Raw genomic sequence first — 47849 nt, 5'->3', positions numbered from 1 at the left:
TGGTCCGCAAGGACATCGCCGCCATCAAGGTGATGATGCCCAAGGTCTATAACGACATCGCCACCAAGGCCGCCCACCTGCACGGCGCGCTGGGGGTCTCCAACGAGATGCCGTTCATGCACATGGTGACCTCGAGCCTGGTGATGGGCATCGCCGACGGCCCGACCGAGGTGCACAAGGTCACGGTCGCCAGGCAGGTGCTGAAGGACTACCGCCCCGACAACGACCTCTTCCCGGCCTACCACATCCCCAAGCTGCGTGAGGCGGCGCAGGAGAAGTACGCCAAGGAACTGGCCGAGCTGAAGGAAGCGTACGCCGAGCGGCGGGAAAAGGCGCCGGCCTAGGGGTTGAAGTCCAGCGGCGCTACTATCCCTGTCATCCCGGACAGGCCGACGAGCCGATCCGCTGCGGCCTGATGAAGAGTTTTTTGGAGTGATGTGAGCGTGACTGACCCCGCCTGGCCCGTGATGTCCATCGCCGAAGCGCACGCGCGCCTCACGGCGCCGGGCGAGCGGCTTGAGATCGAGGAGATCCCGATCCGCGGGATCATGACCAAGGTCTGGAAGAACGCCCCGCCGACCCTGCGCGACGTGTTCCTGAACGCCCGCGGATTCCCGGACCGTGAGTTCCTGGTCTGCGAGGCCGACCGCGCCACCTACGAGGCCTTCGCCCGCGCCACCCTGGCGCTGGCCCGCCAGCTGCAGGCCGATGGCGTTGGGAAGGGCGACCGCGTCGCGGTGATCATGCGCAACCTGCCGGAATGGCCGGTCGCCTTCTTCGCCGGCGTCCTGCTCGGCGCCATCGTCACACCGCTGAACGCCTGGTGGACCGGCCCGGAGCTGGAGTACGGCCTGGCCGATTCCGGCGCCAAGGTCGCCATCGTCGACGACGAGCGCTTGGGGCGGATCGCCGATTACCTCGACAGCCTGAGCGCCCTGCAGAAGGTCTATGTCTCCAGGCTCACCGACGCCGCGCCGCATCCGAAGATCTCGCGGCTGGAGGACGTCGTCGGCCCGGTCAACGGTTGGAAGAACCTGCGCGACCTGCCCCTGCCGGACGTCGAGCTGGGCCCCGAGGACGACGCCACCATCCTCTACACCTCCGGCACCACGGGAAAGCCGAAGGGCGCGCTGGGCACCCATCGAAATATGACCTCCAACATCGGGGCCGGCGGCATCTCGGCGGTGCGCAACTTCCTGCGCGCCGGCCAGCCGCTGCCGGAGACCGATCCGCATAAGCTCCCGCAGCGGGTCACCCTCCTGGTGGTGCCGTTCTTCCACGCCACCGGGCTTTCGGCGACGCTGGGGCCCACGATGAACGCCGGGGGCAAGATCGTGCTGATGCGGCGCTGGGACGCGGAGCCCGCCATGCGGCTGATCGAGCGCGAGAAGGTCAGCTCCACCGGCGGCGTGCCGACCATCGCCTGGCAGCTGATTGAGCATCCGGCGCGCGCCAAGTACGACCTCACGTCCCTGGTCGCGGTGACCTATGGCGGCGCGCCCTCGGCGCCGGAGCTGGTGCGGCGGATCGGGGAAACCTTCCCGGGCTCCGCGCCCGGCAACGGCTGGGGGATGACCGAGACCACCGCCACCTTCACCTCGCACCTCGGCAAGGACTACGAGAACCGCCCCGACAGCGCCGGTCCCGCCGCCCCGGTCGGCGAGATGCAGATCCGCGATCCGGCCGACGGCAAGACCATCCTTGCGACCGGCGCGGTGGGCGAGCTGTGGGTCAAGGGACCGCAGGTGGTGAAGGGCTATTGGAACAAGCCGGAGGCCACCGCCGAGACCTTCGTCGACGGCTGGCTGCGCACCGGCGACCTGGCGCGACTGGACGAGGAGGGCTTCCTCTTCATAATCGACCGGGCCAAGGACATGCTGATCCGCGGCGGCGAGAACATCTACTGCGTGGAGGTGGAGAACGTGCTGTACGACCACCCTGCGGTGATGGACGCCGCCATCGTCGGCATCCCGCACAAGACCCTGGGGGAGGAGCCCGCTGCGGTGGTGCACCTGAAGCCCGGCGGCGTGGCGACCGAGAGCGAACTGCGCGCCTTCGTCCGGGCGCGGCTGGCGGCGTTCAAGGCGCCGGTTAAGGTCGCCTTCTGGCCCGAGACCCTGCCGCGCAACGCCAACGGCAAGATCCTCAAGAGCGAGCTCAAGAAGGTGTTCGCAACCGACACCGAGACCGCATGAGCGGACCGTCCATCGTGGGCCCCCTTATTGTCGGGGTCGGCGGCACCCCGCGGGCCGGCTCCGCCACCGAGCGGGCGCTGGCGCTGGCGCTGCGCCGGGCGGAGGCGGCCGGTGCGCGGACCAGGATGTTCGGCGGCGAGTTCCTGGAGCGGCTGCCGCACTTCAACCCGGGTCCCGCGGGGCCCAGCCTCGGACAGGCCGAGCTGGCCCAGGCGGTCCGCGAGGCCGACGGGATCATCCTGGCGACGCCCGGCTACCACGGCTCGCTTTCCGGCGTGGTGAAGAACGCGCTGGACACGCTGGAGCTGACCCGCAACGACCAACGGCCCTATTTCGACGGCAAGCCCGTGGGGATCATCATCACCGCGGACGGGGCCCAGGCGGGCGGCACGACCTTGATGGCGGTGCGCTCGATCATACATGCCATGCGCGGCTGGCCGACGCCCTTTGGCGCCGCGCTCAACGCTGCAAACCTGTTCGACGCGGTGGGCGAGTGCCGCGAGGCCAAGGACGACTGGCAGATCGCCACGGTGGCCGACCAGGTGATGGACTTCGCCCAGATGCGACGCGCCCAAGCGCGGAAGGCCGGCTCATGAAACGCCCCTACCTCGTCCCGCCCGGCGGCCACGCCTCCGAAGACGACACCTTCACCTCGGCGATCTCGCCGATCGAAGACATCCTGGAGGATGCCCGCAACGGGCGGCCCTACATCCTGGTGGACGCCGAGGACCGGGAGAACGAAGGCGACGTGATCATCCCGGCGCAGTTCGCCACGCCGGAGCAGATCAACTTCATGGCCAAGCACGCCCGCGGCCTGATCTGCCTGTCGATCACCGCAGAGCGCTCCCGCCAGCTTCGCCTGCCGCCAATGGCCAGCGACAACCAGTCCGGCCACGGCACCGCCTTCACCGTCTCCATCGAGGCCCGCGAGGGGGTGACCACCGGCATCTCCGCCCACGACCGGGCCCACACCATCGCGGTCGCGGTCGACCCCACCAAGGGCCCCGACGACATCGTCTCGCCGGGCCATGTCTTCCCCCTGGTCGCCAGGGACGGCGGGGTGCTGGTCCGCGCCGGCCATACCGAGGCCGCGGTCGACATCTCCCGAATGGCGGGCCTGAACCCGGCCGGGGTGATCTGCGAGATCATGAAGGACGACGGCTCGATGGCGCGGCTGCCGGACCTGGTCGCCTTCGCTCAGTTGCACGGCCTGAAGATCGGCACGATCGCCGACCTGATCGCCTACCGCCGACGCACCGAGCGCCAAGTCGAGCGCGTGCTGGAGATCCCGTTCGACAGCACCTACGGCGGCCGCTTCCGGATGGTGATCTATCGCAACTCCATCGACCAGACCGAGCACGTGGTGCTGACGAAGGGCCGGATCGAGGCCGAAAAGCCGACCCTGGTGCGCATGCATCGGGTGGACCTCGCCACCGACATGCTGGGCGCCATCGAGGCCCGCCGCGAGTACGTGCCCAAGGCCCTGAAGGCGCTCGCCGACTACGACGGGGCGGCGGTGGCGGTGTTCATCCGCGATAGCAACCCCCACTGGCTGTCGGAACGCTACGGCCAGCCGCAGGCGAGCCACTCGGAGAATATCCTGCGCGACTACGGCATCGGCGCGCAGATCCTGCTCGACCTCGGGGTCCGCGACATGCTGCTGCTCACCTCGTCCAAGACCGTCCTGCCCGGCTCGGCCGGCTACGGCCTGAAGATCGTCGGGCGCGTGCCGCTGGACTGAACCGCCGGCGGCCTCGCCGCATTCCGCCAGCCATGGGCGCGTTGCGCATCGGCTGCTCGGGCTGGACCTACAAGGACTGGACCGGCCCCTTCTATCCGCCGGGGACCCGGGACCGCGAGCGGCTGGAATACTACGCCACCCGCTTCGACACCGCCGAGATCAACGCCAGCTTCTACCGCCTGCCATCGGGGGCAACGGTCGAGGGCTGGGCGCGGCGCGCGCCGGCCGGCTTCCTGTTCGCCTGGAAGGTCAGCCGCTTCATCACCCACAACAAGAAGCTGAACGACTGCGAAGACAGCGTCGAGCTGGTGTTCGGCCGCATGGCGCCGCTGGGGGCCAAGCTCGGCCCCGCCCTGGTGCAGCTGCCGCCGATGCTCCATCGCGACGACGCGCGGCTGGCGCGCTTCCTCGACCTTCTGCCGAAGGGTCGGCGCTGCACCGTCGAGTTCCGGCATCCGTCCTGGTATGCGCCTGCGGTGTTCGCGATCCTCGCTGACCACGACGCGGCGCTGTGCATCTCCGACCATCATTCCGCGCCCTCGCCATGGGAGGTCACCGCGTCCTTCGTCTACGTGCGCGGCCACGGGCCGGGCGGACGCTACCGCGGGCGCTATCCGCCGGCCGAGCTGGCCGACTGGGCCGCGCGGCTCAAGGGCTGGCGGCGACAGGGCCTGGATGTGTTCGCCTACTTCGACAACGACATCAAAAGCGCCGCCCCGCTCGACGCCGAGGCCCTGATGGGCTTTGCCGGGGTGGCGGCCTATGGGGCGGCGTCCGCGGCCTGAACGGCGTGCGCGGTGGGCCCAATTCCGATCGTTGTTCGCTCTCCGCCATTCCTGTAACGATTTGAAAGGGATGGATCTGGTACGGATGCGACGATGCCGCCCGACTCCTCCATCTCCCCCGACCCGGCGAACCTGGCGGCCAACCCGTTCGACCTGGTCGCGAACGCGGGGCATCCGGCCGGCTGCACCTGCCCGCTCTGCATGGGGCAGGTCCACGTCGTCGAAGATCCGCACCTGGTCGTGCCGGCGGCCTACGATCTCGGCGCGGCTCAGGCCTTCCTGAACGCCGACGCCCGCGCCGGCGTCGCCGATAACGGCAAGCAGAGCTACACCATCGATCAGGCGGCCAGTCAGATCATCCGCGGCGAACCCGGATGGTCCCAGGCGCTCGGCGCCGGCTTCACCGTGACCTACGCTTACCGGGCCAATGCGCCGGCCCAGATGCCCGACGACGCCGGCGGGTTCCAGCGTTTCAACACCGCCCAGATCGACGAGGCGGAGCTCGCCTTTCGAGCCTGGTCCGACGTCGCCAACATCCACTTTGTGCGCGTGGGGTCCGGCGATTCCGGCGAGGGCGCCTATTCCGACAGCGCCACCATCCTGCTGGGCGACTACACCACAGGCGTCGGCGGCGCCGCGGCCTTCGGCGAGTTTCCGGGCAGCACCAGCTTCGTGGCCGCGGCGGGTGACGTCTGGATCAACTCCACGCTCGGCTACAACGCCAATCCTACCGTCGGGAACTATGGCGGCCAGGTGCTGGTCCACGAGCTCGGCCACGCCATCGGCCTTGACCACCCCTCTGACTACAACGCCGGGACCGGCGTCACGATCACCTACGCGGCCGACGCCAGCTACTTCGAAGACTCCCGCCAGTACACGGTGATGAGCTACTTCAACGAGGCCAACACCGGCGGCAACGACGGCGGCGTCTATTCGGCGGCGCCCCTGCTGGACGACATCGCCGCCGCCCAGCTCGAGTACGGCGCCAACATGGCGACCCGCACCGGGGACACGGTCTACGGCTTCAACTCCAACGCCGGGGAACCCTGGTACGCGTTGACCTCCGGTTCCTCGAAGGCGGTGTTTGCGGTGTGGGACGCCGGCGGCAATGACACGCTGGACTTCTCCGGCTACGGCTCCACCCAGACCATCGACCTGCGGCAGGGCTTCTTCTCCAGCGTCGGCGGCCTGACCGGCGACGTGGCGATCGCCAAGGGCGCGGACATCGAGAACGCCATCGGCGGCTCCGGCGCCGATTCCATGACCGGCAATGCGCTCAGCAATTCCCTGGCGGGCAACGCCGGCGCCGACACCATCATGGCGGGCCCCGGGAACGACGTCATCGATGGCGGGGCCGGGACCAGCTACCTGCGCGGCGAGGACGGTAACGACACCATCTCCGGCGGCTCGGCCTTCGACGACATCAACGGCAACGCCGGCGCCGATCTCGCCCATGGGAACGGCGGGGACGACTGGGTGGTCGGCGGCAAGGACGGCGACGCGCTGTATGGCGACGCGGGCTCGGATGTCGTCTGGGGCAACCTCGGGAACGACACCCTCGATGGCGGCGACGGCAACGATCAGGTGCGCGGCGGCCAGGGGGACGACCTGCTCACCGGCGGGGCCGGCGACGACTTCGTGTCCGGCGACCGCGGGAACGACACCGAGAGCGGCGGGGCCGGGGCGGACCTGTTCCACACCTCGCAGGAGGCCGGCATCGACCGGGTTCTGGACTTCCACCTCGCCGAAGGCGACCGGGTGATGCTCGACCCCGGCACCACCTTCACCGTGAGCCAGGTGGCCGCCGACACGGTGATCGACTTCGGCGCCGGCAACCAGATGATCCTGGTCGCCGTGCAGCTCTCGACGCTGACGCCGGGGTGGATTTTCGGGAACTGACCGGGCGGCCTCCGCGCCCGCGCCATACAATCCCGTTTCCTCATTTGCTGAACCGGCCTATAGCATCGGATCACACCGCCCGGCCGAAAGGCCGGGCGCCTTCATTTCCGACGCACGGAAAACCGATATGACCACTGACATCCTGATGCCGAAGGCGACCGCCGTCTGGCTGGTGGACAACACCTCGCTGACCTTCGAACAGATCGCCGATTTCTGCGGCCTGCACCCCCTGGAAGTGAAGGGTATCGCTGACGGCGAGGTGGCGCGCGACATCCGCGGCGCCGATCCGATCGCCAACGGCCAGCTCAGCCGCGAAGAGCTGGACGCCGCCCAGAACGATCCCAAGTACCGCATGAAGGCGCAGAAGAGCCGCCACGCCGAGCTGCTGAAGCCGGTGAAGAAGGCGCCCCGCTACACGCCCGTATCGCGCCGCCAGGACCGGCCCGACGCCATCGCCTGGTTCCTGCGCAACCACCCGGAGGTCGCCGACGCCCAGTTGGCGCGCATCCTCGGCACCACCAAGGCGACCATCGACCAGGTGCGTAACCGCACCCACTGGAACTCGGCCAACATCAAGCCGGTCGACCCGGTGACGCTGGGCCTTTCCACCCAGCTCGAACTGGACGCCGTGGTGAGGAAGGCTGCCGACAAGAAGGCCAAGGACGACAAGCGCCGCGGCATCGTCGAGCCGGAGGGTCCGACGCTGATGCCCGCGTCGGAAACCGGCGTGCTCGAGGACGATGAGCCCGCGCCGGCGTTCGAGGACGAGCACGGCGAGGATTAGGATTCCGAACAGAGAAGCGGGTGGGAGAGGCCTTGCAATAAGGCTCCCCCACCCTTACCGGCGGGCCGCCGGCTTCTGCTCTCCCGGTTACGGGAGGGATCTTGTGGTCGAAGCCTAGTGCAGCTGTCCGCGCAGGGCTTCCATCTCTTCCTTCAGCTTCAGCTTCTGTCGCTTGAGTTCCTTGAGTCTGATGTCGTCGGCGGCGGGCCTGCGCAGTTCGTCTTGAATGGCTTCTTCGAGGGACTGGTGGCGAGATCCGAGTTCACGGATCCGGGCTTCCAACGCCATGACGAGCGGCCTCCTTGCTGTTGGAAGCCGTAGTGAACACCCGCTATGCGCGGCTGTCAGATCACATATGTTTGCAGCCGGCTGCTGAGGCGAAGCTGGCCGGTCAGGTGTTGAAGGACCCCGCACATGCCGAAGAGTGAGGCGCCAAGGCTTGTGGTCGGCATCTCCGGGGCCTCCGGGATCGTCTACGGCCTGCGCGCGCTGGACGCTTGCCGGGAGCTGGGCGTCGAGACCCATCTGGTGATGAGCAAGGCCGCGGCCCTGACGCTGTCGCAGGAGACCGACCTGTCCACGGCGGAGGTCAACGCCAAGGCCGATGTGGTCCACAAGGTCTCCGACATCGGCGCGGCGATCGCCTCGGGATCGTTCAGGACGCTCGGCATGATCGTGGCGCCCTGCTCGGTCAGGACCATGAGCGAGATCGCCACAGGGGTCACCTCGTCCCTGCTGACGCGGGCCGCCGACGTGGTGCTGAAAGAGCGCAGGCCGCTGGTCCTGATGGTGCGCGAGACGCCGCTGCACCTGGGCCACCTGCGCACCCTGGTGAGGCTCGCCGAGATGGGCGCGGTGATCGCGCCGCCGCTGCCGGCCTTCTACGCCCGGCCCGCCACGCTGGAGGCCATGGTCGACCAGTCGGTCGGCCGCGCGCTCGACCTCTTCGGCCTGTCATGGAAGCCGGTTAAGCGCTGGGGCCAGGACGTGGGTCCGCTGAAGGCGGAGGTTTGAGGACGATGGCGCTCTGGGACTGGACGCTCGAAGCCTATGCGCAGGCCGGCGTGCCGGAAGCCTGCCTCGCCCTGCAGGACGAGTACGGCCAGAACACCTCGCTGCTGCTCTGGGCGGTGTGGGCGGAGGCGGCCGATCCCGCGCTGCTGGCGAAGGCCGCCGACGTCGCCCGGCGCTGGGAGGCCCTGGCGCTTTCGCCGCTGCGCAGCGTGCGCCGTGCGCTGAAGCCCGCCTTCGACGGCGTTGCGGACGCCGACCGCGAGGGCCTGCGCGACGACGTGAAGTCGGCTGAGCTTCGCGCCGAGCGGGTCCTGATGGAGGCTCTGGAGGCGGTGACCGGGCCGCAGGGCGGCGCCCATGCCCTGGCCGCGCTGGAGGCCGCGTCGAACGCCTGGGGCAGGCCCGCGCCGGCCGACGCCCTGGCTGCGCTCGCCGCCGCCCTCGGCTAGGATCGAACTCAGGTATGAACGACGACCAGTCCGAAGAGATACTGCAGGCGAGGCTCGTGGAGCTTCGGCAGGATCACGCCGACCTCGACGCCGCGGTGCAGGCGATCTCGCTATCGCCGCTCCCCGACATGCTGTTGATCGGCCGGCTGAAGCGCAAGAAACTCGCGCTGAAGGACGAGATCACCCGCATCGAGGACCAGCTGACTCCCGACATCATCGCTTAGCTCTACCCTCCCCCGTAAACGGGGAAGGTAAGGGTTTGCTCAGGCGCTGCGCCGCCCGCGCTTTCGGGCGTACATGGCCGCGTCGGCCTCGGCGACCAGGGTCTCGGGCTCGGCCTCCTGGGTGATCTCGCGCACGCCCCACGAGATGTGCAGCGGCGCAGACCAGTCCCCGAACCGCAGCGGCTCGGCCTCGATGGCGCGGGCCAGCGAGGCGGCCTTGGCCTCGGCGGTGGCGTAGTCCGCCTGCGCCAGGATGACCGCAAACTCGTCTCCGCCCATGCGGCCCACGATGTCGCTCTCGCGCACGTTGGCCAGCAGGCGCTCGGCGACCGCCTTCAGCGCCGCATCGCCCGCCGCGTGGCCCAGGCGGTCGTTGACGCCCTTCAGGTCGTCGAGGTCGAAGTAGACCAGGCTTGCCGGCGAGCCGTAGCGCTGGGCGAAGGTGCGGATGCGGCTGAGCTCGCGCAGCAACGCGCGGCGATTCAACAACGGCGTGAGCGCGTCGCGGTCTGCGAGGTCTTCGATCTCGGCTAGCCGCGCCTTCAGCCGGCCCACCTCGCCGCGCAGGTCGTCGATCTCGGTGAGCAGGGTCTGCACGGCGCCGCGCACCGCGGGCGTCAGCTCGGTCTCGCCTATGCCGAGGAATTCGGTGGAGTCCGCGGGGGCCGAGGCGCGGACCTGGGCGCCGGCCTGCGCGAGCGCGCGTCGTCGCATGGCCGAGAAGGGCTCGTTGGGTGCGCCAGACACCTTCATGGACCAGACACCTTCATCGACATGGGATCTTCACGGGCGAATTCTCGAACGGGAGAGGAGCAGAATCAACGACGTGCCGAGGACCTGTGCGAATCTAGCCATCCTTGGTTGCCCCTGCAAAGTCGGCGCCTATACTCCGCGCCCTTCGAAGAGGGGGCCGGACACGACATGAGCGCCACGCATGCGCCCGTCGCCATCATCATGGGCAGCCGGTCCGACTGGCCGGTGCTGCGGCATGCCGCGGAGATGTTGGAGCGCCTGGGGATCGGCTACGAGGCCAAGGTGGTCTCCGCCCACCGCACGCCCGACCGGATGTACGCCTTCGCCAAGGGCGCCAAGGCGGCCGGCTTCAAGGTGATCATCGCCGCGGCCGGCGGCGCCGCCCACCTGCCCGGCATGACCGCCTCGCTGACCGAACTGCCGGTGCTGGGCGTGCCGATCGAATCCAAGGCGCTGAAGGGCATGGATAGCCTGCTCTCCATCGTGCAGATGCCGGCCGGCATTCCGGTGGGGACCCTGGCGATCGGCGAAGCGGGCGCGAAGAACGCCGGGCTGATGGCCGCCAAGATCCTGGCGCTGTCCGACGAAACGATCGCCGAGCGCCTGGCGGCGTTCACCGCCGACCAGACCGACGGCATTCCAGAAACCGTCGAGGACGCGTGAGCCCGATCCTGCCGCTCGCGCCGGGCTCGACGCTCGGCATCCTCGGCGGCGGCCAGCTCGGCCGCATGCTGGCCCTGGCCGCCGCGCGCCTGGGCTTCGACGTGGTGGTGCTGGAGCGCAAGGCCGACAGCCCGGCCGGCCGTACGGCGGTCCAGCTGATCGTCGCCGACTACGACGACGAGGTGGCCCTGGCCGAGCTCGCCGGCCTCACCGGCCTGGTCACCTATGAGTTCGAGAACGTGCCGGCGGCGTCGGTCGCCTGGCTGGCCGCCCGCGGCGTCGAAGTGGCCCCAGGCTCCCGCGCGCTCGCCGTGGCCCAGGACCGGTTCGAGGAGAAAACCTTCCTGAACGCGCACGGCGCGCCCACCGTCGCCTTCGCGCCGGCTGATACGCCTGAGGAGGCCGCCGACGCCGTGGCCCGCATCGGGGCGCCGGCGCTGATGAAGACCCGCCGCGAGGGCTATGACGGCAAGGGCCAGCGCTGGGTGGAGCACGCCCACGATGCGGCCGCCGCCTTCGCCGCGCTCGGCGGAGTCCCGGTGATCGTCGAGGCCGCGGCCAGCTTCGTGCGCGAGCTTTCGGTGATCGCCGCGCGCGGGCGCGACGGATCGACCGCCATCTATCCCCTGGGCGAGAACCACCACGAGCAGGGCATCCTGCGCCGAACCCTGGCGCCGGCGCGGGCCACGCCGGCGCTGGCCGACCAGGCCGAGCGGATCGCCACCCGCGTGCTCGCCGGCCTCGACTACGTGGGCGTGATCGGCATCGAGCTCTTCGAGATGGCCGACGGGCGCCTGCTGGTGAACGAGATCGCGCCGCGGGTGCACAACTCCGGCCACTGGACGCAGGACGGCTGCGAGGTCGACCAGTTCGAACAGCACATCCGCGCCGTCGCCGGCTGGCCGCTGGGGCCGACCCACGCCATCGCCCAGGTCGAGATGGTAAACCTGCTGGGCGACGAGGCCGACGCCTGGGCGAAATACGCCGCCGAGCCGGAGACCCGCCTGCACCTCTACGGCAAGCGCGGAACCCGGCCCGGCCGCAAGATGGGCCACATCAACCGCGTGAAGCCGCTAGGCTGAACCCCATCCCTCCTCTTTAAGGGGAGGGTGGACCGAGCGAAGCTCGGGACGGGTGGGGGTCTGTGGGCCAGGGCCCCGAACTCGGAGCTTGAACGCGACTCCCCCACCCCGGTCGGCTGCGCCGACTCGTCCCTCCCCTAAAGAGGAGGGATGTTAAGTGCGATACCGCATCCGTCCGAGCGCGCCGGCCACGCTGTCCATCATCTGGCTGGGCTTCAGCTTCGTCGTCGCCTTCCACTTCTCGAAGGCCATGACGTTGGCGATGCGGCGGTCGGTGAAGGCCAACGCGGCCTCAGCCCCCGACGACAGCCGGATGGCCAGCGCGCCGGTGAGGATGCCGGCCAGGAGCGCGCGCTTGGAATAGTGGTTCTCGTCGGTGGCGGTGTCGCCGGCCCAGCGCCACAGCACGTCGGCGCTCTCCCAGGCGAGCCGCGCGCCCAGCGCGATGTGCGGCGGCAACGCCAGGAAGCCGGTCCAGCGGCGCACCGCAGCCTCGTCGGCCGCCGCCGCGGCGAGGCGGGCCTCCACCGCGCGGGCGATGCGCTCGCGGATCTTCAGGGTCGCAGGATCGACGGCCGCCAGCGCCTCGATCGCCCTGGCGTCGTGGCGGCGCGACAGCAGGGCGGCGAGGTCGGCGGGCCCCTGCGGCAGCAGCAGCTCGGTCTCGCCGGGGGAAAGTCCGCAGGCCTTGCCGGCCATGGCGGCCAGGCGCGAGGTCCAGCCCACGTGCGGAACGATCTCCAGCGCGGCGTCCAACAGCCGCTGCTCGGCCGTGGCGGCCCAGTCGGGCGGGGAGGCAGCGGGGGAGGATCTGGCCATGGCGCCACTCTAGGACAGCTCGCGCCGAAGGAGAAAACCCTCGCCTGCGGCGTGGACATCGGCGGTCTGTTCTGATATCCCGCCGCGCTCAATCCCGAAGGCCGCAAAGCCTCCGGGTGATATTTTCTTTTTGTTCGCTCGCCGCCGCCCCTAGCCGGGCCCCCTTCTTTTCAGGGGTTTTTGGGGGGCCGGGCGGGAAGCGACCAACAGGAGAGAGAACCCTGGTTCAGATTTTCGTCCGCGACAACAACGTCGACCAAGCCCTCAAGGCGCTGAAGAAGAAGATGCAGCGCGAGGGCTCGTTCCGCGAAATGAAGCGGCACGTGCACTACGAAAAGCCCTCGGAGAAGCGCGCTCGCCAGAAGGCGGAAGCCGTGCGCCGGGCGCGCAAGCTGGCCCGCAAGCGCGCCCAGCGCGAAGGCCTGATCGCGGCGCCGAAGAAGCCGGCTCCCCGGTAGCGCTTAATTCAGCAAATTCATGCCTATGTGAGGGCCGCGTCTTATAGGCGCGGCCCTTGGCTTTTGCGGCCAAGGCGCGATCTTCGGTCGCGCCGATGGTCCCACAACTGGTGAAACGGCGTTCAAGGCCTTATCTTCAAGGCGCTGGCGCGAGCCCTTTTCTAGGCGGTCCCTCACGATGAACCTGCGCAATCTCGCAATCTGGGGCGTCATCGTCGTCGTCCTGATCGGTCTCTATTCGATGGTCACCGGCGGCGGAAAGGCCGCGAGCGCCGGCGAGATCACCTATTCGCAGCTCCTCAAGAAGGTGAACGACGGCCAGATTCGGACCGCCGAGATCCGTGGACCGGCGGTGGTCGTCACCGACCAGGCCAACAAGACCTTCACCGCGGTCACTCCGGTGAACCAGGACGAGCTGGTGCGGCGCCTGGAGGGCCAGGGCGCGAACATCTCCGTCAAGGCCGCGGGCGGCGTCACGGTGGTGGGCTTCCTGGTGCAGAGCTTGCCCGTCCTGCTGCTGATCGGCGTCTGGATCTTCTTCATGCGCCAGATGCAGGGCGGCGCGCGCGGGGCCATGGGCTTCGGCAAGTCGAAGGCCCGCCTGCTCACCGAGAACAAGAACCGCGTCACCTTCGATGACGTGGCCGGCGTCGAGGAAGCCAAGGAAGAGGTCGTCGAGATCGTCGACTTCCTGAAGGACCCGCAGAAGTTCCAGCGCCTCGGCGGCAAGATCCCCAAGGGCGCCCTGCTGATCGGCCCCCCCGGCACCGGTAAGACCTTGCTCGCCCGCGCCATCGCGGGTGAGGCGGGCGTGCCGTTCTTCACCATCTCCGGCTCCGACTTCGTGGAGATGTTCGTGGGCGTCGGCGCGAGCCGCGTGCGCGACATGTTCGAACAGGCCAAGAAGAACGCGCCCTGCATCATCTTCATCGACGAAATCGACGCCGTCGGCCGCCATCGTGGCGCGGGCCTGGGCGGCGGCAACGACGAGCGCGAGCAGACGCTCAACCAGCTGCTGGTCGAGATGGACGGCTTCGAGGCGAATGAAGGCATCATCCTGATCGCCGCCACCAACCGGCCCGACGTGCTGGACCCGGCGCTGCTGCGGCCCGGCCGCTTCGATCGCCAGGTCGTGGTGCCGAACCCCGACGTCAACGGCCGCGAGCGCATCCTGCGCGTGCACATGAAGAACGTGCCGCTGGCCGCCGACGTCGAGACCAAGGTCATCGCCCGCGGGACGCCGGGCTTCTCCGGCGCCGACCTGGCTAACCTGGTCAACGAGGCCGCCCTGATGGCCGCGCGGAAAAACCGCCGCATGGTCACCATGCGCGACTTCGAAGAAGCCAAGGACAAGGTTATGATGGGCGCCGAACGGCGGTCCATGGTCATGACCGAGGACGAGAAGAGGAACACCGCCTACCACGAGGGCGGCCACACCCTGGTGGCGCTGACGGTCCCGTCGTCGGATCCGGTGCACAAGGTGACGATCATCCCACGCGGCCGCGCGCTGGGCATGGTGATGCAGCTGCCGGAAGGCGACCGCTACTCCATGAACTACGAGCAGATGACCTCCAGGCTGGCCATCATGATGGGCGGCCGGGTCGCCGAGGAGCTGATCTTCGGCAAGGACAAAGTCACCTCGGGCGCGTCGAGCGACATCCAGGCGGCCACGGGCCTGGCCCGCAACATGGTCACCCGCTGGGGCTACTCGGATAAGCTGGGCCTGGTCTCCTACGGCGACAACCAGGAAGAGGTGTTCCTCGGCCACTCGGTGTCGCGCACCCAGAACGTTTCCGAGGAGACGGCCAACATCATCGACAGCGAGGTCAAGCGCCTGGTCCAGGCGGGCTACGACGAGGCCAGGCGGATCCTGACGGAAAAGCTCGACGACCTGCACACGCTGGCCAAGGCCCTGCTCGAGTACGAGACCCTGAGCGGCGACGAGGTCATCGGCGCGCTGAAGGGCGTGGCTCCGAACCGCGAGGACGTCGACGCCAAGCGTCCGACCGGCCCGGCGGTGGCGGTGCCGATCTCGCCCAAGCCCGAGCCGGCGTAAGGCTCCACGCGAACTGAACTGACCAAGGGCGGCCACCGGCGACGGGGCTGCCCTTTTTCATTATCAAGCGGCGGATGAAGCCTGTGCCCGCCGTCCAGCCCGTGCGCGTCCCCCCCGTCAAGGTCTGGGGCGTGATCAACGTGACGCCGGACAGCTTCTCCGACGGCGGGCGGTTCGATGAGCTCGACGCAGCCCTCCGCCGCGCCCGGCGGCTGATCGCGGACGGCGCCGACATCCTCGACATCGGCGGCGAGTCTACCCGGCCGGGCGCGCAGCCGGTCGACGCGGCCCAGGAGATCGACCGCGTCGTCCCGCTGATCCAGGCGATCCGCGCCGAGAGCGCGGTCCCGATCTCCATCGACACCATGAAGCCCGCCGTGGCGCGCGCGGCGATGGCCGCTGGAGCGACGATCTGGAACGACGTCACTGCGCTCCGCCATGCGCCCGATAGCCTCGCGACCGCCGCGGCGCTCGGCTGCGAGGTCGTCCTGATGCACATGCAGGGCGAGCCCGGGACCATGCAGGCCGAGCCGCGCTATGACGATGTGGTTGCGGAGGTGGCGGCGTTCCTGGCGTCGCGCGCCGAGGCCGCCATGGCCGCTGGCGTGGCCCGCGGCCGGATCTGGCTCGACCCGGGCGTGGGCTTCGGCAAGCACATGCTCGACCACAACCTGCCGCTGCTGGCGGGCCTGGACCGCATCGTCGCCCTCGGCTTCCCGGTGCTGCTGGGCGTCAGTCGTAAGAGCTTCATCAGCACGGTGGACGGCGGCGGCCGCCCAGGCGAGCAGCGGCTGGGCGGCTCGATCGCCGCGGCCCTGGCGGGCGTCGCCGCGGGCGTGGCCGCCGTGCGGGTCCACGACGTGCGCGAAACGGTCCAGGCGCTGCGCGTCTGGACCGCGATCGCTCAGGCCGGCAGGGCCGGGTAGAGGCCGGCGACCACTTTCTCGCGCGCCGTCTTGACCTCCCAGGCGGTCTTCCGGCCTTCGATGGCGTCGGGCAGGCCGTCCAGATGGGCGTGCCAGCCGGCGCGGACGCCGGAGCCGCGACCCGCCTTCGGGCTGAGGCCGGAATGGGTCAGCGTCAACCAGCAGCCGTCGCCGTCGGACTTCAGGTCGAAGCGCACGACCGTCTCGCGGCCGTCCAGTTCCCAGGTCCAGGCGAAGGCCCTGGGCGCTTCGCAGACCAGGACGCGGCCTTGCATCTCGTGGATGCCGTTCCAGTTCAAGCGGATGGTCCCGCCGGGCTTCAGCTCGACCTCGGCGTTGGCCAGCCAGTCGGCGAGCCGCTCCGGCGTGGTGATCGCGGCCCAGACCTTCTCGATGGGTCGGGCGTAGTGGCGGTGGAAGACCACCTGCAGGGCGTCGTCGGCGACGCTGACTTGGCCGAGAGTTTCTTGGGTGTCGATCATTGTTCTTTCTCCAAATGATCATCAAGGGCGTCGAGGCGCCCGGACCAGAACTGCCGGAAGGGCTGCAGCCAGTCGTCGAGCGGGGTGAGGTTGTGCGGTTCGAGCCGGTAGAGCCGGCGCTGGCCGTCGGGCCGCATGCTGACCAGCCCCGCCTCGCGCAGCAGCTTGAGGTGCTTGGAAACCCCCGGCTGGCTGAGGCCGGTGGCCGCCACGAGGTCGCCGGCCGGCCGCTCTCCGGCCCGCAGCAGGTCGAGGAGGGCTCTGCGGTTGGGCTCGGCGATGGCTTCAAATGGCGTCATGCTGATATATTCTTCAAAAGATATATAACCGTCAAGGAATTTTATTCGGCGATGCAATTCGTCGCCGCTCGCGCTATCGCCAGCCGATGCCGAACCTCGGACGAGTGCTGATCATCGCCGGCTCGGATTCCGGCGGCGGGGCGGGGATCCAGGCCGACATCAAGACCGTCACCGCGCTGGGTGGCTACGCCGCGACCGCCGTCACCGCCGTCACGGTGCAGAACACCCTGGGCGTCAGCGGCGTGCACCCGATCCCGGTCGAGGCGGTCGTGGCCCAGGCCAGGGCCGTGCTGGACGACATCGGCGCCGACGCCATCAAGACCGGCATGTTGGGCGATGCGGCCATGGTCGCGGCGGTGGCCCGCCTGCTGGACTCCGCCAAGTCCATTCCGGCGGTCATCGATCCGGTGATGGTCGCCAAGGGCGGGGCCAGCCTGCTCGCCGCCGACGCGGTGGGCGCGGTGCGCGACCTGCTGGTTCCGCGCGCCGGCCTCCTGACTCCCAACGCACCGGAGGCCGAGGCGCTGACCGGGCTCGCCGTCGCGACCACCGACGACCTGCGCCGCGCCGGCGAGGCCTTGCTGGCGGCAGGCGCCGCGGCGGTGCTGATGAAGGGCGGCCATGTGCCGGGCGAACGGGTGATCGACATCCTGATGACGCCGGCGGGCGAGACGGCGTTCGAGGGCGAGCGGATCGACACCCGCCACACCCACGGCACCGGCTGCACGCTCGCCTCGGCCTGCGCGGCGGGCCTGGCCCAGGGCCTGCCGCTCACCGAGGCCGTGGCCCGCGCCTGGGCTTATGTGCACGAGGCGCTGCTGCGCGCGCCGGGATTCGGCCGCGGCCACGGCCCGCTCGACCACGCCTGGCCCCTGCGAGGGCGCGCGTGACCGCGGCCCTGGAACGCCGCCTGGAGGCGATCGTGCGCAGTTCGGCCAGCCTGATGCAGGTGCTGGAAACCGCGCGCGGCCTCGCGCTGCCCGACTGGCTGATCTTCTCCGGCGCGATCTACCAGCGGGTGCTGAACCGCCTGACCGGCCGCGACCTGGACTATGGGATCAAGGACTACGACCTGGGCTACTTCGATCCTTCCGACACCTCCTATGACGCCGAGGACCTGGTCATCCGCCGCGTCGCCGCGGCCTTCGAGCCGCCGCTTCGCGAGATGCTCGAGGTGCGCAACCAGGCCCGCGTGCACCTGTGGTTCGAGGGCAAGTTCGGCGAGCCCTATGCGCCGCTGACCTGCACCGCCGAGGCGCTGAACCGGTTCACCAGCGCCACCTTCTCGGTCGGCGTGCGGCTGGAGGCGGACGACCGCCTCACCATCGTCGCCCCGTTCGGCCTGGAAGACCTCTTCGCGCTGCGGCTCGCCCCCAACCCGGCGCGGAAGACCAACGGCTTCGCGCGCACCGCCGCCTCCGCCACGGCCCGCTGGCCCGAACTGACTGTGATCAATCAGCCGCTTGCCTAAGTCCTCGGCGAGGCCCTTGGCGTCGAGTCCTAGGAGGTCTGGGCCTAACCCTCCTCGTCGCCATCCTGCAGGATGAGGCGCACGTCCGGGCTGTCGCGCCGGACCCCCGTGGCCCCGCAGGCGGTGTCCAGCGCCACCACCAACGGCCCGCGCCAACGTCGGCGTTGAAGCGCCCCCGGATCGCTCCGGGGGCGCCGGCTGGCTAGGTCTGCTCTCGGCTAGTGGCGCCAATCGCGGTCACGGCCGTAGCCATAGCCGTACTGATCCTCATGCCGGGAGGCGTAGACGCCCAACCCCGCTTGGACGTGTCCCATGCCGCGCGCCAGCTGCTGGTAATCCCAATTGTTCGCCCGCCCGTGTTCGAGCCGCCACGCCGCGGGCCGGAGCTGGTTCAGTTCTTCCAGGAGTTGGCGAGCTTCGCCGCGCGAGATGCGGCCCTGCTGGACCGCGTTGCGGATTCGCCATTCCTGGGCGGGGATCGACAGTGAGCGATCCTCGCTCCGATAGGCAGGGCTGCGGTCGTTGCTGTCGTGGCCGCGCCAGGGCTGGGCGGCGGCGGGGGTGACGGCGGCGGCCAGGGCGGCAGCGGCCGCCAGAGAAAGCAGGATCTTCTTCATGGCTTGGTCCTCCTGAACCAAAAGCGCCGGGACGCCGGCTGATGGTCAGGAGAACAACACGCGGTGAATGACGCGGGCCTGAGGCCCGCGTTGTTTGCCGTTCAGCTTCGGAAACGGGCTATCAGCCGGCCTGGACCGCGGCGGGCGTGCGGCCCGAGGCGCCGGTGGCCGCGGCGGTCAGCGCGGCGCTGATCGCCTCGTAGAGCTTGGCGATCTCGATCGGCTTGGCCACGTGGCCGTCCATGCCGGCGGCCAGGTATTCGTCCACCTGGTGGGTGAGGGCGTTGGCGGTGAGCGCCACGATCGGCGTGCGCTTGCGCTGTTCGGCGAGCTCGATGCCGCGGATCTGGCGGGCGGCGTCGATGCCGTCCATCACCGGCATCTGGATGTCCATCAGGACGAGGTCGTAGCCGCCGACCTTCCATGCGTCGACCGCCTGCTTGCCGTCGGCGACGATGTCGACGTCGATGCCGAGCGACTCCATCACCGCCGCCAGCACCTGCTGGTTGGTGGGATTGTCCTCGGCGGCGAGCAGCCGCAGGTTGCGCTCGCCGGTGTCTGCCGTCGGCGTGGCCTCACTCTCGTCCACGGCCTCACCTCGGCCCAGCGGCAGCTCGACGGTGAAGGTCGAGCCATGGCCCTCGCGGCTTTCGACGTTGATCGAGCCGCCCATCATCTGGGTAAGCTCGCGGCAGATGGCGAGGCCCAGGCCCGTGCCGCCGAAACGGCGGGTGGCGGAATTGTCGGCCTGGGTGAATTTCTCGAACAGCGCGGGGAGCTTCTCGGGCGAGATGCCGACGCCGGTGTCGCGGACCACCAGCCGAAGGGCGCCCGTCTCGGCGTTGACGTCGGCGCTGGCTTGCACCGAGCCATGGCCGGTGAACTTCACGGCGTTGGACAGCAGGTTGCCGGCGATCTGGCGCAGGCGGTCGGCGTCGCCGCGCCACCAGCCCTGGGCCGCCGCGCTGATCTCGAAGCCGAAGTCGAGGCCCTTGCTCTTCGCCAGCACTTGGAAGGTTTCGGCGGTGGAGCTGAGCGTCGGCCCAAGGTCGAAGTCTTCCTTCACCAGGGTCAGCTTTCCGGCCTCGATCTTGGAAAGGTCGAGGACGTCGTTCAGCACCGCCAGCAGCAGGCCGCCGGATTGGCGGATGATGCCCAGGCGCTCGCGCTGCACCTCGGCCAAATCACCCATCGACATCACCTCGGCCATGGCCAGGACGCCGTTCAGCGGGGTGCGGATCTCGTGGCTCATGTTGGCCAGGAACTGGGTCTTCAGCACATTGGCCGCGTTGGCGGCGTCGCGGGCGCTTTCCAGGTCGCGCATCGCCCGCTTCAGCTCATCCTCGCGCTCGCCGAGCTTGCCCAGCAGGTGGTTGAAGCTGGCGGTCAGGCTGCGGAACAGCTGGTCCTGCGCCTCGATCTCCACCGGCTCGAAGCTGCCGCCCTCGGCGACCTCGTGCATGGCTTCCGACAGGCGCTGCACCGGCGCGATCACCCGATGGGCCATGCCGCGGGCCAGGAACAGGGCCACGCCGACGCCGCCAAACAACAGGGCCGCAGTCAAGGCGGTGAACTGGGGCAAGAGCGCACCGAGCGTGGGCTGGCGAACGACCAGGGCCAAGGTTCCGACCTTGCGGCCGTCGGCGACGACGTCGGACCGGATGACCTCGGTTGCGGTGACCGGCCGCCCCGTGGCGGCGCGGTCATAGGCGGCCAGCACCCGTCCGTCGAGGCCGGTCAGGCGCGCGGAGGCCACGTTGCGGCTGGCGGCCAGGGCCGCGACGGGCGCCTCCGTCAGGGCCTTGTTGCCTACGATGATCGCCGGCGCGGCGGTCGTCGCCGTGATCTGGGCGAGGCCGGCGTACATCTGGTGCGATTGGGTGCGCGCCACCGCCCACTGTTCGAGCATGAAGGTCAGGCAGGCGGCGATCAGCACCACCAGGGTCGTGACCAGGCCGACACCTGCGACGCGCGCGTGGAAGGTCGCGGTGGGGGCTGCGCCAGGTGTGCCGTTCGTTGGGGTCATAGGATTCGCAAAGGCCGCACGGACCTCCGCTGTAGCGCAACAATCCTAACGCTTCGCTTCCTGTCGCCCTGGCCGCGAGCGGCTTCCCGCGAGTTAAATCGAGGCAAACCGTGCCTTTGAGGCAACAGTCACAACCCGCGGGGGAAAAATTTATGGTTAACAACCCATGAATCAATTGCGCGAAGGTTAAGCTTCCGTTTACCGTAAATTGTGGTTGTTCACCTTGTTAGGGGATCCTGATGGAAAAGGCCTTTGTGGCTCAGCGAGTGGCGAAGAAGCTGTTCGTGACCGAAGCCGCCGTCGACGGCGCGCTGGCGGAAGCCTCGGAGCTGATGAGCGAGATGCTCAAGGCTCGTAAAGACGTGAACGCCTCGATGGTGTTCGCCGACGAAGCGGCCGTGAAGATGGTCGAAGCGATCAAGGCGCTCAGCGAAGCGCGCACCGCCATGGTCGGCGTGCACAACGAGCTGAACGAAGCCAAGCTCCGTCTGGGCATCCGCACCAAGCTCGGTGTCGAGAACAAGAGCTTCCTGCGTGACGAAGCGGATCAGACCGTCCTTCGCGACGTCGGCTGAATTTCTCAGACCACGTTGCAATAAGTTTAATTGGTGGTGCGCTCCTATTAGGTTAGGGGCGCATCAGCATGTCTATTTCTCCTATCACGATCGGCATCGCCCTCCTCGGTTTGGCAGGGTGCGGACTCGCTCTCCTGAGGGGCGGGCCGGCCGAACGCCTCGGCGGCGGCGTGATCCTGGCCAACCTCGTGTTGCTCTGGTTCGCCAACCTGGCGAACCCCACCGCGTCGTCGGGCGTCTTCGGTCTTGTGGTGGACGGCCTGACCGCGATCGGCCTTCTCATCGTCGTGTTGCGCTACGGTAGCCTCTGGCTGGGCGGCGCGATGCTGCTCTACGCCGCCCAGTTCACGCTCCACTCCTTCTATTTCGTGACGGAGCGCCCGAAGGACGATCTCCACGCGATCATCAACAACACCAATTTTCTCGGTGTCATGATCTGCCTCATCTTCGGCACCCTTCTCACTTGGCGTCGGCGCGCGCGGAGCCTCAGCGCCTAGTCCGGCGACAGCTGCCCCGCGGCTGGGGCCTCAGCGCAGCTAACTGCCGCATCTAGAATCTTTCTCTTGCGCTGCAGCACAAACGCGGGCTTCTGGCCCGCGGGCCACGCCCTCCCAACGGGGCGCAGTCCATCTGCAAGGATGGGAGACATTGCTATGACGACCCCCGCGAAGCCGGCCATGCGGCCGGCGCGCCCTGAATTTTCATCCGGACCTTGTGCAAAGCGTCCTGGGTGGGCCCCCGAAAACCTCCAGAACGCCGTCCTTGGACGCTCGCACCGCTCCAAGCTGGGCAAGGCGCGGCTCAAGGAAGCCATCGACCGCACCCGCGAGGTGCTGGAGGTCCCCGACGACTTCCTGATCGGCATCGTCCCGGGCTCCGACACCGGCGCCGTCGAGATGGCCATGTGGTCGATGCTGGGCCCGCGACCGGTGCAGCTGCTGGCCTTCGAGAGCTTCGGCAAGGACTGGGTGACCGATGTCGTCAAGCAGCTGAAGATCGAAGCCGAGGTGCTGGACGCCCCCTATGGCGAGCTGCCGGACCTGACCCGGGTGCGCGGCGACGCCGACCTGGTGTTCACCTGGAACGGCACCACCTCCGGCGTGCGCGTGCCCAACGCCGACTTCATTTCCGCCGACCGCGAGGGCGTGGTGATCTGCGACGCCACCTCCGCGGCCTTCGCCCAGACGCTCGATTGGGCCAAGCTCGATGTGGTGACCTTCTCCTGGCAGAAGGCGCTGGGCGGCGAGGCGGCGCACGGTGTCCTGATCCTGTCGCCGCGCGCCGTGGCCCGGCTTGAGAGCTACAGCCCGCCGTGGCCCATGCCGAAGCTCTTTCGCATGACGAAAGGCGGCAAGGTCACCCTCGACCTCTTCGAAGGCGCCACCATCAACACGCCCTCGATGCTGGCGGTCGAGGACGCCGTCGACGCGCTCAAGTGGGCGGCCTCCATCGGCGGTCTGACGGAGATGCAGCGCCGCGCCGACGCCAACCTCGGCGTGCTGGAATCCTGGGTGCAGAAGACCGGCTGGGTCGCCTTCCTGGCCGAAGACCCAGCGATCCGCTCCAACACGTCGGTCTGCCTGAAGGTGATCGACCCGCGGGTCACCTCGCTCTCCGACGAGGCGCAGGCCGAGTTCGCCAAGAAGCTGGCCGGCGCCCTGGAGAAGGAGGGCGTGGCCCTCGACGTCGGCGGCTACCGCGACGCCCCGCCGGGCCTGCGGATCTGGTGCGGCGCCACGGTCGACACCTCGGACCTCGACGCGCTCACCCCCTGGCTCGACTGGGCCTTCGCCGCCGCGATCTCCGAACTTCAGCCCGCCTGAACCGGCGCGCCAGCGCCTCCCCGACACATTGACCCGCCCCGCGCCGCCGGGGCGGGCGCCCCCAATAAGGATATCTGCCCATGCCCCGCGTTCTCATCGCCGATAAGCTGAGCCCCGCCGCCCTCGACATCTTCAAGCAGCGCGGCGTCGAGGCCGACGTGAAGACCGGCCTCTCCAAGGACGAGCTCCTGAAGATCATCGGCGACTACGACGGCTTGGCCGTCCGTTCCGCCACCAAGGCCGACAAGGAGGTCATCGCCGCCGCCGGCAACATGAAGGTCATCGGCCGCGCCGGCATCGGCGTCGACAACGTCGACATCCCCGCCGCCACCGCCGCCGGGATCGTGGTGATGAACACGCCCTTCGGCAACTCGATCACCACTGCCGAGCACGCCATCGCCATGATGTTCGCGCTCGCCCGCCAGCTCCCGGCCGCCGACGTCTCCACCCAGGCCGGCAAGTGGGAGAAGAACCGCTTCATGGGCGTGGAGCTCTACGGCAAGACCTTGGGCCTGATCGGGGCCGGCAACATCGGCTCCATCGTCGCCGACCGCGCCAACGGGCTGAAGATGCACGTGATCGCCTACGACCCGTTCCTGTCGCCGGAGCGCGCTGTCGAGATCGGGGTCGAGAAGGTGGAGATCGAGGACCTCCTGAAGCGCGCCGACGTCATTACCCTGCACACCCCGCTGACCGACAAGACGCGCAACATCCTGTCGGCCGAGAACCTCGCCAAGACGCGCAAGGGCGTGCTGATCGTCAACTGCGCGCGCGGCGGCCTGGTCGATGAGGCGGCGCTGCGCAAGCTGTTGGACGAAGGCCACGTCGGCGGCGCGGCCTTCGACGTGTTCGTCGAGGAGCCGGCCAAGGCGAACGTGCTGTTCGGCGCGGAGAATTTCATCTCCACCCCGCACCTGGGCGCCTAGACCGTCGAGGCCCTGGAGAACGTCGCCCTGCAGGTGGCCGAGCAGATGAGCGACTACCTGCTCACCGGAGCGGTGACCAATGCGCTGAACAGCCCCTCGGTCACCGCCGAGGAGGCGCCGCGGCTGAAGCCGTTCATCGCGCTGGCCGACAAGCTGGGCGCCTTCGCCGGCCAGATGGTCGACTTCGGGATCAAGGCCATCGACATCGCCTACGAGGGCGAGGTGGCGCGCCTCAACGCCCGGCCGATGACCGCGGCGGCGCTGGCCGGCGTCATGCGGCCGATGCTGGCGGAGATCAACATGGTCTCGGCGCCGGCGGTGGCGAAGGAGCGCGGCATCACCGTCTCCGAGAGTCGCCAGGAGGACTCGCCGATCTACGAGAGCCTGATCCGCATCACCGTCACCACCGAGAAGGGCAAGCGCTCCTTCGCGGGCTCGGTGCTGGCCGGCACGCCGCGCGTCGTGGAGGTCAAGGGCATGGACCTCGACGCCCCGTTCGGCCCGACCATGCTCTACGTCAACAACCTCGATAAGCCGGGCTTCATCGGCAATCTCGGCGGCCTCCTGGCCGAGGCCGGGGTGAACATCGCAACCTTCAACCTGGGACGCGTCTCGGCCGGCGACGACGCCATCGCGCTGGTGGGGGTCGATCAGGAACCCAGCGAGGCGCTGATCGGCAAGATCCAGGGCCTGCCGCACGTGAAGGAAGCCCGCGCGCTGCGGTTCTAACCCCCGCTGAGCGCGCCGAAGATCAGCAGTTCGTCGCCGTCGCGCACAGCGGCGGCGACCTGGCGGGTCTCCTGCTGGCCGATGAAGATGCGCATGTGCTTGCGCACCCGGTCCTGCTCGTCGACCACCCGGAACTTCAGGCCGGGATAGAGCCGGTCGAGGTCGTCCAGCACGCCGGCCACCGTCGCGCCCGCGGCCTCCACCCGCGTCGCGCCGCCGGTGTAGGAGGTGAGCTGCGAGGGGATCAGGACCTGGGTCATGCGAGCGGCGCGGCGACGACTGAATAGATCTCCGGCAGATGGGCGGCGATCTGGCGCCAGCTCTCGCCCTCGTCGCCGCTCATCCAGAGCTCGCCGCCGGTCGTGCCCAGATAGAGGCCCATGGGGTCGGCCCGGTCGGCGCAGAAGGCCTGCCGCTTGACGGTGAACCAGCCCTGCTCGGCGGGCAGTCCCTTGTCCTGGCGTTCCCAGGTCGCGCCCGCGTCGCGCGTGCGGTAGGCCGCGGGGCGGCCGCCGGGGCTGGTGCGCGGCCAGACCTCCGTGCCATCCATCGGCCAGACCCAGGCGGTGTCGGCGCAGCGCGCGTGCGGCACGACGGTGAAGCCGATGTCGCCCACCTCCGCCGGCATGGCCTTGCCGATCCGCTCCCAGCGAGTGCCCGGCCGGTCCAGTCGATAGACGCCGCAATGGTTCTGCTGCCAGAGGCGATCCGGGTTGGTCGGCGCAAGCGCGATGTAGTGGGCGTCCTGGCCGAATTCCGGATAGGGATCGGGCAGGAAGTTGGCCTCGACGTTCTCGTTCAGGGGCGCCCAGGTCGCCGCCTGGTCCGTGCTCTCGAACACGCCACCGCTGGAGGTGGCGATGTACATGTGGGCGGGGTCGCGCGGGTCGATGACCACCTGGTTCAGCAGCGAGCCGTCCGGCGTGCCGGCCTCCGGTGGGCACCAGTCCCAATAGCGCGGATGGTCGTTGAACCCGGCCACGCTCTCCCAGGTCACGCCGCCGTCCGTCGAGCGGAACAGGCCGGGCGGCGAGGCGCCGGCCCACCAGACGCCGGGTTCGCTGGCATGGCCGGGCTCCAGCCAGAAACTGTGGTCGACGGCCCGGGCGCGCGGGTCGTCCGACTTCGGGAACGCCGGCGGCGTCTTGGCCTCGGCCCAGGTCTCGCCGCCGTCGGTCGAGCGCAGGATGGTGGGACCCAGATGCCCGGTCGAGGCCGCCATCAGCATGGTCCTGCCGTCACGCGGGTCGATGACGAAGTGGTTGACGATCTGGCCCAGGAACAGCGGACCCTGCACGCGCCAGGTCTGGCGCCTGGCGTCGCTGCGATAGATCCAGGCGCCCTTGCGGGAGCCCACAAGCAGTTGGATCGCGTCGGTCATGGAATGTCCTCCCGCCCGAAGGACGTTTCATACCATGCCGATCCGACAGGGCGCGACCGGAGCTTAGGGGTCAGTCCGGTTTGTGATCAACTTTGCCTACAGGTGCGGGCTTGCCGTTCTGCAGCTCGTCCACCAGCCGCTGGCGCAGGGCCTTGAGCAGCGCGATCACCCGCGGCGCGTCAGGCGAGGCGCGGCCGATGAACACTGATTCCATGGCCAGCCCGTTTAGCGCCATGCGCGTCAGGTGGGCCACCGCCTCGATTTCTTCCAGCCGCTCCGGCACGCCAAGGTTGTCGGCCATCCGGATGCGCGCCCGGCGCAGCCGGTCCTCCAGGTCGCCGGCGAACGCCGGATAGCGCGCGGCGAGTTCCGGGTCCGAGCGGGCGGCGATAGTCACCTCCATCAGCGCGATGGCGGCAGGCGTGTGCAGCGACGCCCAGACCGCGTCCACGCCGTGCAGGAACCGGCCGGGACCCTCCGGATAGGGCGCCAGCTCCTCGAGCACCTTCGCGCCCCGGGCGGCGGAGGCGTACTCAGCCACGCCGATGATCAGGTCCACCTTGGTGGGGAACTGGTGCAGCAGGGAGCCGCGGCTGACCTTGGCCAGCCGCGCCACCAGGGGCGTGGAGGTGGCCGCATAGCCGAACTCGGCCAGGCAGCGCACCGCCGCCTCCATGATCTTCGCCCGCGTCGAGGCCCGCCGCTGGGCGTTGGGCCCGCGCGGGACCTTGGGCTTTGCTGTCTTCGCCATGGCTTGAGCATGGCGCTCCCGGACTGTCCCGCCAAGCCTAATGGAAGTCGCGGCTGCGGACGAGGCGGCTGGAGACCCGGGCGTGGGGCGGCGGTGGGGCGGCGCCGGGGGCCTCCTCGTGGTCGCGCATCTCGCCCAGCTTGGCGGAAAGGTCGGTGAAGCGTTCGGCGACCAGGTGGATGACATTGTTGGCGACCTGCAGCTGGCCATGCACCACCAGGAAGGAGGCGCTCATCACCAGCCGGCGGTTGGCGTCGAAGGCGTCCTTCCAGCAGACGATGTTGGCGATGCCGGTCTCGTCCTCCAGCGTCAGGAACACCACGCCCTTGGCGGTGCCCGGCCGCTGGCGGACCAGCACCAGCCCGCCCACCGAAATGCGGCGACGGTCGCGCAGGGTCTTCAGCGCCGCGCAGGGGGCCACCCGCATCCGCTCGAGATCGCCGCGGAAGAAGCTCACCGGGTGGGCCTTCAAGGACAGGCTGGTGGTGCGGTAGTCCTCGGCGACCTGCTTGGGCGGGCTCATGAACGGCAGCTGGACCTGGGCCTCCTTCAGGCTCTGGCGGGTCAGCAATGGCGCGTCGCGATCGGCGCGGATTTCGCCGGCCATGCCCTTCACCGCCCAGAGCGCCTGGCGGCGGTCGAGGCCCAGCGACCGGAAGGCGTCGGCCTCGGCCAGCAGTTCCAGCCCCCGCCGGGACAGGCCAGACCGCAGGACGAAGTCCTCCACAGTGGCGAGGCCGCAGGTCCGCGCCTTCATGAACGCCTTGGCCTCGTCTTCCTTGAACCCCTTGATCTGGCGAAGGCCCAGGCGAAGCGCACGGTGCGGCGCGCGCGGGTCGTCGGGCGGCTCCAGCGTGCAGTCCCAATCGCTGGAGACGATGTCCGGCGGACGGACCTCCACGCCGTGATCGCGTGCGTCGCGGACCAGCTGGGCCGGCTGGTAGAAGCCCATCGGCTGGCTGTTGAGCAGGCTCGCGCAGAATACTTCCGGGTGATGACATTTCACCCAGGCCGAGGCGTAAACCAGGAGCGCGAAGCTGATCGCATGGCTCTCCGGAAAGCCGTAGGAGCCGAAGCCCTCGATCTGCTTGAAGCAGCGCGCAGCGAACTCCGGGTCATAGCCGCGCTTGGCCATGCCCTGGATGAACATCTCCCGGTATTCCCCCAGCCGTCCATTGGCGCGGAAGGTGGCCATGGAGCGACGCAGGCCGTCGGCGTCGTCGTCGGAAAATTTGGCCGCTTCGATCGCCAGGCGCATGGCCTGTTCCTGGAACAGCGGCACGCCGAAGGTCTTGCCGAGCACCTTGGCGAGCTCGTCCCTTGGCCCGTGTTCCGGCGAAGGCGCAGGGAATTCCACGGGCTCCGTTCCTTCCCGCCGCCGCAGGTAGGGATGCACCATGTCGCCCTGGATCGGGCCCGGACGGACGATCGCCACCTCGATGACCAGGTCGTAGAACTTCTCGGGCTTCAGCCGCGGCAGCATCGACATCTGCGCCCGGCTCTCCACCTGGAAGACGCCCACGGAGTCGGCCTTGCAGAGCATGTCGTAGACCTCCGGGTCCTCCTGCGGGATGTGAGTGATGTCGGTGATGCGGCGTCCGTCCGGCAGCGGCGGCAGCATGTCGAAGCTGCGTTTCAAGGCCGTCAGCATGCCCAGCGCCAGCACGTCGACCTTCATCAGGCCCAGGGCGTCGATGTCGTCCTTGTCCCACTCGATGAAGGTGCGGTCCTTCATGGCCGCGTTGCCGATCGGCACGGTCTCGTCGAGCCGACGCTTGGTCAGCACATAGCCGCCGACGTGTTGCGACAGGTGCCGCGGGAAACCGAGGAGCTGTTCGGCCAGCGTGACGGCCCGGCGGACTTCCGGGTTCGCCGGATCGAGGCCCGCTTGGCGGATGTGTTCGTCCGGGACGTTGTCACCCCAACTCCCCCAGACCGTATTGGCGAGGGCGGCTGTAATGTCCTCGGTCAGGCCCAGCGCCTTGCCGACCTGGCGGATCGCCATGCGCGGCCGGTAGTGGATGACGGTGGCCACGATCGCCGCCCGGTCACGGCTGTAGCGTTCGTAGACGTACTGCATCACCTCCTCGCGCCGCTCATGCTCGAAGTCGACATCGATATCCGGCGGTTCGCCCCGTTCCTCGGAGATGAAGCGCGAGAACAGGAGGTCCTGGTCATCCTTCGTCGGATCGACCGCTGTGACTTCCAGGCAGTAGCAGACGCAGGAATTGGCCGCCGAGCCGCGGCCCTGGCAGAGAATATCCTGTTCGCGCGCCCAGCGGACGATGTCGTGGACGGTCAGGAAATAGTTGGCGAACCCGAGCTTCTCGATGAGGTCGAGTTCCCGTTTGAGGGTCCGCCGCTCCCGCTGCCGCAGGCCTTTTTCGAACCGGTGCTGTGCGCCGCGCCAGGTCAGCCGACGCAGATGGTGAATGGCCGTGTCGCCCGGGGGCACCGGTTCGTCGGGGTATTCGTAGCGCAGTTGACCCAGGTCGAACTCGATCCGCTCGGCGATCTCGACGCTGCGCTCGACGGCGCCGGGAAAGCGGGCGAACAGGCGGGCCATCTCGGCCGGCGACTTCAGATGGCGCTCGGCGTTGGCCTCGAGCCTTAGGCCCGCGTTCTGGATCGTGCAGCCCTCGCGGATGCAGGTCAGCACGTCCTGCAACGCCCGGCGTTCGGGGCCGTGGTAGAGCACGTCGCCCACCGCCACCATGGGCGCGCCTGAAGCCTGGGCGAGCTGTGCGAGGTGCGAAAGGCGCTTGAGGTCCCGGGCGCCGTAACGCCGCGCCGCGGCCAGCCAGACGGCGCCGGTGAGTTCGCCGGCGATGCGCCTGAGGTCGCGCTCGAACGCCTCGTCCAGCCGCTCCGGCGGGACGACCAGGACAAGCTGGCCCGCGGCGTGATCCAGGAAATCCGACCAATGCAGGTGGCAGTCGGCCTTCTTCGCCCGCCGCTGGCCGACGGTCAGCAGGCGGGTCAGCCGGCCGTAGGCTTCGCGGTCCGAAGGATAGACCAGCAGGCTCGGCGTCCCGTCGGCGAAGTCCAGGCGGCAGCCGGTGAGGTCGCGGATTTTCGAGCCGGTCTTCTGCAGGTCCTTCTTCGCCGACCAGGCGCGCACCACGCCGGCCAGGGAGTTGCGGTCGCAAATCCCGATCGCCTCCATGCCCAGCGCATCGGCGCCCACCACCAGCTCATGCGGATGCGACGCCCCGCGCAGGAACGAGAAGTTGGTCGCGGCCTGGAGCTCGGCGTAGCGGGTCATCCGAACAATCCGTGCAGCCACCATTTCGGCGGGGTCTCGGGATCGGCGTAGAGGCCGGCGCGGAACAGCCAGAAGCGGGCGCCCTCGGCGTCCTCCACGCGGTAGTAGTCGCGCACGCGGCCGGCCTCGACGTCCTCGATCGCGGCCTTCCACCATTCCTCACCAATCCGCTCGGGCCCCTCGGCGCGGCGCACGCGGTGCAGCTGGCCGCGCCAGCGGAACTGGGTCGGCGGATCGTCCGGGGTAAGCGCCATCACCGCCTCCAGCGCCTCGGGGCGACGGAAGAGGCGGGTTGGGCGTGGGGTCTCCTTGTCCCACGGCCGGGTGTCCGGCGGTGCGGCGAGCGGCCGGGCGCGACCCACCGCCAGCTCCGGGACGTGGCTCTCCACCGGCACGGCGCGCCAGACGCGCTCTTCGCCCAGGCGGTTGGCGAGCCGGTCGACGAGCGGCGCCAGGCCCTCCTCGACGGTGGCCTCGCGGGCATTGTCCAGCCGCGCCTGGCGACCGGAGATCGGCTCCACGGCGTGGGCCGCCAGCGTCACCACCTCGATCCCGAACCCCGGGTCGACGGTCTCTAGCTTGGGGCCGAACAGCTTGGCGATGCGGCGGGCGTCGCGGCCGGGCAGGGAGAGGCCGATCTCGAGCGGCAGGGCCTTGCCGTCCAGCCGGTGAAAGCAGACCTCGAAGCGCCGCGCGCCCTGGCCCTCGGCCTCCAGCCGGGCGCAAAGCTTGGCGGCGACGTCGAAGGTGACGCGGGCCATGTCTTCCGGCGCGCTGATCGGCTCGGCGAAGGCCAGCCTGGCGAACCACGGCGTCGGCGGGCGGCGGAAGGTCAGCGCCTCCTTTTCGCGGCCCAGCGCCTGGTCGAGGCGGGTCAGCGCGGCGCGACCGAACCGGCGGGCGAAGGGGGCGCGCGGGATCGCCATCAGCTGGCCGACCTGGCGCAGGCCCAGCCGCTCGATCTGCGCCCAGGTCTCGGTGGAAAGCCGCATCGCCGCCGGCGGCAGGGGGGCCAGAAGGGCGGCCTGCTCGCCGGGCGGGGCGATGGTCCCGTCCTCGCCGAAGTGGGCCAGCGCCCAGGCCGCGCCGGGGGTGTCGGCGATGGCGCAGCGGAACGGCAGGCCGTTGGCGATCAGCCGGCTGCGGAAATCCGCCAGCATCTGCGCCTCCCCGCCCCACAGGTGGTCAACGCCGGTGACCTCCAGGAAGAGGCCGTCCGGCGCGTCGGCCGCCACCGCCGGCGAGAAGCGCACGCACCAGTCGATGAGCGCAGTGAGCGCCGCGGCGTCCGCTTCCGGCTCGGCCTCGGCGGTCGTCAGCTCCGGGACCAGGGCCAGGGCGTCGGTGGCCTTCTGGCCGGGGTGGAGTCCGAGTCTTGCCGCGGCCGCGTCGACAGCGGCCAGGCGACGCACGGCCCGCACCGTCTCCAGCAGGGCGAAGGGACTAGCCGGCGCGTCGGAAGGGCAGCGCCGGCGCCAGTTGGCGATCGTCCAGCTCGGCGACCAGGCGCAGAGGATGCGCGACATCCGTCTTCTCCCAAGAATAGGCTCCAGGTTCGTAGGCTCTTGGGGCCTCCATGAGCCACGCCCCCGTCCGCCCGCCGCGGCAGCGTTCCAGTTCGACGCGAAAGCGGGGCGCGCCCAGGCCGAACTCGCCGGCCGGCGGCTCGGAGGGGGCCGAGGCGATCCGCCAGCGGGTGGCCGCCGCCGATCCGGTGGCCTCGCGCCGGGCCTGGCCGCCATAGGGCCGGCGCAGGATCAGGAAGCCGGTGGCGGCGCGTTTCTCGCAGGCGAGCTGCAGCCGGCGCCCGGCGGTCAGGTCCGCGGCCTCGACCTCGCCGACCACGGCGGCGACGCCCACCGTCGACAGCGCATCCTCCATCACCGACAGCGCCTCGGCCTCGTCGCGGGCGCAGACCTGGATCAGCCGCTCCGGCGGGAACCCCAGGCCCAAGAGCCCCGGCGCGCAGAGGTCGTCGCGCCGCAGCACCCAGACCACCTCGCCGCGCCTGGCCAGGGGTGCGGCCAGGAGCGCGGTGAAGGCCGCCGGCGCAGCGGCCGTCTCCACCTCCATGCCTGTCCCGCCGATCTCGTGCCAGCGGCCGAGCGGCAGGCCGCCGCCTGGCAGGCAGGTGTCGATCCGAGCGTTCCCGAACGGCAGGGATTCAGAGTCCGGCCGCCCGCCCGCCTCGATGGCGGCGATCTTCGCCCGCATGGCGGCGAGACGCCCTGCGCGAAAATCGGACATGACTTCCCGGACTCCTTTCGTTCCACTTTTGTTCTAGACCTGTGGAAATGGGAGTCAAGTTCCCGCGGTCCCGCTTTGCGGGAGTCACCCAGATACGACGGCGGCCCCGGGGGCGGCGACGTATCGCCGATGAGCCTCGGCAAAGGCGTCTCGGTCCTCGGGTTTCTGGAGCACGCCCGCAGAGCAGGTGTCACAAGGGCGGCGCTTTTCCTGACCGCCAACCAGTTCACGGCGCCAGGCGGCGGCAGGCGCGCTCGTGAATGCCTGGAAGATCGAATCGTAGTCCCGAAGGTTCCCGTAAATATACAGCTTGTGCTCCGGACGGTCGCTGCGGATATGGCAGCATGGGGCGATCAGGCCGTTGAAGCCGATGACGAAGTGGGCGAAGGGAAAGAAGCAGGAAGCCGTTCTCTTTGCGGCGGTCGTGATGTCGTCGATCAGGCCGCCTCTGTCGGTGCCGTGCTTGTAGAAATTGATCCCGCGAACCTCGATTTCCATCACGCGATGCGCGGCCTGCGCGATGATGAATTCTCCCGATTGGATACGGACGACCTTCGCCGGGATCCCCATCCTTACGGAGATCTCATTGATACGATTCACCACGTATAAATCGGTATATTCATCACCTCGTTTCAGGTGAATCGAAATATGAAGATAATTGAGGCCGGCGTCAGCAAGTTCGTCAATGAAGCCCGGATCGAGATAGTCTCCGTTGGAGTATATCATAATCCGGCATTTTGGCAGGCGGGCCCGTGCCTCCCTGATATAGCCCAGAATGGCCCGATCAGCCAGCGGCTCATTGTAATAATTGAGGACTAGATTCTTGTCGTAACCTATCTCTTCAAGATTTCCGATAATCGTCTTCCAGATATCGCCCGGCATGTGCTGGTTTTCACCAAGGCGATCGCCGACGACATTCGGGCAATAGGAACAGCGTCTATTGCAATACGAATGGGTCTCCATCTCGACCCGGGTGACAGTCTTCGCAAAAATCTCCCGGGCAGTCTCCCGGTCTGTGATTTCTGCGTACATCTCCGGTCCGATATACATGCAGAGACTCAACTACCCGTGTTAGCCGGCCGCCGATGCAACCGGACCCATCGCTAGCACGCGCGCCCTCCCGAAACCAAGGTTGGTCGCAGGCCGGGGTACGCGACAAATTCCGCCCATTGTCGGCGTAGGAAGCCGGTTCCTTGACCCAACTACGTTCAGGCCGGATGGTCTGCGCAAACGACGAGGGGGAGCACGGCCATGATCCGGATCACGACAATTCTCGCGGCCGCGGCGCTGCTGGCCGCAGGCGCGGTCCAGGCCCAGCCGGCCCGGCCGGTCACCGTGAAGATCGATTCCGGCCCGGTCGTGGGCGTCGCCGGCGACAAGGCCAACGTCTTCAAGAACATCCCCTTCGCCGCCCCGCCGGTGGGCGAGCTGCGCTGGGCGCCGCCTCAGCCCGCGAAGCCCTGGACGACGCCGAGACCGGCGGCGGAGGCCGGGCCCTCGTGCCCGCAACCGATGAACGCCGACGGGACGCCCAACACCGGCGGCGCCAACGGTCCCACCTCGGAAGACTGCCTGCAGCTCAACGTCTACGCCCCCAAGAACTCCGACATGCCGCACGCCCCCAAAAACGCAAAAGGGGGCGCGCCGGTGATGGTCTGGATCCACGGCGGCAGCAATCGCACCGGCGCGGGCTGGATTTACGGCGGTGAGAACTTCGCCCGCGACGGCGTGGTGGCGGTGACCATCAACTACCGGCTTGGCGCCCTGGGCTATTTCGCTCATCCGGCTTTGACCAAGGCGGCCAAGTCGGGCGAGGTCATCGGCAACTATGGCCAGATGGATCAGATCGCGGCGCTGAAGTGGGTCCAGCGCAACATCGCGGCCTTCGGCGGCGATCCGAAGAACGTCACCGTCTTCGGCGAGAGCGCCGGCGGCATGGACATCCTGGCGCTGCTGGCCACGCCGGCGGCCGACGGACTCTATAAGAACGCCATCGTGGAATCCGGAGGCGGCTGGTTCCCGCCGACGACCCTGGCGGCCAAGGAGGCCGGCGACGTCGCGCTCCTCGCCAAGGCCGGGATCACCGCGACCACCCCTGCAGAGTTGCGCGCGATCCCGGTTGAGAAACTGGTCCCGCTCAACGGCAACTATGGGCCGTTCATCGACGGCAAGCTGATGACCGAGACAGCCTCCCAGGCGATGGCCAATGGTCATCTCGCCGACGTGCCGCTGATCATCGGCTCCAACTCCGGAGAGGACTCGCTGATGGGCCCCGGCCCCTTGTCGCCGCAGGTCCTGGCGATGATCCCCGCCGCCGCACGCGCGGTCTACAAGGAGGAGGCGGCGGCCGGCGACGAGGTCCTGGCCCGCGCCATCTTCACTGACCGGATCATGGGCGGCTCGGCCCGCTGGGTGGCCGCCGGGGCGTCATCTGGCAAGCCCGCCTGGCTTTACTACTTCTCCTACGTGGGCTCGCGCTTCCCGGCCTCGAAGACCCGCGCCAGCCACGCCGACGAGATCCAGTACGTCTGGGAATATTGGGGCCGCCGCACGCCGATGAGCATGGTCAGCGCCAAGGACCACGAGGTGGCGAGCCTGATGCACGCCTGCTGGGTCGCCTTCGCCAAGACCGGCGTCCCGAGATGCGGGGGTCAGGCCTGGCCCGCCTACACCCCGGCCAAGGATCAGCTGATGGAGTTCGGGGCATCGAGCGGCGTGCGGACCAATTTCCGCAAGACGCAGCTCGACGCGCAACAGGCGGTCACCCTGCCGACCCTGGCGCTCGGGAAGTAGCCGCAGATCGGCGCTCCATCTCCTTCGCTTGGGGATTCCGAACTGACTCCGCGCAGCCGCGTTTGCTGAGTCTGTTCAAGGGGATCGCTCGGCCATGGCAACCCGTCCGACGTGGCAAGGCTACCTGCGGCTCAGCCTGGTGAGTTGTCCGGTGGCGCTCTACACGGCCACCTCGCGCACCGGCGAGGTGCACTTCAACATGCTGTCGAAGGAGACCCATAACCGCATCAAGATGATCCCCACCGACCCGGAGACCGGGCCGTTCGAGCGCTCAGAGATCGTAAAGGGCTACGAGATAGAGAAGGGCCATTACGTCGTCATCACCGACGAGGAGATCAAGAACGTCCGGCTGGAAACCACGCGGACGCTGGACATCGAGCGGTTCGTCGACGAGGCCGACATCGACCGGCTCTACTGGAACGACCCCTACTTCCTGGCCCCCGACGGGGACATGGCGGTGGAAGCCTTCGCGGTGATCCGCGAGGCGATGAAGAAGGCCGGCAAGGTGGCGCTGGGCCGCCTGGTCATGCACCAGCGCGAGCGGCTGATGGCGCTGGAGCCGCGCGACAAGGGCATCCTCGCCTACACCCTGCGCAACCGGCGCGAGGTCCGCCAGGCCGAGGAGATCTTCGCCCATATCAAGGACGTCAAGCCGCCGCCGCAGATGGTCGAGATCGCCACCAAGATCATCGACCAACTGGAGGGCCCGTTCGACCCCAGCCTGTTCAACGACCGCTACGAGGACGCGCTCCGCGACCTGATCAAGGAAAAGGAGAAGGGCCACACCATCAAGGCGCCCGAGGAGCCCAAGGAGGCGGAGGTCATCGACCTCATGGAGGCGCTCAAGCGCAGCCTCGGCCAATCCGGCGGCGATCGGCGCAAGGCGCCCTCGCGAGCCGGCCCGGCCAAGAAACCCGCCGCCAGGCGCGCGGCGGCCAAGAAGCGGGCCTAGGCTTGTCGCCGCCCGCTGGCTAGGCTCCGCCGCCTGCGGGCGGAGGAACGGCATGGCGGCCTATGTGGTCAACGAGATCTGGGTGGACGACGCCGAGACGTTCCAGACCTATGTCGTCCAGGTTCCGCCGACCCTGCCGCCGTTCGGCGGGCGTTACCTGGTGCGCAGCGGCGCCAGCGAAGCGATCGAGGGCGAGCCGCCCGGCCGCCTGGTGATCCTGGAATTCCCCGACCGGGCCGCGGCGCTGGCGTGGCGGGCGTCGCCCGCCTACCAGGCCATCCTGCCGATCCGCGACGCCAGCTCGCGGTCGCGGGTCTATGTGGCGGACGGCTACGCGCCCGCCTAGGCGCCCGCCGCGTCGTGTGCCCCCTACTTCGGGGCGCTCGGCGAAGCGCCGGCCCCGGCCTTCACAGCCTCTTCCTGCCAGTCGAGCTGGGCCTTGAGGTGGTGCTCGTGGGCCACCGGGCCGTCGGCGCCGAACTCCATGGAGGCCTCCGTCGCGGGCGTGAACCTCGGCCAGGCGGGGCCGCCGGCGCTGTCCGGGGCGCCGCTTTTGATGAAGGCCGCCCAGTAGGCGTTGACCGCTTTGGCGAGCGGCAGGTCATCGGCTGCGAACTTCTGCTTCGGCCCTGCGAAGGCGTACTTGATCTCGGCGGTGTGGCCCGCGCCCAGCGACGTGCCGCGCTGAGCCGGGGTCACATAGGAGAAGTAGTAGAGGTAGACCGGCGCTCCGGCCTTGGCCTGCGCCCGCGAGATGGCGCGGTCGGGCTCGGTGACGTACTGGCGCGTCGCCATGTCGTTGACGATCTGCAGCTTGTTGCCCACGCCCGTCGGGTCGAAGGCGGCCATGGCGGCGTCTTTGCGGGCGGCGGGGATGGCGTCCAGCGCTGCGGCCTGCGGCCGGAACAGGCTCGCTTCGTTGGAGTTGCCGCCGATCAACAGCGGGACCTTGGCCTGCTTGCCGGCCGCGAACCCCTGGGCGATGCCGCCCTGCACATAGCGCCCATCCAGGATCGGGCCGGCGCGGGAGGTGAAGGGGCCTGAGTAGGGCATGGCCGACAGCGAGGCCTTGCGCAGCGCCGCGGCCGCCGCGGCGTCCTCGCCGGTGACGCCCACGAGAGCCGCGGCCTTCACGCCGGCGGCCTCGGCCCCCTTCAGCGGCGTGGGCTCGAGCCGGCCGAAGCTGGATTCGCCGATCGCCTTCTGGAACAGGCCGCGCGCATCGGGCGCCAGCATCAGCTCCAGCACCGAAATGCCGCCGGCGCTTTCGCCGGCGATGGTGACGTTCCTGGGGTCGCCGCCGAAGGAGGCGGCATTGGCCTGCACCCACTTCAGCGCCGCGATCTGGTCCATCAGGCCGTAGTTGCCGCAGGGGCCCTCCTTGCAGAGCGCCGGATGGGCGAACCAGCCGGCGCGGCCCAGGCGGTAGCTGACCGAGACGGTGATCACCCCGTCCTTGGCGAACTGGATGCCGTCGGTCTCGGCCCCGAAGGCGCCGGTGGCGGCGCCGATGGTGAAGCCGCCGCCGTGGATCCAGACCAGCACCGGGAGCTTCGCCCCCGGCTTTGCGCCGACAGGGCGCGTGACGTTGGCGAACAGGCAGTCCTCGACCAGCGAGCCGTCGCGGTTGGGCTGGCAGGTGGCGCCGGGCTTGGAGGCGTCGCGCTCGCCGCTCCAGCCGGCAGGAGCTGCAGGCGGCCGCCAGCGCAGGTCGCCCACCGGCGGGGCGGCGTAGGGGATGCCGAGGAACATCTCGACGCCCTCGACCGCTGCGCCGCGCACCGCGCCCTGCTTGATCTTCACCACCGGCCCGCCAGCCTGGGCCGCCATCGGGGCGGCGGCTTGGGCGAAGCTGGCGACCGGCGCCGCGGCGAAGGTCAGCGCCAGGACAGCCGCGGTGAGCGAGCGACGAACGATCATCAGTGTTTCCCCCAAAGGATTTTCGCCGGTCTCTAAGGGGTGGCTGTTGCGCGATTGTGTCTCGAAAGACCGGTATGGGTGCGCGCGGCCAGATGCACAGACGCCGATGGACCAGGCGGCTACTTCAGCTTCCTGATCGCCGGCCCGAGCGGCTGCTCGGCGTCGCAGTAGTCGGCCCAGGCCTTGGTTTTCTTCAGCAGGGCCGGGGCGGTGCGGATGGTGAAGGCCTTGGGATCGAGGCCCGGGCTCACCTGGCTCCAGGTGAGCGGGAAGGAAACCGGCGCCTCCGGCCGCGCGCGCGGCGACAGCGGGGCCACCGCCGTCGCCATGCGGTCGTTGCGCAGATAGTCGAGGAAGATCCGGCCCACCCGCTTGGCCTTGGCCATGTTGACCACGTAGCGGTCGGGCTGGTCGCGGGCGATGGCCAGGCAGACGTCCTGGGCGAACTGCTTGGCGGTCGGCCAATCCACCTTGCCCCCTCCCTGCTTCTTTGGCCCGTCCTTCAGCGGCGTGACCACGTGCAGCCCCTTGCCGCCGGTGGTCTTGCAGAAGGCGACGAGGCCCAGCGCCTCCAGCCGTTCCTTCACCGCCAGCGCGCCCTCGATTACCCGGTCGAAGGGGATGGCCTCGTCGGGGTCGAGGTCGAACACCAGGCGGCCGGGGACCTCCGGCTGGAAGGGTTGGCAGTTCCAGGGGTGGTATTCGGTCGCCCCCTGCTGGGCCAGCGCCGCCAGCGCCTCGATGCGGTCGATCTGCAGGTAGGGTTTGTGATCGCCGAACACCTTGACCTCGGAGATCAGCGCCGAGGAGCCCTTGCCGACGTGGCGCTGGAAGAACTTCTGGTCGCCGTTGATGCCGTCCGGCGTTCGGATGATGGAGCAGGGGCGGCCCTTGATGTGGACCATCATCCAGGGGCCGACCTCCTCCAGATAGCGGGCGAGGTCCAGCTTGGTGACCGGCGCTCCGTCGCCGCCGTCCGGCCACAGCGCCTTGTCGGGATTGGAGAGGGTGACGCCCATGACGATCGGTGGTCCCGCCTTTTTCGCCGGCGCAGGTTTGGCCTTCGGGGCCGGTTCCGCAAGCTCGACGTCCTCGATTGGAGCCGGCGTCTCGGCCTGCACTTCGTCCGCGGGCTTGTCCTCGCGCAGCGCCTTGAACGCGCCCTGGCGGACCATCCCCGAGGCGGTGAAGCCCGCGAACTCGATCTCGGCGACCAGGTCCGGCTTCGCCCAGTGGACGTCGGCCTCCTTGCGCGGCGCGCCCGGACCGACGAAGGGGTTCTTGTCGGATTCGAGCTTGGCGAGGCGCGGCAGCACGCGGGCCACCGTGTCGCGCCCGAAGCCCGTGCCGACCCGGCCGACATAGACCAGCTTGTCGCCCTTGTGGACGCCGACCAGCAGCGAGCGGAGCTGGCCTGCCTCGCCGGTCCAGCCGCCGATCACCACCTCGTGGCCGGCGCGGCATTTGGCTTTCAGCCAGCTCTCGCTGCGGCCGGAGCGGTAGGGGGCGTCGAGCCGCTTCGACACGATCCCCTCCAGCGACATGCGGCAGGCCGACTGCAGCACCGCGTCGCCGGCGATCTCGAAATGGTCGACGTAGCGGATGCGCCCCCCTTTTTTGGATGGGGCGGCCTTCGGCGCGGCGTCGAGCAGGGCCTTCAGACGGGCCTTGCGCTCGCGGAGCGGCAGGTTCCTCAGGTCCGAGCCGTCGGCGAACAGCAGGTCGAAGGCGAAGAAGATCAGGTCGCCGGTCCTGCCGTCCGACAGCGCCGCCTGCAGCGCCGCGAAGTCCGGCGCCCCGTTGGCGTCCAGCGCACAGGCCTCGCCGTCGATCAGGCAGTCCGGCAAGCTTTCGGCCTCTTGGGAGATTTGATTGAACTTGGCCGTCCAGTCGAGGCCGGCGCGGGTCTTCAGCGTCGCGTGGCCGTTTTCGACGCGCAGTTGCAGGCGGTAGCCGTCGAACTTGATCTCATGGCCCCAGCCGGACCCCTGCGGCGGGCGGTCAACCGACTTGGCGAGCTGCGGCGGCACGAACCCCGGCAGGGCGGCGGCCTTCAGCCTGGGCGCGGGCGCCGTGCGCAGGGGCGCGGCGGCGGGCTTGTCGTCCTTCTCCGGGCGGTTCGACTGCCAGACGCGCTTGGCGGCGGCGCGCGCCTTGCCGGTCATGAAGCGGGTGGGCCCCTTGCCCCTGCCGGCGGCGATCTCCTCCATAGTGCGGCCCGAGGCCACCGAGGTCGTCGCCTCCTCGACCAGCGCCATTCCGTCGCCCTCCACGGCGTAGCCGTCGTGGTGCTTGATCAAGAGCCAGTTGTTCCGCTTCTCGCGCTCGCGGGGCTTCATGCGCACCAGCACGAAGCCGCCCTTCAGCCGCTCGCCGTCCAGGATGATCTTCAGGTCGCCCTTGCGCAGGCCCTCGTGCGGGTCGGTTCCTGGTTCCGGCTCCCAATAGCCCCGGTCCCAGAGCATCACCGTGCCGCCGCCGTACTGGCCCTTGGGGATCGTGCCTTCGAAGTCGCCGTAGTCGAGCGGATGGTCCTCGACCTCCACGGCCAGCCTGCGGTCGTGCGGGTCCATCGACGGACCCTTGGTCACCGCCCAGGACTTGAAGGTCCCGTCGAGCTCCAGGCGGAAATCGTAGTGCAGGCGGGTGGCGTCGTGCTTCTGGACCACGAAACGCAGGCGCTTGGACGGCCGGACCTTCTCCTTGCCGCTGGGCTCCTCAGTCTTCGAGAAGTCGCGCATCGACTGGTAGCGGGCGAGCTTCTCGTCGGCGCTGGCGGTCTTGGCCATGCGGGCTCCCTCAGCTGGCCAGCGCGGTCCGCTGTTCCGTGACGCCGGCCAGGGCGCTGACGAAGGCGTCGCGCCAGGCGGTGACGTCCTCGCGCTGGACGTTGTCGAAGAGAGCGCGCCAACGGCGGATTCGCTCCGGCTTCTCCATGGCGAGCGCCCGCTTCAAGGCGTCGGCGATATCCTCCGGGCTGTTGGGGTTGACCAGCAGCGCCTCCTCCAGCTGCCGCGCGGCGCCGGCGAAGCGTGACAGGATCAGCACGCCCGGATCTTCCGGGTTCTGTGCGGCGACGAACTCCTTGGCGACCAGGTTCATGCCGTCGCGCAGCGGGGTCACCAGGCCGACGCGGGCCGCGCCGTAGATGCCGGCCAGTTCGTCGCGGCGGTAGTTCTTGTTCACATAGCGGAACGGGTTCCAGTCCACGTCCGCGAAGTCGCCGTTGATGCGGCCCGACAGCGCGTCCAGCCGTCCGCGGATCTCCTGGTAGGCCTCGACGCTCTCGCGGCTCACCGGAGCGATCTGCAGCATCAGCACCTCGCGGCGCATGTCCGGGTTGTCGGCGAGGAACCGTTCGAAGCCCATGAACCGCTCTTCGAGGCCCTTGGAGTAGTCGAGGCGGTCGACGCCCACCACCAGGTAGCGGAAGACGGTGGCGGCGGTCATCAGGTCGCGCATCCGCCTGGCCTTGGCGCTCTTCAGCATGCGGGCGAAGTCCGGCGCGTCGATGCCGATCGGGAAGGCGCCGACCTTCACGGTGCGGCCGAAGGCCTTCAGCCGGCCGGGGTCGGGCTGCGCGCCGCCCACCTCGTTCAGCACATATTCCTCGAAGGCCTGCAGGTACTCGACGGTCTGGAAGCCGACCAGGTCGTAGTCGAACATCGCCTGCGCCAGCAGCGCGTGGCCGGGCAGGGTGGTGAACACCTGGCGAGCGGGCCAGGGCACGTGCAGGAAGAAGCCGATGCGGTTCTTGACGCCCAACGCCCGCAGCTCCCGGCCGAGCGGGATCAGGTGATAGTCATGCACCCAGATCAGGTCGTCCGGCTCGATCAGGGGCGCGAGCGTCTCGGCGAACCGCCGGTTCACGCGGCTGTAGCCCTCGCCATAGGCCCGATCGTAGGCGGCAAGGTCCGTGCGGTAGTGGAACAGCGGCCACAGGGTCTTGTTGGCGTAGCCGTTGTAATATTCGTCGAGATCGGCCTCCTCGAGGTCCACCACGGCCGCCGTCACCCCGTCGAGCGTGTGGATATTGAGCGCACCGGTGAACTCCGGCGTCGTCTTGCCGCTCCAGCCGAACCACAGGCCGGAATATTCCCGCAGCGCTGCGGCCAGCGCCATGGCGAGGCCGCCGACGGTCTCCTCGCCGGAGGCGTTCGGCGGGTTCACGCGGTTGGAGACGATGATGAGGCGGCTCACGATGACGCCTCCAACCAGACCAGCGCCGCCTCCACGCCGATCAGTCCGCAGCGCGCAGCCGTGGGCCTCGGGGCGCCGACGCGGACGCCCGCGCCATCCAGCGCCTGCGCGGCCGCGAAGCCGTCCTCGTCGGTGGCGTCGTCGCCGACAAACACCGGCATGGCGCCGGCGAACGGCGGGCCCGCCATGAAGGTCCGCACGCTGTCGCCCTTGCTGGCGCCCGGCGCGCGCAGCTCCTCGACCATGTCGCCTTCTTGCAGGACCAGGCCCGTCTCGGCGGCGAGCCGGCGGGCGCAGGCCCGGGCGGCCTCGGCCTGGCCGCTGGCCAGCCGGAAGTGCAGGGCGACCGAAAGGCCGCCCTTCTGCTCGACGATCAGGCCTGTGTCGCGGGCGGCGAAGGCGCGGAAGCCCTCGGCGGCCTTGGCGAGGTTGGGATGCGGCGGGGTCTCGCGCACCACTCCGTCAGGGCCGCGCAGGACCAGGCCGTGGACCGCCGCCACGGGGGTCACGCAGCCTTCCAGGATGCGGTCGACGTCGGCCAGGGTGCGCCCGCTCACCACCGCCAGGCGGCCGTCCAGCTTCTGGACCAGGCGCTCCAGCAGGCTGGTGCGGCGGGGGTCCGGGCGGACGTCCTGCGGCCGCGCGGCGATGGGCGCCAGCGTGCCGTCGAGGTCGAGCAACAGCGCGGTCTCGCTCAGCCGGAGCGGCTTGGGCGCAGGCAGTCCGACAGTGAGGTCATGAATGGACATGGCTCGGCTCGCCCCCAGGCCTATTTCCCAACGCGCAAGCGGCGCCTTCGATCCCGGCGCGGCGGCGCCATTCATCATCGTGAACGCGTCCCGCCCTTGACGTCGCGTGCAGCAATCCGCGCTATGCGCCCGTTTCAACCAACCACGACTTGAGGTGACACTCGATGGCCGAATCGCCGCTGGCCGACGCAATGGTTCTGTTCGGCGCGACCGGCGACTTGTCGCGGCGCATGCTGTTGCCGTCGCTCTACTTCCTCGACGCCGACGGCCTCCTGCCGCTGGGCTTCAAGATCCTGGCCACCGCCCGCGCCCAGCTGAGCCGCGAAGAGTTCGTGGAGCAGGCGCGCAAGGTGCTCGACGCCCGGGCCGAGGAGATCGACGACGGGGTCTGGGCACGGTTCTGCAGCCGGCTGGACTACGTCGCCTGTGACGCTACGACGACCGAGGGCGTCGCGGCGCTGGGGCCTCACCTCGAAGGCTACGGGCGGCCGATATTCTTCCTGGCGATCTCGCCAAGCCTCTACGGCCGGGTCTGCGCGGCGCTCGCCGCGTCCGGCCTCGCCACCGGCGAAAGCCGCATCGTGCTGGAGAAGCCGATCGGCCGGGACCTGGAGAGCTCGCGCGAGGTCAACGAGGCGGTGGGGGCGGTGTTCAACGAGGACCGGATCTTCCGCATCGACCACTACCTGGGCAAGGAAACCGTCCAGAACCTGATCGCGCTCCGCTTCGCCAACACCCTCTTCGAGCCGCTCTGGAACAACCTCACCATCGACCACGTGCAGATCACAGTGGCGGAGACCGAGGGGGTGGGCGATCGCTGGCCCTATTACGACGAGTACGGCGCGCTGCGCGACATGCTGCAGAACCACATGCTGCAGCTGCTCTGCTTCGTGGCCATGGAGCCGCCGGCCGACATGGACCCGCGCTCGGTGCGCAACGAGAAGGTCAAGGTGCTCAGATCGCTCCGCCGCTTCACCCGCGCCGACGCCCAGAGCGCCTCGGTCCGCGGCCAGTACACCAAGGGCGTCGTCGGCGGGAAAGAGGTCGCGGGCTACGAGACCGAGCGCGGCCAGCCCACCGGCACCGAGACCTTCGTGGCGCTGCGCGTCGACATCGACAACTGGCGCTGGGCCGGCGTGCCGTTCTTCCTGCGCACTGGCAAGCGCCTGCCCGAGCGGCGCACCCAGGTGGTCATCCAGTTCAAGCCGGTGCCGCATTCGATCTTCGGCGACGCGGCCAAGGACGATCTGGTCGCCAACCGCCTGGTCATCGACCTGCAGCCGGACGAGGACATCGAACTGCTGTTGATGAACAAGGCGCCGGGCATCAACCACGGCGGCATGCGGCTGCAGTCCCTGCCGCTCTCGCTCTCCCTGCTGCGCGCCTACGAGGGCCCCGGCTCACGGCGGCGGATCGCCTACGAGCGGCTGTTGCTGGACGTGATCCACGGCAACTCCACCCTGTTCGTGCGCCGCGACGAGGTCGAGGAGGCCTGGCGCTGGGTCGACGGGGTCGCCGACGCCTGGGCCGAAGCCGGCATGGCCCCCAAGCCCTACGCCGCCGGCAGCTGGGGCCCGGCCGGCGCCTTCGCGCTCATCGAGCGGTCGGAACGGGCGTGGTTGGATTGAGCGCCCAAGTTCCTCCCCCGCGACGCGGGGGAGGTGTCAGCGAAGCTGACGGAGGGGGCGCGCGGGCGACCGGGCTCTGAGTCGTTCGAAGCGAGGAGTCCGCGCGCCCCCTCCGTCTCGCCGCGTATCCGCGCCGATCCACCTCCCCCGCAAAGCGTGGGAGGAACTTCCTCACCGCACGCTCGACCACGGCCGCGACAGCAGGGTCGCGCAGTTGATCAGGCCGACCAGGGAGTAGGTCTGCGGGTAGTTGCCCCACAGCTCCTTGCCGTCGAAGGTGATGTCTTCGGAGAGCAGGCCGGCCTTGGTGCGGCGGCTCAGCATCTCCTCGAACATCTGCCGGGCCTCGTCCGTCCGGCCGGCGAGGTGCAGCGCCTCGATCAGCCAGAAGGTGCAGAAGTTGAAGGCGGTCTTCGGCTCGCCGAAGTCGTCCGGCAGGGCATAGCGCAGCATGAAGGAGCCGCGCCGCAGGCCCTTCTCCACCGCCTGCATGGTCGCCAGCATCCGCGGATGGTCCGGCGAGCAGAACCGCACGTCGACCAGTTGCAGCAAGGACGCATCCAGCTGGTCGCCGCCGAAGGTCGAGGCGTAGCGGCCGAGCTCCCGGTTCCAGGCCTCCGCCTCGATGGTCGAGCGGATCCGGGCGGCGCGGTCGTTCCAGTGGTCGGCGCGCTCGCGCAGGCCGAGCTTCTGGGCGGCGTTGCCCAGCCGGTCGCAGGCCGCCCAGCACATCACCGCCGAATAGGTGTGCACCGCCTCGCGGCCGCGGAATTCCCACAGGCTGGCGTCCGGCTTGTCGTGCAGCTCGAAGGCCCGGTCGCCGACCGGCTCCAGGGCCCGGAAGTCGTCGATGGTCGCGGGCCGGATCAGCCGTTCGTCGAAGAACGCCTGGACCGTGGAGAGCACGATCTGGCCGAACACGTCGTACTGCATGTGCTCGTGCGCCTGGTTGCCCACCCGCACCGGCCCCATACCGCGGTAGCCCGCAAGCGCCGGCGCGATCCGCTCGGTCAGCACCGGCTCCAGCCCCACGCCGTAGACCGGCTGCACACGGCCGTCCGCCCCCACCTGGTCGACCAGGTTGCGCAGGTAGGCCAGGTAGTTCTCCAGTATGTCCGCTGCGCCCAGCCGGTTCAGCGCCTGGACGACGTAATAGGCGTCACGCAGCCAGCAGTAGCGGTAGTCCCAGTTGCGGGCGGTCTCGCCGGGCTCGACGGGATGCTCGGGGATCGAGGTGGTCAGCGCCGCCACGATGGCGCCGGTGTCTTCGTGGGCGCAGAGCTTCAGCGTGATCGCTGAGCGGATTACGGCGGCCTGCCACTCCAGCGGCACCGACAGCGTGCGCACCCAGTGGCGCCAATAGTCGGTGGTTTCCCGCAGCATCCGCCGCGTCGTGGAGGTGATGTCGGCGTCGAAGCCCTCGTCGGGCCCCAGGAAGAGGGCGATGGGCTCCTCCAGCCGGAACACCCGTTCCTCCAGTATGTGGCTCACCGCCCCGTCGGTGGTCAGGCGCAGCGTCGTCTCGCCGCCCACATAGCGGATGTGGTTGGAGCCCATCGTCGTCTGGGCGTCGGCCGCGCCGTAGTCGACGGTGGGCCGCACCTTGATCCGGATGCGCGGCGTGCCGGCCAGCGGCCGGATCAGCCGGACGAACGCCAGCGGCCGGTAGAGCCGCCCGAACTGCCGGTAGCGGGGGCAGAAGTCGATGATCTCAAGCCGCGCGCCCGAGGCGTCGGTGATCTCGGTCGTCAGGATCGGGGTGTTGCGCAGGTAGCTCTGCTGGGTCTGGGCGCGCGCGATCACCTCGACGGCCCAGAGGCCCCGCGTGTCCTCGTCGTCGGGGTCGCGCCCGCTCAGCAGGGCGGAGAAGAACGGATCGCCGTCCACCCGGGGCGCGCAGGCCCAGACGTAGCGGCCCCCCTCATCGATGAGGGCGCTCGCCGCGCAGTTGCCGATCGGGAAGAGCTCGAGGCTTGGAGTCAACAGTACGGTTCCCGGATCTGCAGCCGCGTCATCGTCGCCCCCGCTCATTTCGGCTGACGCTGTGTCTAACGTGCCTTGATATGGTTGGCTCCGGAAGCCTAAGCCTCCCTGCATGATCCGAGCGCGCAGAGCCCGAATCGTCGCGACCCTCGGACCCGCCAGCAGCGAGGCCTCGAAGGTCCGTGAACTGGCCCTGGCCGGCGCCGACGTGTTCCGGGTCAATTTCAGCCACGGCGCCCACGCCGACCACGCCCGCGCCATCCAGGCGGTGCGCCAGGCCGAGGCGGCGGTCGGCCGGCCCATCGCCGTGCTCGCCGACCTGCAGGGGCCGAAGCTGCGGCTTGGCGAGTTCGCCGACGGCGTGGTGCGGCTGAAGTCCGGCCACCACCTGCGCCTCGACCTGAAGTCCACGCCCGGCGACGCCGCGCGGATCGGCGTGCCGCATCCGGAGGTGTTCGCCGCCCTGCGGACCGGCGCGCTCGTCCTGCTCGACGACGGCAAGGTGCGGCTGCGGGTGGTCAAGCACGGCCCGGACTATGCCGACACCGTGGTGGAGGCCGGCGAGCAGCTCTCCGACCACAAGGGGCTGAACCTGCCCGGCCTGGCGATCCCGATCCCGGCGCTCACCGACAAGGACCGCGCCGACCTCGCCTTTGCGCTCAACCAGGGCGTCGACTGGGTGGCGCTCTCCTTCGTGCAGCGCGGCTCCGACATGGCCGAGCTGCGCAGCCTGGTGCGGGGCCGCGCCAATGTGCTGGCCAAGATCGAGAAGCCCTCGGCGCTGGAGGCCCTGGACGAGATCCTCGACCTGTCCCAGGCGATCATGGTCGCCCGCGGCGACCTCGGCGTGGAGCTGGCGCCCGAAGAGGTGCCGGTGGTCCAGAAACAGCTGGTCCGCGCCGCGCGCCTGCGCGGCATCCCGGTGGTGGTGGCGACCCAGATGCTGGAGTCCATGACCCATTCGCCGACGCCGACGCGGGCCGAAGCCTCGGACGTGGCCGGCGCGGTCTATGAGGGCGCCGACGCCCTGATGCTGTCGGCCGAGAGCGCGGTCGGCGACTATCCGGTCGAGGCGGTCGCGATGATGGACCGGATCATCACCCGCGTGGAGCAGGACCCGCGCTGGCCGGAGCTGATGCGCGCCGAGTACCCGGTCGAGGACGCCGACGCCGACGCCCTGGTGG

44 protein-coding genes and 1 pseudogene are annotated in these 47849 nt (G+C 69.4%); 26 read left to right on the top strand and 19 right to left on the bottom strand.

Annotated elements, in window-relative coordinates; genetic code table 11:
* From JWP28_RS01350 to JWP28_RS01320, 7 genes are all read left to right on the top strand, one after another.
* Nucleotides 1-344, top strand: a 344-nt coding sequence (locus JWP28_RS01350; protein WP_299539123.1) for an acyl-CoA dehydrogenase family protein, incomplete at its 5' end; no start/stop codon positions are given.
* 123 nt (nucleotides 345-467) lie between these two features.
* Complete coding sequence (locus JWP28_RS01345; RefSeq protein ID WP_299539129.1) at nucleotides 468-2195, top strand: class I adenylate-forming enzyme family protein; 1728 nt, start codon at nucleotides 468-470, stop codon at nucleotides 2193-2195.
* Nucleotides 2192-2791, top strand: a complete 600-nt coding sequence (locus tag JWP28_RS01340) for an NADPH-dependent FMN reductase (RefSeq protein WP_299539120.1) — start codon at nucleotides 2192-2194, stop codon at nucleotides 2789-2791. The genes JWP28_RS01345 and JWP28_RS01340 overlap by 4 nt, the downstream gene beginning before the upstream one ends.
* Complete coding sequence (ribB, locus tag JWP28_RS01335) at nucleotides 2788-3936, top strand: 3,4-dihydroxy-2-butanone-4-phosphate synthase (protein WP_299539118.1); 1149 nt, start codon at nucleotides 2788-2790, stop codon at nucleotides 3934-3936. Before JWP28_RS01340 ends, ribB begins: the two co-directional genes overlap by 4 nt.
* Nucleotides 3937-3968: 32 nt before the next feature.
* A complete protein-coding gene (locus tag JWP28_RS01330; RefSeq protein ID WP_299539116.1) occupies nucleotides 3969-4721 on the top strand; it encodes a DUF72 domain-containing protein in 753 nt (250 codons plus the stop codon).
* A 93-nt stretch (nucleotides 4722-4814) separates the two neighbouring features.
* A complete protein-coding gene (locus JWP28_RS01325; protein WP_299539114.1) occupies nucleotides 4815-6620 on the top strand; it encodes a M10 family metallopeptidase C-terminal domain-containing protein in 1806 nt (601 codons plus the stop codon).
* Nucleotides 6621-6747: 127 nt separating this feature from the next.
* Nucleotides 6748-7404: a cell cycle transcriptional regulator TrcR gene (locus tag JWP28_RS01320; RefSeq protein ID WP_299539112.1), complete on the top strand. Its 657-nt coding sequence runs from the start codon at nucleotides 6748-6750 to the stop codon at nucleotides 7402-7404.
* A gap of 114 nt (nucleotides 7405-7518) precedes the next feature.
* On the opposite strand, the gene JWP28_RS01315 is transcribed toward JWP28_RS01320, so the two are convergent.
* Nucleotides 7519-7692 carry a DUF465 domain-containing protein gene (locus tag JWP28_RS01315; protein WP_299539109.1) on the bottom strand — a complete coding sequence of 58 codons (174 nt, stop codon included), beginning with the start codon at nucleotides 7690-7692 and terminating at the stop codon, nucleotides 7519-7521.
* Nucleotides 7693-7818: 126 nt separating this feature from the next.
* Here JWP28_RS01315 and JWP28_RS01310 point away from each other — a divergent pair, with 126 nt between their 5' ends.
* The 3 genes from JWP28_RS01310 to JWP28_RS01300 are packed head-to-tail and all read left to right on the top strand — an operon-like array spanning nucleotide 7819 to nucleotide 9091.
* A complete protein-coding gene (locus tag JWP28_RS01310) occupies nucleotides 7819-8418 on the top strand; it encodes a UbiX family flavin prenyltransferase (RefSeq protein ID WP_299539107.1) in 600 nt (199 codons plus the stop codon).
* Between the two features lie 5 nt (nucleotides 8419-8423).
* A complete protein-coding gene (locus JWP28_RS01305) occupies nucleotides 8424-8867 on the top strand; it encodes a TIGR02444 family protein (protein WP_299539104.1) in 444 nt (147 codons plus the stop codon).
* A gap of 14 nt (nucleotides 8868-8881) precedes the next feature.
* Nucleotides 8882-9091 (top strand): DUF465 domain-containing protein, encoded by a 210-nt coding sequence (locus JWP28_RS01300; protein WP_299539101.1) that lies wholly within the window; start codon nucleotides 8882-8884, stop codon nucleotides 9089-9091.
* Between the two features lie 39 nt (nucleotides 9092-9130).
* On the opposite strand, the gene JWP28_RS01295 is transcribed toward JWP28_RS01300, so the two are convergent.
* Complete coding sequence (locus JWP28_RS01295) at nucleotides 9131-9844, bottom strand: GGDEF domain-containing protein (RefSeq protein ID WP_299539098.1); 714 nt, start codon at nucleotides 9842-9844, stop codon at nucleotides 9131-9133.
* A gap of 168 nt (nucleotides 9845-10012) precedes the next feature.
* On the opposite strand from JWP28_RS01295, the gene purE reads away from it, so the two are divergent.
* Complete coding sequence (gene purE, locus JWP28_RS01290; RefSeq protein WP_299539095.1) at nucleotides 10013-10507, top strand: 5-(carboxyamino)imidazole ribonucleotide mutase; 495 nt, start codon at nucleotides 10013-10015, stop codon at nucleotides 10505-10507.
* A 5-nt stretch (nucleotides 10508-10512) separates the two neighbouring features.
* Nucleotides 10513-11589 carry a 5-(carboxyamino)imidazole ribonucleotide synthase gene (locus JWP28_RS01285; protein ID WP_299539126.1) on the top strand — a complete coding sequence of 359 codons (1077 nt, stop codon included), beginning with the start codon at nucleotides 10513-10515 and terminating at the stop codon, nucleotides 11587-11589.
* Between the two features lie 153 nt (nucleotides 11590-11742).
* Here the strand turns inward: JWP28_RS01285 and JWP28_RS01280 are convergent, their stop codons facing one another.
* Nucleotides 11743-12408 carry a COQ9 family protein gene (locus JWP28_RS01280; protein WP_299539093.1) on the bottom strand — a complete coding sequence of 222 codons (666 nt, stop codon included), beginning with the start codon at nucleotides 12406-12408 and terminating at the stop codon, nucleotides 11743-11745.
* A 221-nt stretch (nucleotides 12409-12629) separates the two neighbouring features.
* On the opposite strand from JWP28_RS01280, the gene rpsU reads away from it, so the two are divergent.
* The 3 genes from rpsU (at nucleotide 12630) to folP (ending at nucleotide 15848) form a co-directional block, all read left to right on the top strand.
* On the top strand, nucleotides 12630-12866 hold the full coding sequence (gene rpsU / locus JWP28_RS01275; RefSeq protein WP_199622309.1) for a 30S ribosomal protein S21: 237 nt from the start codon (nucleotides 12630-12632) through the stop codon (nucleotides 12864-12866).
* A 178-nt stretch (nucleotides 12867-13044) separates the two neighbouring features.
* Nucleotides 13045-14922: an ATP-dependent zinc metalloprotease FtsH gene (ftsH, locus tag JWP28_RS01270; RefSeq protein ID WP_299539091.1), complete on the top strand. Its 1878-nt coding sequence runs from the start codon at nucleotides 13045-13047 to the stop codon at nucleotides 14920-14922.
* Between the two features lie 74 nt (nucleotides 14923-14996).
* The gene (gene folP / locus JWP28_RS01265) at nucleotides 14997-15848 is read left to right on the top strand and encodes a dihydropteroate synthase (protein ID WP_299539089.1); all 852 of its coding nucleotides are present in this window, start codon (nucleotides 14997-14999) and stop codon (nucleotides 15846-15848) included.
* On the opposite strand, the gene JWP28_RS01260 is transcribed toward folP, so the two are convergent.
* Complete coding sequence (locus JWP28_RS01260) at nucleotides 15827-16330, bottom strand: SRPBCC family protein (RefSeq protein ID WP_299539086.1); 504 nt, start codon at nucleotides 16328-16330, stop codon at nucleotides 15827-15829. The two genes, folP and JWP28_RS01260, sit on opposite strands and share 22 nt — an antisense overlap.
* A complete protein-coding gene (locus JWP28_RS01255) occupies nucleotides 16327-16629 on the bottom strand; it encodes a metalloregulator ArsR/SmtB family transcription factor (protein WP_299539084.1) in 303 nt (100 codons plus the stop codon). The genes JWP28_RS01260 and JWP28_RS01255 overlap by 4 nt, the downstream gene beginning before the upstream one ends.
* Before the next feature lie 86 nt (nucleotides 16630-16715).
* Here JWP28_RS01255 and thiD point away from each other — a divergent pair, with 86 nt between their 5' ends.
* Both thiD and JWP28_RS01245 read left to right on the top strand, forming a co-directional pair.
* A complete protein-coding gene (thiD, locus tag JWP28_RS01250; RefSeq protein ID WP_299539082.1) occupies nucleotides 16716-17519 on the top strand; it encodes a bifunctional hydroxymethylpyrimidine kinase/phosphomethylpyrimidine kinase in 804 nt (267 codons plus the stop codon).
* Nucleotides 17516-18100, top strand: coding sequence for a nucleotidyltransferase family protein (locus JWP28_RS01245; protein ID WP_299539080.1), 585 nt, complete (start codon nucleotides 17516-17518; stop codon nucleotides 18098-18100). The genes thiD and JWP28_RS01245 overlap by 4 nt, the downstream gene beginning before the upstream one ends.
* A 218-nt stretch (nucleotides 18101-18318) precedes the next feature.
* Here the strand turns inward: JWP28_RS01245 and JWP28_RS01240 are convergent, their stop codons facing one another.
* A complete protein-coding gene (locus JWP28_RS01240; RefSeq protein ID WP_299539078.1) occupies nucleotides 18319-18717 on the bottom strand; it encodes a hypothetical protein in 399 nt (132 codons plus the stop codon).
* Nucleotides 18718-18838: 121 nt separating this feature from the next.
* Nucleotides 18839-20743 carry an ATP-binding protein gene (locus JWP28_RS01235; protein WP_299539076.1) on the bottom strand — a complete coding sequence of 635 codons (1905 nt, stop codon included), beginning with the start codon at nucleotides 20741-20743 and terminating at the stop codon, nucleotides 18839-18841.
* Nucleotides 20744-20982: 239 nt separating this feature from the next.
* Between JWP28_RS01235 and JWP28_RS01230 the strand changes: the two genes are divergently transcribed.
* The 4 genes and pseudogenes from JWP28_RS01230 (at nucleotide 20983) to serA (ending at nucleotide 24796) form a co-directional block, all read left to right on the top strand.
* Entirely contained in the window at nucleotides 20983-21318 is a 336-nt protein-coding gene (locus JWP28_RS01230) for a hypothetical protein (RefSeq protein WP_299539074.1), read from the top strand.
* Between the two features lie 170 nt (nucleotides 21319-21488).
* On the top strand, nucleotides 21489-21815 hold the full coding sequence (locus tag JWP28_RS01225) for a hypothetical protein (RefSeq protein WP_299539072.1): 327 nt from the start codon (nucleotides 21489-21491) through the stop codon (nucleotides 21813-21815).
* 156 nt (nucleotides 21816-21971) lie between these two features.
* The gene (locus JWP28_RS01220; RefSeq protein ID WP_299539069.1) at nucleotides 21972-23141 is read left to right on the top strand and encodes a phosphoserine transaminase; all 1170 of its coding nucleotides are present in this window, start codon (nucleotides 21972-21974) and stop codon (nucleotides 23139-23141) included.
* 74 nt (nucleotides 23142-23215) lie between these two features.
* Nucleotides 23216-24796: pseudogene (gene serA, locus JWP28_RS01215) on the top strand (phosphoglycerate dehydrogenase).
* Here serA and JWP28_RS01210 read toward each other — a convergent pair.
* From JWP28_RS01210 to JWP28_RS01180, 7 genes are all read right to left on the bottom strand, one after another.
* A complete protein-coding gene (locus tag JWP28_RS01210) occupies nucleotides 24793-25056 on the bottom strand; it encodes a MoaD/ThiS family protein (protein WP_299539067.1) in 264 nt (87 codons plus the stop codon). The pseudogene serA and the gene JWP28_RS01210 overlap by 4 nt on opposite strands.
* Nucleotides 25053-26177, bottom strand: coding sequence for a glycosyl hydrolase (locus JWP28_RS01205; RefSeq protein ID WP_299539065.1), 1125 nt, complete (start codon nucleotides 26175-26177; stop codon nucleotides 25053-25055). Before JWP28_RS01205 ends, JWP28_RS01210 begins: the two co-directional genes overlap by 4 nt.
* Before the next feature lie 70 nt (nucleotides 26178-26247).
* Nucleotides 26248-26928, bottom strand: coding sequence for a TetR/AcrR family transcriptional regulator (locus JWP28_RS01200; protein ID WP_299539063.1), 681 nt, complete (start codon nucleotides 26926-26928; stop codon nucleotides 26248-26250).
* 37 nt (nucleotides 26929-26965) lie between these two features.
* Entirely contained in the window at nucleotides 26966-30217 is a 3252-nt protein-coding gene (locus JWP28_RS01195) for an error-prone DNA polymerase (protein ID WP_299539060.1), read from the bottom strand.
* Nucleotides 30190-31719 carry a DNA polymerase Y family protein gene (locus JWP28_RS01190; protein ID WP_299539058.1) on the bottom strand — a complete coding sequence of 510 codons (1530 nt, stop codon included), beginning with the start codon at nucleotides 31717-31719 and terminating at the stop codon, nucleotides 30190-30192. The genes JWP28_RS01195 and JWP28_RS01190 overlap by 28 nt, the downstream gene beginning before the upstream one ends.
* A complete protein-coding gene (locus JWP28_RS01185; RefSeq protein ID WP_299539056.1) occupies nucleotides 31637-32440 on the bottom strand; it encodes a protein imuA in 804 nt (267 codons plus the stop codon). Before JWP28_RS01185 ends, JWP28_RS01190 begins: the two co-directional genes overlap by 83 nt.
* Nucleotides 32441-32524: 84 nt before the next feature.
* Complete coding sequence (locus JWP28_RS01180; RefSeq protein ID WP_299539054.1) at nucleotides 32525-33490, bottom strand: radical SAM/SPASM domain-containing protein; 966 nt, start codon at nucleotides 33488-33490, stop codon at nucleotides 32525-32527.
* A gap of 201 nt (nucleotides 33491-33691) precedes the next feature.
* Between JWP28_RS01180 and JWP28_RS01175 the strand changes: the two genes are divergently transcribed.
* The 3 genes from JWP28_RS01175 (at nucleotide 33692) to JWP28_RS01165 (ending at nucleotide 36531) form a co-directional block, all read left to right on the top strand.
* Nucleotides 33692-35233, top strand: a complete 1542-nt coding sequence (locus JWP28_RS01175) for a carboxylesterase family protein (protein ID WP_299539052.1) — start codon at nucleotides 33692-33694, stop codon at nucleotides 35231-35233.
* Between the two features lie 94 nt (nucleotides 35234-35327).
* Complete coding sequence (locus JWP28_RS01170) at nucleotides 35328-36185, top strand: Ku protein (protein WP_299539050.1); 858 nt, start codon at nucleotides 35328-35330, stop codon at nucleotides 36183-36185.
* Nucleotides 36186-36237: 52 nt separating this feature from the next.
* Nucleotides 36238-36531 (top strand): DUF1330 domain-containing protein, encoded by a 294-nt coding sequence (locus JWP28_RS01165; RefSeq protein WP_299539047.1) that lies wholly within the window; start codon nucleotides 36238-36240, stop codon nucleotides 36529-36531.
* 23 nt (nucleotides 36532-36554) lie between these two features.
* Here the strand turns inward: JWP28_RS01165 and JWP28_RS01160 are convergent, their stop codons facing one another.
* The 4 genes from JWP28_RS01160 to otsB all read right to left on the bottom strand — a co-directional run bounded on the left by JWP28_RS01160 (nucleotide 36555) and on the right by otsB (nucleotide 43054).
* Nucleotides 36555-38105 (bottom strand): carboxylesterase family protein, encoded by a 1551-nt coding sequence (locus JWP28_RS01160; protein ID WP_299539045.1) that lies wholly within the window; start codon nucleotides 38103-38105, stop codon nucleotides 36555-36557.
* A gap of 119 nt (nucleotides 38106-38224) precedes the next feature.
* Nucleotides 38225-40894 (bottom strand): DNA ligase D, encoded by a 2670-nt coding sequence (gene ligD / locus JWP28_RS01155; RefSeq protein ID WP_299539043.1) that lies wholly within the window; start codon nucleotides 40892-40894, stop codon nucleotides 38225-38227.
* 10 nt (nucleotides 40895-40904) lie between these two features.
* Complete coding sequence (locus JWP28_RS01150; protein ID WP_299539041.1) at nucleotides 40905-42305, bottom strand: trehalose-6-phosphate synthase; 1401 nt, start codon at nucleotides 42303-42305, stop codon at nucleotides 40905-40907.
* Nucleotides 42302-43054, bottom strand: coding sequence for a trehalose-phosphatase (gene otsB, locus JWP28_RS01145; RefSeq protein WP_299539037.1), 753 nt, complete (start codon nucleotides 43052-43054; stop codon nucleotides 42302-42304). The genes JWP28_RS01150 and otsB overlap by 4 nt, the downstream gene beginning before the upstream one ends.
* 164 nt (nucleotides 43055-43218) lie before the next feature.
* On the opposite strand from otsB, the gene zwf reads away from it, so the two are divergent.
* Nucleotides 43219-44682: a glucose-6-phosphate dehydrogenase gene (zwf, locus tag JWP28_RS01140; protein ID WP_299539033.1), complete on the top strand. Its 1464-nt coding sequence runs from the start codon at nucleotides 43219-43221 to the stop codon at nucleotides 44680-44682.
* 171 nt (nucleotides 44683-44853) lie between these two features.
* On the opposite strand, the gene JWP28_RS01135 is transcribed toward zwf, so the two are convergent.
* Entirely contained in the window at nucleotides 44854-46665 is a 1812-nt protein-coding gene (locus tag JWP28_RS01135; protein ID WP_299539030.1) for a glycoside hydrolase family 15 protein, read from the bottom strand.
* A gap of 112 nt (nucleotides 46666-46777) precedes the next feature.
* Here JWP28_RS01135 and pyk point away from each other — a divergent pair.
* Nucleotides 46778-47849 (top strand): pyruvate kinase (gene pyk, locus JWP28_RS01130; RefSeq protein WP_299539028.1); only part of this gene is annotated, 1072 nt, incomplete at its 3' end.

It is taken from the genome of Phenylobacterium sp. (genome assembly GCF_028290885.1).
In the GTDB taxonomy this organism is placed as follows: domain Bacteria; phylum Pseudomonadota; class Alphaproteobacteria; order Caulobacterales; family Caulobacteraceae; genus Phenylobacterium.
Note: the sequence above shows the minus strand (reverse complement) of the source record. Positions and strands in the feature narration are given on the sequence as shown.

Coding starts and splice junctions, on each gene's coding strand:
- JWP28_RS01345 (WP_299539129.1), top strand. CDS start 468: ATGTCCATCGCCGAAGCGCACGCGCGCCTCACGGCGCCGGGCGAGCGG.
- JWP28_RS01340 (WP_299539120.1), top strand. CDS start 2,192: ATGAGCGGACCGTCCATCGTGGGCCCCCTTATTGTCGGGGTCGGCGGC.
- ribB (WP_299539118.1), top strand. CDS start 2,788: ATGAAACGCCCCTACCTCGTCCCGCCCGGCGGCCACGCCTCCGAAGAC.
- JWP28_RS01330 (WP_299539116.1), top strand. CDS start 3,969: ATGGGCGCGTTGCGCATCGGCTGCTCGGGCTGGACCTACAAGGACTGG.
- JWP28_RS01325 (WP_299539114.1), top strand. CDS start 4,815: ATGCCGCCCGACTCCTCCATCTCCCCCGACCCGGCGAACCTGGCGGCC.
- JWP28_RS01320 (WP_299539112.1), top strand. CDS start 6,748: ATGACCACTGACATCCTGATGCCGAAGGCGACCGCCGTCTGGCTGGTG.
- JWP28_RS01315 (WP_299539109.1), bottom strand. CDS start 7,692: ATGGCGTTGGAAGCCCGGATCCGTGAACTCGGATCTCGCCACCAGTCC.
- JWP28_RS01310 (WP_299539107.1), top strand. CDS start 7,819: ATGCCGAAGAGTGAGGCGCCAAGGCTTGTGGTCGGCATCTCCGGGGCC.
- JWP28_RS01305 (WP_299539104.1), top strand. CDS start 8,424: ATGGCGCTCTGGGACTGGACGCTCGAAGCCTATGCGCAGGCCGGCGTG.
- JWP28_RS01300 (WP_299539101.1), top strand. CDS start 8,882: ATGAACGACGACCAGTCCGAAGAGATACTGCAGGCGAGGCTCGTGGAG.
- JWP28_RS01295 (WP_299539098.1), bottom strand. CDS start 9,844: ATGAAGGTGTCTGGCGCACCCAACGAGCCCTTCTCGGCCATGCGACGA.
- purE (WP_299539095.1), top strand. CDS start 10,013: ATGAGCGCCACGCATGCGCCCGTCGCCATCATCATGGGCAGCCGGTCC.
- JWP28_RS01280 (WP_299539093.1), bottom strand. CDS start 12,408: ATGGCCAGATCCTCCCCCGCTGCCTCCCCGCCCGACTGGGCCGCCACG.
- ftsH (WP_299539091.1), top strand. CDS start 13,045: ATGAACCTGCGCAATCTCGCAATCTGGGGCGTCATCGTCGTCGTCCTG.
- folP (WP_299539089.1), top strand. CDS start 14,997: ATGAAGCCTGTGCCCGCCGTCCAGCCCGTGCGCGTCCCCCCCGTCAAG.
- JWP28_RS01260 (WP_299539086.1), bottom strand. CDS start 16,330: ATGATCGACACCCAAGAAACTCTCGGCCAAGTCAGCGTCGCCGACGAC.
- JWP28_RS01255 (WP_299539084.1), bottom strand. CDS start 16,629: ATGACGCCATTTGAAGCCATCGCCGAGCCCAACCGCAGAGCCCTCCTC.
- thiD (WP_299539082.1), top strand. CDS start 16,716: ATGCCGAACCTCGGACGAGTGCTGATCATCGCCGGCTCGGATTCCGGC.
- JWP28_RS01240 (WP_299539078.1), bottom strand. CDS start 18,717: ATGAAGAAGATCCTGCTTTCTCTGGCGGCCGCTGCCGCCCTGGCCGCC.
- JWP28_RS01235 (WP_299539076.1), bottom strand. CDS start 20,743: ATGACCCCAACGAACGGCACACCTGGCGCAGCCCCCACCGCGACCTTC.
- JWP28_RS01230 (WP_299539074.1), top strand. CDS start 20,983: ATGGAAAAGGCCTTTGTGGCTCAGCGAGTGGCGAAGAAGCTGTTCGTG.
- JWP28_RS01220 (WP_299539069.1), top strand. CDS start 21,972: ATGACGACCCCCGCGAAGCCGGCCATGCGGCCGGCGCGCCCTGAATTT.
- JWP28_RS01210 (WP_299539067.1), bottom strand. CDS start 25,056: ATGACCCAGGTCCTGATCCCCTCGCAGCTCACCTCCTACACCGGCGGC.
- JWP28_RS01205 (WP_299539065.1), bottom strand. CDS start 26,177: ATGACCGACGCGATCCAACTGCTTGTGGGCTCCCGCAAGGGCGCCTGG.
- JWP28_RS01200 (WP_299539063.1), bottom strand. CDS start 26,928: ATGGCGAAGACAGCAAAGCCCAAGGTCCCGCGCGGGCCCAACGCCCAG.
- JWP28_RS01195 (WP_299539060.1), bottom strand. CDS start 30,217: ATGGTGGCTGCACGGATTGTTCGGATGACCCGCTACGCCGAGCTCCAG.
- JWP28_RS01190 (WP_299539058.1), bottom strand. CDS start 31,719: ATGTCGCGCATCCTCTGCGCCTGGTCGCCGAGCTGGACGATCGCCAAC.
- JWP28_RS01185 (WP_299539056.1), bottom strand. CDS start 32,440: ATGTCCGATTTTCGCGCAGGGCGTCTCGCCGCCATGCGGGCGAAGATC.
- JWP28_RS01180 (WP_299539054.1), bottom strand. CDS start 33,490: ATGTATATCGGACCGGAGATGTACGCAGAAATCACAGACCGGGAGACT.
- JWP28_RS01175 (WP_299539052.1), top strand. CDS start 33,692: ATGATCCGGATCACGACAATTCTCGCGGCCGCGGCGCTGCTGGCCGCA.
- JWP28_RS01170 (WP_299539050.1), top strand. CDS start 35,328: ATGGCAACCCGTCCGACGTGGCAAGGCTACCTGCGGCTCAGCCTGGTG.
- JWP28_RS01165 (WP_299539047.1), top strand. CDS start 36,238: ATGGCGGCCTATGTGGTCAACGAGATCTGGGTGGACGACGCCGAGACG.
- JWP28_RS01160 (WP_299539045.1), bottom strand. CDS start 38,105: ATGATCGTTCGTCGCTCGCTCACCGCGGCTGTCCTGGCGCTGACCTTC.
- ligD (WP_299539043.1), bottom strand. CDS start 40,894: ATGGCCAAGACCGCCAGCGCCGACGAGAAGCTCGCCCGCTACCAGTCG.
- otsB (WP_299539037.1), bottom strand. CDS start 43,054: ATGTCCATTCATGACCTCACTGTCGGACTGCCTGCGCCCAAGCCGCTC.
- zwf (WP_299539033.1), top strand. CDS start 43,219: ATGGCCGAATCGCCGCTGGCCGACGCAATGGTTCTGTTCGGCGCGACC.